Source organism: Leyella stercorea DSM 18206, assembly GCF_000235885.1.
In the GTDB taxonomy this organism is placed as follows: Bacteria; Bacteroidota; Bacteroidia; order Bacteroidales; family Bacteroidaceae; genus Prevotella; species Prevotella stercorea.
Window position 1 is genome coordinate 16356 of sequence record NZ_JH379439.1, and the last position, 47609, is coordinate 63964.

42 protein-coding genes, 1 other RNA gene and 2 pseudogenes are annotated in these 47609 nt (G+C 48.4%); 28 read left to right on the forward strand and 17 right to left on the reverse strand.

Going from position 1 to position 47609, the window contains the following annotated elements:
• Positions 1-156: 156 nt before the first annotated feature.
• The 3 genes from coaBC to dnaN form a co-directional block, all read right to left on the reverse strand.
• Positions 157-1377, reverse strand: a complete 1221-nt coding sequence (coaBC, locus tag HMPREF0673_RS07585; RefSeq protein WP_007900426.1) for a bifunctional phosphopantothenoylcysteine decarboxylase/phosphopantothenate--cysteine ligase CoaBC — start codon at positions 1375-1377, stop codon at positions 157-159.
• A 173-nt stretch (positions 1378-1550) separates the two neighbouring features.
• Positions 1551-2402, reverse strand: coding sequence for a 3'-5' exonuclease (locus HMPREF0673_RS07590; RefSeq protein WP_007900428.1), 852 nt, complete (start codon positions 2400-2402; stop codon positions 1551-1553).
• A 121-nt stretch (positions 2403-2523) separates the two neighbouring features.
• Positions 2524-3648 (reverse strand): DNA polymerase III subunit beta, encoded by a 1125-nt coding sequence (dnaN, locus tag HMPREF0673_RS07595; protein ID WP_007900429.1) that lies wholly within the window; start codon positions 3646-3648, stop codon positions 2524-2526.
• Between the two features lie 197 nt (positions 3649-3845).
• Between dnaN and HMPREF0673_RS07600 the strand changes: the two genes are divergently transcribed.
• The 6 genes and pseudogenes from HMPREF0673_RS07600 (at position 3846) to HMPREF0673_RS07620 (ending at position 7133) form a co-directional block, all read left to right on the forward strand.
• Positions 3846-4250 carry a DUF3127 domain-containing protein gene (locus HMPREF0673_RS07600; RefSeq protein ID WP_007900430.1) on the forward strand — a complete coding sequence of 135 codons (405 nt, stop codon included), beginning with the start codon at positions 3846-3848 and terminating at the stop codon, positions 4248-4250.
• Between the two features lie 121 nt (positions 4251-4371).
• Positions 4372-5697, forward strand: a complete 1326-nt coding sequence (locus tag HMPREF0673_RS07605; RefSeq protein ID WP_007900431.1) for a YihY/virulence factor BrkB family protein — start codon at positions 4372-4374, stop codon at positions 5695-5697.
• 30 nt (positions 5698-5727) lie between these two features.
• Positions 5728-5853, forward strand: coding sequence for a hypothetical protein (locus HMPREF0673_RS14985; RefSeq protein WP_281032424.1), 126 nt, complete (start codon positions 5728-5730; stop codon positions 5851-5853).
• Positions 5854-6087: 234 nt separating this feature from the next.
• Positions 6088-6261 (forward strand): hypothetical protein, encoded by a 174-nt coding sequence (locus HMPREF0673_RS15055; protein WP_368085786.1) that lies wholly within the window; start codon positions 6088-6090, stop codon positions 6259-6261.
• Between the two features lie 87 nt (positions 6262-6348).
• Positions 6349-6793, forward strand: a pseudogene (locus HMPREF0673_RS15060) (transposase).
• A gap of 124 nt (positions 6794-6917) precedes the next feature.
• Positions 6918-7133 (forward strand): hypothetical protein, encoded by a 216-nt coding sequence (locus HMPREF0673_RS07620; RefSeq protein ID WP_007900440.1) that lies wholly within the window; start codon positions 6918-6920, stop codon positions 7131-7133.
• Between the two features lie 62 nt (positions 7134-7195).
• Here HMPREF0673_RS07620 and HMPREF0673_RS07625 read toward each other — a convergent pair whose 3' ends face one another.
• Genes HMPREF0673_RS07625 through HMPREF0673_RS07635 form a run of 3 tightly spaced genes read right to left on the reverse strand, consistent with a single transcriptional unit; the run spans position 7196 to position 9537 of the window.
• Positions 7196-7969, reverse strand: a complete 774-nt coding sequence (locus tag HMPREF0673_RS07625) for a WG repeat-containing protein (protein ID WP_007900442.1) — start codon at positions 7967-7969, stop codon at positions 7196-7198.
• Between the two features lie 12 nt (positions 7970-7981).
• Positions 7982-8956 carry a hypothetical protein gene (locus HMPREF0673_RS07630; protein WP_007900443.1) on the reverse strand — a complete coding sequence of 325 codons (975 nt, stop codon included), beginning with the start codon at positions 8954-8956 and terminating at the stop codon, positions 7982-7984.
• A gap of 59 nt (positions 8957-9015) precedes the next feature.
• Positions 9016-9537, reverse strand: a complete 522-nt coding sequence (locus HMPREF0673_RS07635; RefSeq protein WP_007900444.1) for a hypothetical protein — start codon at positions 9535-9537, stop codon at positions 9016-9018.
• Between the two features lie 720 nt (positions 9538-10257).
• Here HMPREF0673_RS07635 and HMPREF0673_RS07645 point away from each other — a divergent pair.
• Positions 10258-10920: pseudogene (locus HMPREF0673_RS07645) on the forward strand (IS982 family transposase); the annotation flags it as partial.
• A 254-nt stretch (positions 10921-11174) separates the two neighbouring features.
• Here the strand turns inward: HMPREF0673_RS07645 and HMPREF0673_RS07650 are convergent.
• From HMPREF0673_RS07650 to HMPREF0673_RS07660, 3 genes are all read right to left on the reverse strand, one after another.
• Positions 11175-13064, reverse strand: a complete 1890-nt coding sequence (locus tag HMPREF0673_RS07650; RefSeq protein WP_007900448.1) for an Omp28-related outer membrane protein — start codon at positions 13062-13064, stop codon at positions 11175-11177.
• A 123-nt stretch (positions 13065-13187) separates the two neighbouring features.
• Positions 13188-13859: a tRNA (N6-threonylcarbamoyladenosine(37)-N6)-methyltransferase TrmO gene (gene tsaA / locus HMPREF0673_RS07655; protein ID WP_007900454.1), complete on the reverse strand. Its 672-nt coding sequence runs from the start codon at positions 13857-13859 to the stop codon at positions 13188-13190.
• 192 nt (positions 13860-14051) lie between these two features.
• On the reverse strand, positions 14052-14915 hold the full coding sequence (locus HMPREF0673_RS07660) for a DUF5715 family protein (RefSeq protein ID WP_007900458.1): 864 nt from the start codon (positions 14913-14915) through the stop codon (positions 14052-14054).
• A gap of 125 nt (positions 14916-15040) precedes the next feature.
• Here HMPREF0673_RS07660 and HMPREF0673_RS07665 point away from each other — a divergent pair, with 125 nt between their 5' ends.
• The 13 genes from HMPREF0673_RS07665 (at position 15041) to HMPREF0673_RS07720 (ending at position 29355) form a co-directional block, all read left to right on the forward strand.
• Positions 15041-16015 (forward strand): PhoH family protein, encoded by a 975-nt coding sequence (locus HMPREF0673_RS07665; protein ID WP_007900461.1) that lies wholly within the window; start codon positions 15041-15043, stop codon positions 16013-16015.
• Between the two features lie 2 nt (positions 16016-16017).
• Complete coding sequence (locus tag HMPREF0673_RS07670) at positions 16018-16968, forward strand: phosphoribosylaminoimidazolesuccinocarboxamide synthase (protein ID WP_007900464.1); 951 nt, start codon at positions 16018-16020, stop codon at positions 16966-16968.
• A gap of 160 nt (positions 16969-17128) precedes the next feature.
• Positions 17129-17866 carry a bifunctional demethylmenaquinone methyltransferase/2-methoxy-6-polyprenyl-1,4-benzoquinol methylase UbiE gene (ubiE, locus tag HMPREF0673_RS07675; RefSeq protein WP_007900469.1) on the forward strand — a complete coding sequence of 246 codons (738 nt, stop codon included), beginning with the start codon at positions 17129-17131 and terminating at the stop codon, positions 17864-17866.
• A 1-nt stretch (position 17867) separates the two neighbouring features.
• Positions 17868-18026: a hypothetical protein gene (locus tag HMPREF0673_RS14235; RefSeq protein ID WP_157591663.1), complete on the forward strand. Its 159-nt coding sequence runs from the start codon at positions 17868-17870 to the stop codon at positions 18024-18026.
• Positions 18008-18754: a shikimate dehydrogenase family protein gene (locus HMPREF0673_RS07680; RefSeq protein ID WP_007900472.1), complete on the forward strand. Its 747-nt coding sequence runs from the start codon at positions 18008-18010 to the stop codon at positions 18752-18754. Before HMPREF0673_RS14235 ends, HMPREF0673_RS07680 begins: the two co-directional genes overlap by 19 nt.
• A gap of 104 nt (positions 18755-18858) precedes the next feature.
• Positions 18859-20007, forward strand: coding sequence for an AIR synthase-related protein (locus HMPREF0673_RS07685; RefSeq protein WP_007900475.1), 1149 nt, complete (start codon positions 18859-18861; stop codon positions 20005-20007).
• A 233-nt stretch (positions 20008-20240) separates the two neighbouring features.
• Positions 20241-21353, forward strand: a complete 1113-nt coding sequence (prfA, locus tag HMPREF0673_RS07690; RefSeq protein WP_007900479.1) for a peptide chain release factor 1 — start codon at positions 20241-20243, stop codon at positions 21351-21353.
• Between the two features lie 26 nt (positions 21354-21379).
• A complete protein-coding gene (pyrF, locus tag HMPREF0673_RS07695) occupies positions 21380-22207 on the forward strand; it encodes an orotidine-5'-phosphate decarboxylase (protein ID WP_007900485.1) in 828 nt (275 codons plus the stop codon).
• A 163-nt stretch (positions 22208-22370) separates the two neighbouring features.
• On the forward strand, positions 22371-23408 hold the full coding sequence (lpxD, locus tag HMPREF0673_RS07700; protein ID WP_007900489.1) for a UDP-3-O-(3-hydroxymyristoyl)glucosamine N-acyltransferase: 1038 nt from the start codon (positions 22371-22373) through the stop codon (positions 23406-23408).
• 18 nt (positions 23409-23426) lie between these two features.
• The gene (locus HMPREF0673_RS07705) at positions 23427-24812 is read left to right on the forward strand and encodes a bifunctional UDP-3-O-[3-hydroxymyristoyl] N-acetylglucosamine deacetylase/3-hydroxyacyl-ACP dehydratase (protein ID WP_007900493.1); all 1386 of its coding nucleotides are present in this window, start codon (positions 23427-23429) and stop codon (positions 24810-24812) included.
• Between the two features lie 63 nt (positions 24813-24875).
• Positions 24876-25646 carry an acyl-ACP--UDP-N-acetylglucosamine O-acyltransferase gene (lpxA, locus tag HMPREF0673_RS07710; RefSeq protein ID WP_040596668.1) on the forward strand — a complete coding sequence of 257 codons (771 nt, stop codon included), beginning with the start codon at positions 24876-24878 and terminating at the stop codon, positions 25644-25646.
• Between the two features lie 224 nt (positions 25647-25870).
• Entirely contained in the window at positions 25871-26779 is a 909-nt protein-coding gene (miaA, locus tag HMPREF0673_RS07715; RefSeq protein ID WP_007900498.1) for a tRNA (adenosine(37)-N6)-dimethylallyltransferase MiaA, read from the forward strand.
• A gap of 89 nt (positions 26780-26868) precedes the next feature.
• Complete coding sequence (locus HMPREF0673_RS07720; RefSeq protein ID WP_007900506.1) at positions 26869-29355, forward strand: transglycosylase domain-containing protein; 2487 nt, start codon at positions 26869-26871, stop codon at positions 29353-29355.
• A gap of 157 nt (positions 29356-29512) precedes the next feature.
• Here the strand turns inward: HMPREF0673_RS07720 and HMPREF0673_RS07725 are convergent, their stop codons facing one another.
• The 5 genes from HMPREF0673_RS07725 to gyrA form a co-directional block, all read right to left on the reverse strand.
• Positions 29513-30787, reverse strand: a complete 1275-nt coding sequence (locus tag HMPREF0673_RS07725; RefSeq protein WP_007900508.1) for a hypothetical protein — start codon at positions 30785-30787, stop codon at positions 29513-29515.
• A 287-nt stretch (positions 30788-31074) separates the two neighbouring features.
• A complete protein-coding gene (locus HMPREF0673_RS07730) occupies positions 31075-31671 on the reverse strand; it encodes an HU family DNA-binding protein (RefSeq protein ID WP_040596657.1) in 597 nt (198 codons plus the stop codon).
• A 285-nt stretch (positions 31672-31956) separates the two neighbouring features.
• Positions 31957-33159, reverse strand: a complete 1203-nt coding sequence (locus HMPREF0673_RS07735; RefSeq protein WP_040596658.1) for a hypothetical protein — start codon at positions 33157-33159, stop codon at positions 31957-31959.
• Between the two features lie 73 nt (positions 33160-33232).
• Entirely contained in the window at positions 33233-34408 is a 1176-nt protein-coding gene (locus tag HMPREF0673_RS07740; protein WP_007900520.1) for a tetratricopeptide repeat protein, read from the reverse strand.
• A 92-nt stretch (positions 34409-34500) separates the two neighbouring features.
• A complete protein-coding gene (gyrA, locus tag HMPREF0673_RS07745) occupies positions 34501-37029 on the reverse strand; it encodes a DNA gyrase subunit A (protein ID WP_007900522.1) in 2529 nt (842 codons plus the stop codon).
• A gap of 396 nt (positions 37030-37425) precedes the next feature.
• Between gyrA and HMPREF0673_RS07750 the strand changes: the two genes are divergently transcribed.
• Positions 37426-38466 (forward strand): TerC/Alx family metal homeostasis membrane protein, encoded by a 1041-nt coding sequence (locus HMPREF0673_RS07750; protein ID WP_007900526.1) that lies wholly within the window; start codon positions 37426-37428, stop codon positions 38464-38466.
• 31 nt (positions 38467-38497) lie between these two features.
• Here the strand turns inward: HMPREF0673_RS07750 and rnpB are convergent.
• Both rnpB and HMPREF0673_RS07755 read right to left on the reverse strand, forming a co-directional pair.
• Positions 38498-38881: RNase P RNA component class A (gene rnpB / locus HMPREF0673_RS13405), an RNA gene on the reverse strand.
• A 96-nt stretch (positions 38882-38977) separates the two neighbouring features.
• Positions 38978-39658, reverse strand: a complete 681-nt coding sequence (locus HMPREF0673_RS07755; RefSeq protein ID WP_007900534.1) for a porin family protein — start codon at positions 39656-39658, stop codon at positions 38978-38980.
• A 284-nt stretch (positions 39659-39942) separates the two neighbouring features.
• On the opposite strand from HMPREF0673_RS07755, the gene HMPREF0673_RS07760 reads away from it, so the two are divergent.
• The 7 genes from HMPREF0673_RS07760 to HMPREF0673_RS07790 all read left to right on the forward strand — a co-directional run bounded on the left by HMPREF0673_RS07760 (position 39943) and on the right by HMPREF0673_RS07790 (position 46326).
• Positions 39943-41139, forward strand: a complete 1197-nt coding sequence (locus HMPREF0673_RS07760; RefSeq protein ID WP_007900535.1) for a sugar transporter — start codon at positions 39943-39945, stop codon at positions 41137-41139.
• A gap of 249 nt (positions 41140-41388) precedes the next feature.
• Complete coding sequence (locus tag HMPREF0673_RS07765; RefSeq protein WP_007900536.1) at positions 41389-42855, forward strand: Do family serine endopeptidase; 1467 nt, start codon at positions 41389-41391, stop codon at positions 42853-42855.
• Positions 42856-43293: 438 nt separating this feature from the next.
• Positions 43294-44157 carry a sigma-70 family RNA polymerase sigma factor gene (locus HMPREF0673_RS07770; RefSeq protein WP_007900537.1) on the forward strand — a complete coding sequence of 288 codons (864 nt, stop codon included), beginning with the start codon at positions 43294-43296 and terminating at the stop codon, positions 44155-44157.
• Between the two features lie 19 nt (positions 44158-44176).
• A complete protein-coding gene (locus HMPREF0673_RS07775; RefSeq protein WP_040596670.1) occupies positions 44177-44617 on the forward strand; it encodes a hypothetical protein in 441 nt (146 codons plus the stop codon).
• The gene (locus tag HMPREF0673_RS07780; RefSeq protein ID WP_007900541.1) at positions 44618-45571 is read left to right on the forward strand and encodes a hypothetical protein; all 954 of its coding nucleotides are present in this window, start codon (positions 44618-44620) and stop codon (positions 45569-45571) included. It begins immediately after the preceding gene.
• On the forward strand, positions 45532-45984 hold the full coding sequence (locus tag HMPREF0673_RS07785) for a S24/S26 family peptidase (RefSeq protein WP_007900542.1): 453 nt from the start codon (positions 45532-45534) through the stop codon (positions 45982-45984). The genes HMPREF0673_RS07780 and HMPREF0673_RS07785 overlap by 40 nt, the downstream gene beginning before the upstream one ends.
• A 75-nt stretch (positions 45985-46059) precedes the next feature.
• Entirely contained in the window at positions 46060-46326 is a 267-nt protein-coding gene (locus HMPREF0673_RS07790; RefSeq protein ID WP_040596659.1) for a PqqD family protein, read from the forward strand.
• Positions 46327-46391: 65 nt separating this feature from the next.
• On the opposite strand, the gene HMPREF0673_RS14725 is transcribed toward HMPREF0673_RS07790, so the two are convergent.
• On the reverse strand, positions 46392-47609 hold a 1218-nt coding region (locus HMPREF0673_RS14725; protein ID WP_007900544.1), incomplete at its 5' end, for a hypothetical protein.

The window sequence follows — 47609 nt, forward strand, 5'->3', positions numbered from 1 at the left end:
GGGTATGGCATCTTGCCATACCCACGCTGCCTCCCTATCAACAAGTTCTCATGGGTGCGTGGCTATGGCAGGATGCCATAGCCTCCTATCAATCACCTTTTGGGTGCGTGGCTACGGCAGGAATGCCGTAGCCTCCTAAGCCTTGTGGGTGCGTGGCTATGGCAAGATGCCATAGCCTCCTATCACTCGCTCCAGCTCGTTGACGATGTCGACAGCGGTGTCCGCCTTCGACTTCTTGGGATAGGCATGGCGGAAGTCGCGACCGATAATCTCTATCTGGTTGTCGTCGGTGCGGAAGCATGTGCCCTCGTTGCGCAGACTGTTGAGCACAATGAAGTCGGCATTTTTCTTCTGCAACTTACGCTCGGCGTTAGCCTGCTCGTCGTTGGTCTCAAGCGCGAACGCCACGATGGTCTGCTGTGCGGTCTTCATCTGTCCGAGTGTGGCTGCGATGTCAGGGTTGGGCGAGAGAGATATCTGCATGTCGCCCTCGCTGCGCTTTATCTTTTGTTCAGCCTGTACTGCCGGACGATAGTCGGCTACTGCCGCAGCAAGTATGGCTACGTCAGCCGTTCGGAACGCCTCGGTAGCTGCGTCGTACATCTCGCGGCACGACTCCACATCCACACGATTGATTGCGTCGGAGCACTTCAGACTGACCGGACCGGCTACGAGCGTGACATCAGCACCACGGCGGCGACACTCCTCGGCGATAGCGAAGCCCATCTTGCCGCTTGAGTAGTTGCCGATGAAGCGCACGGGGTCAATCTTTTCGTAGGTAGGACCAGCTGTGATTACGACGCGCTTGCCTTTCAGTGGACTGTTGCTGTCGTTCTGGTCGAAGAACTCCGACACGCGGCGCGCTATCACTTCCGGTTCCTCCATGCGTCCCTTGCCTTCGAGTCCGCTTGCGAGAAATCCGCTTGCAGGCTCGATGAAGCGATTGCCGTATGAGGCTAATGTGCGCATGTTCTGCTGCGTAGACGGGTGGGCATACATGTCGAGGTCCATAGCCGGAGCAATGAACACGGGTGCCTTCATAGAGAGGTATGTGGTGATGAGCATGTTGTCTGCCACGCCGTGCGCCATCTTGCCGAGCGTGCTCGCCGTGCAAGGTGCTACGACCATTGCGTCAGCCCACAATCCGAGGTCGACGTGCGAGTTCCATGTGCCGTCGCGCTGCGAGAAGAACTCGCTGACAACGGGCTTGTGCGTGAGTGCTGAGAGCGTGATCGGAGTGATGAACTCCTTGCCTGCAGGCGTAATCACTACTTGTACTTCTGCGCCCTGCTTCACAAACTCGCGTATGAGCAGACACGACTTGTAGGCGGCGATGGAGCCGGTTATGCCTAATACTATTTTCTTGCCTTTTAGCATGGTTTTATAGTTGTTATGGTGAGAGATGTATGGTGAGATGGTGAGATGGTGATTATTTATGTTGAAGTGGTGAGGTGTTGAGATGGTGACATTACTACAACATATCTCACCACCTCAACACAACAACATCTCAACATCATCTCTCAACACCTCAACACCTCAACACCTCAACGTTACTTATTGAACCCTCTTAGGCGGATGCGTGTGAGCACCTGCTTGGTGTTGAAGGTGAAATCGCCGCCCATCATCCAGCTATAGTAGCCGATGTCGGTGCGCAGCACATCGGCAACGGGACGTCCCTTGTACTTACCGAAATTGAACACCTCCACTTTCTGCTCCTTACCGTCGGCGTCGAGCACCGGCTTGCCGTCAGCACCAACCAGCGGCTTCCACACGATGCGACCTGCGAAGTCGACATTGTCGTTCTGCTTAGAGAACTCGGCAAGGCAGTCCATGTCGTTCTCCAACACACGGTCGGGCTCCTCCTGCACGCCAGGCGCATACTTGTCGAGCTCGCCCATCAGCACACGATATGTAGCCTCGGTGTCCTCGTCAGCACGATGCGCCGTGAAGTCTTCCTCCATCTTTCTGCCGCAGTAGAACTTGTAGGCAGCAGCAAGGTTGCGACGCTCCATCTTGTGGAAAATGGTCTGTGCGTCGATGAGTCGAACCTTAGAGAAGTCGAAGTCGATGCCTGCACGCAGGAACTCCTCTGCGAGCATCGGAATGTCGAAGTGGTTGGAGTTGTAGCCTGCGAAGTCGCAGCCCTTGAACTTCTCGCTGAGCTGCGGAGCCAACGTCTTGAACGTAGGCGCATCATTCACGTCGTCGTTGGTGATGCCCGTCAGTTCCACCACCTCATGCGGTATAGGCTTCTCTGGATTGACAAAGAGATTTTCGCGCTCTTCTGTGCCGTCGGGCGACACTTTAATGTATGATATCTGTATTATACGATCGCGTATAAAGTCGAGACCTGTTGTTTCGAGGTCGAAGACGATAAGTGGACGTGTGAGATTGAGTTTCATTATTGTCGTCGTTTTTTTTAAGAATTTAGCCGCACCAATATGGCGCGGCTAAAACATAGAATGAAATCTATTATTGTTTCTTCAAAGCATTAATCAGCCGCCAAAGCACTGGTCAACCCGATTAATCGTTCAGCAGCATCGGCATGATAAGCATGAGGATTTCCTGTCCCTCAGGCTGCACGGTAGGCACAACAACGCCCGCACGACTTGGGTCGGCAAGCTGTATTGTCACCTCGTCGCTTGCGATGTTGTTGAGTATCTCGTAGATGGCACCACCCTTGAAGCCGATGTCCATCTTCGCACCATTATACTCGCAAGCTACGCTCTCCTTAGCACTTGTAGCGAAGTCGATATCCTCGGCTGTGAGACACAGACGCTGAGCCTCTACGTGGAAGCGGATGAGCTGACTGCTCTCGCTTGCGAACGGCAGCACACGCTTCAGTGCACCCATGAGCGACTTGCGGTCGACGTTGATGCTGTTGGTGTTGGCTGTAGGTATAACCGAGTTGTAGTTGGGATAACGTCCCTCAATCAAGCGACAGTTGAGGCATCCGTCTGCATAACGCACCTCGGCACCCTTGCTGTTGAACTTCACGACAACGTCGCCATCGCACTTCGGCAGCACGCCCTTCAGCAGCTGTGCCGGCTTCTGTGGCAGGATGAACGATGCGGGTACGTCGCTCTTAATGGTGAGGATGCGGTTGCGCACGAGCTTATGACCGTCGGTAGCCACAACTGCGAGGTTGTCGGCATTGAGGTCGAAGTAGACACCACCCATCACCGGACGGATTTCGTCCTGCGCAGTAGCGAAGAGCGAGCGCGAGAGGTTCTCTGCAAAAAGATTAGAGTCCATAACAAGCGAAGTGACATCGCCGTCAACCTCCTGCATCATCGGGAAATCGTCGGCTGGCTGTGCGGTCAGCTTGAACGAACCATTGAGATAATCAATTTCTACAGTGAAGTCGTTCTCGTTGACGTTGAAGCCAAGCGGCTGCTCCGGCAGTTCCTTTACGGCGTTGAGTATAGTGCGATTAGACAATGCAAACTTGCCATCGCCAGAGCACTCAGTAAGCTCTATCGTAGACTGCATCACGTTTTCAGAATCGCTGGCAGTTACAGTCAGAACGTTGTTTGCTACTTCAAAAAGGAAACAATCAAGAATGCTCAGAGTGTTCTTGCTGTTAATTACTCTTGCGAGCGTTTGGAGACGGGCGTTAAGTGCGCCACTTGATAATGTGAATTGCATTGATATTTAGCTTTTTTGATTATACTTTTTTTGTTTTCTTGTCAGTACATTATTTTCAGGCAAATTTACTAAAAAATATCCGACTACGACAAAAACTCATTCAAAAGTTTCTTGTTTCGCTACATTTTTATTAATTTCGCAAACCAAAGGACAAACCTCTTAGCTTTTATCACACAAATTAAAATAAAATATAGACAATGGAATTACAAGGTAAAGTAATCGCTGTGCTGCCCGAAAAAACAGGTACTAACGCACGTGGCGAATGGAAAGTTCAAGAATACGTGGTAGAGACACACGATCAGTATCCACGCAAGATGGTGTTCAGCGTGTTCGGTGCTGACCGCATCAGCCGCTTCAACATACAGTTAGGTCAGGAGGTGACCGTATCGTTCGACGTAGATGCCCACGAGTATCAGGGCCGTTGGTTCAATAGCATCCGCGCTTTCGACGTGCGCCAGGTAGACCCTGCAACAGTTGGCGCAGCACAGGCTGGCATCGTTCCGGGTGCTGTGTTCGGTGCGGCTCCGGCTCCACAGCCAGCTGCTCCTCAGCCCACAGCTCCGGCTCCAGAGGCTGACCCCGTTAACGACCTGCCGTTCTAAGACGTTGCAGCATAAGGATTAACCTACATACGGAACTCACGAAACACACAAGTCGCTAATACACATGTGCGTTTCGTGAGTTCCGTTTTTTGTATGTTGTACTACTAAAGCAAACAAGCGAATGAACATAACGAAGAAACTGAAAGATATATACACGTTCCTCATGGTAGACATCTGGAGCATAGGCAAAGGCGATGTGTCGAAGATGCGATTTCTGTTCTACAGCATCTTGAAGAAACTGCTGCTCGCCATAGAGTTCACTACCACAAAGCGCATAACCAGTGCGGCAGCTGCCCTCACCTACTCCACCCTGCTCGCCATTGTACCCATCTTCGCCGTGGTGTTCGGCATAGCACGTGGCTTCGGCTACAACAAATACATCGAAGAGTGGTTCAGAGAGTCGTTCTCAAGTCAGCCGCAGGTGTCGGAGATAATCATCGGCTTCGTCAACTCGTACCTCGTACACACCAAGAGCGGACTATTCCTCGGCATCGGCTTGCTCTTCATGCTCTTCACCGTCATCATGCTTATCAGCAACATCGAACGCACGTTCAACGATATCTGGCAGGCGAAGAAGCCACGCAGCATGTTCCGCACCATCACCGACTATACGTCGATGCTGCTGCTCATGCCCGTAGTGATTGTAATAACCTCGGGTATAAGCATCTTCTTCGCCACCATCTTCAAACAGATAGAAGACACGATGGTAATAGGCTCGCTGGCGCAGTTCTTCTTGCAGCTCTTGCCTTACGTCCTCATGTCGGGCGTGTTCATCGCTCTCTATCTCTTCATGCCCAACACAAAGGTGAAGCTGAGCTGCGCGCTCGTGCCCGGAATACTCGCCGGCGTAGCCATGCAGGGACTGCAGCTCTTCTACATCCACTCGCAGATTTGGGTGAGCAGCTACAACGCCATCTACGGCTCGTTTGCAGCTCTGCCGTTGTTCATGCTCTGGATACAGATTTCGTGGTTGATATGCCTGTTCGGCGCAGAACTATGCTACGCCAATCAGAACATGGACGACTATGCGTTTAAGGCTAAGACCGAAGACCTTAGCCATCGCTACAAGATGCTGCTCTGCCTCATGCTCGCAAGTCGCATCTGCCGCAACTTCAGCGAAGGAGCCAAACCGCTATCGGCTCTGAAGCTGAAGCTCGCCACCGGAATACCAATCCGCATCGTCAATGACCTGCTCTATCAGCTCGTGCAGATAAATATTCTCACCGAGATACCTGGTGGCGACAAGGATGGCGAATCACTCTATCAACCTGCCGAGTGCATCACACGTCTCAGCGTGGGCACACTTATCGACCGCATGGAGGCACAGGGCAAGTGGTCGCTCACCATCGACGTGAAGCAACTATCGTCTACAGCTTGGAAGAAGATCATTGCCGAACGCAACACTTATCTGAACAGTCAGCGCGAAGTGCTGCTAAAAGACTTGTAAAACATTACGAAGTAGCATCTGCGCCGACCGATGCGGACATCTGCGTCGACCGATGCGGATGTCTGCATCGACCGATGCGGATATCTGCGCCGACCGATGCGGATGTCTGCGCCGACCGATGCGGATGTCTGCGCCGACCGATGCGGATGGCAATAGTTCACGAATTAGTACGGAGAATATATACCCCAGTTCGGGATAAGAAATAGTTCATAAAAAAGTTGGTAGCCTCATAAATATTTTGTACCTTTATAGGTGATTTTCAAACAGTTACAAATATATTTACATATGACTACCGATTACAAATTTACAGAATTATTTTGTATTATAGACGAGTTTTGCAAACATTTTGATGCAGAAAATGCAAGATTGTTGCTGGAAGACAACAGCGGAATGAAGCGCAGACGGCGTGCAGCATCGTTGTCTGATAGTGAAATAATGACCGTTCTGTTGTATTTCCATTTCGGAACATTCCGCAATTTCAAGCACTATTATCTGTTCTTTATCAAGGGTACGATGAAGTCGTATTTCCCGAAAGCTGTGTCGTATAACCGCTTTGTGGAGTAGGACAGCCGCGTGTTCTTCCAGCTCATGTTTTTCCTTAATCTGGGAGCTTTCGGAAGATGTATCGGCATAACATTCGTCGACTCTACGATGATACCCGTATGCCACAATCTCAGGAGATACGCCAACAAGGTATTCAAGGGAATTGCCACTGACGGAAAGGGAACAATGGGCTGGTGCCATGGCTTCAAACTCTACCTTGCGTGCAATGACAGAGGCGAGAAAATAGCATTTGTACTTACTAGTGCCAATGTCAGCGATAAGGATCCTAATATATTCAAGGTTCTTGCTAAACGTTTGTATGGCAAGCTGTTCGCTGACAAAGGCTATAATACTGCGCAAGAGATACATTATCGAAACCATTAACGACATGCTGAAGAACACGGCACAGATTGTACACTCACACCATAGATTTGTAAGCAACTTTATCATAAACCTTATTTCAGCATTGGAAGCATATTGCTTCTTCGACAACAAGCCAAGGGCATTGCAGGGATACTGCATCGAAGACACCAAACAGCTGTCACTATTCTAATGGCAAAACAACTTCCTACAGCCTTCTGTTATTACCCACTCCTAATGGCATGGGGAGGAGGCGTATTCACGCTGCATTTATATTGTATAAGACACTCGGTTATCCCGAACTAGGGTAGATATGTGTGGATTGCACCTTGGTCATATTCTGTTATGTCTTCTTCGGTGCTTGGCAGTGGTACATCGTAGGCATCAGTACCCTCTTCGCCATGGTCTATGTGGGAGCGGTAGGCAATGCAGTAGGCAAACATTTTGCTTGGTTCGACCGCATCTTGGCATATCAGCCAGGCTTCAGAAGACACGTCTATGGTTTGGCAAGATACTTGTTCAAGCAGAAATAATGATGGCGGATGCTATATATAAAAGGGCATGTGGATTTTCTCCTCATGCCCTTTATGGATTGTTATTTGTATTCTTGTATTGCTTTTCTCAAATCACCTTTATATACCTCTAGTAGTTTATCCAATTGGTATCCCTTTATCTCTTTTCCATTTTTAATGTATAGCGTAACCCCAGCATTACCATTGTTTTCCAGTAAATTGTATTTTACATCAATAATTTCGGAAGATATTGGTATTACTTCTTTAAAATTGTGGTCGATTATTCCTAGCTTGGTTGCAGAATTGTTGCCGATCACGCAATAACCATCTCTGAAGACACCTACATATTCATATACTGGCATTTTAATCCAGTTTCCATTGAGATCAATAAAGCCATATTTGTTACCTACTTTTACTCCACATACGTCTTCTGAAAAACCAACAGCTTCCTTTATTGGAAATTTCAATATAGACTTCCAATTCTCGTCTAGTACGTCGTAATCGTCTAAAAAGTTATGTCCAGGAGTTCCATGGTCACCAATTCTTTGGGAATATACCATATCTCCTTGGGGAGTCGAACCAAGGTAAGTTTGGGTAGGACCTTGTCCAGGAATAATTGTTCTTTTTTTTGCCACGACAATTCGTTTGCAAGAATATCTGCCAATATATTCATAGTGACCTAAATCTTGTCCTTTTTCATTGTATACCGAAAAATCACTAACCCATTTTCTTTCACCAATATATGTAGTCAAACATTTTGAGTTTAGTACATATACAAATTTGGGTATTTCAATTTGCGCTTTTACCTTTATAGATATAGATAATAGCAACAATAATATATAGTATTTACCTTTCATAATAATATATTTTTATTTGTTACAAACAGGTCTTATAGAATACAACATTTTAGGATAACATTGCCCGACATTTCTTTCGACAATTTCTGTTGCCCACATTAGCTGTATATGGTAAACATTGAATTTGCTTGAATTATAATTATGAGCAGGCATGTATGACCCTGTATAAAAATACACGAAATTTCCAGAGGGACCTATCGCTTTAATTAAATATGTACCTTCAGCCGGTACTCCTTCCCATTCACATTTTTCTATTAACTCTTGAAACTCTTCTTCTGTTGGCATTCTCCAGGAACCTCCCCAGAATCTTTGGGCACAATCACCTTCAAAATTGGTTTTAATCCCAATTCCACTATTTTGTGGAACGGTAACATTTCCTATATTGAAGGAGGCCCATTTTACAGATAATCCTAGATCTACGGCTTCTACACCGTTATGCATATATACATTATCAGGATATTCTTTTAAATGAGAGATAGGCAAACTGCTTTTTTTACCGTTATTCTTATTTTTTCCATTAAAAAATAAAAAACTATTATTTTCCTCTATATAATGTTCCCATTGTACATCTTCTAAATATTTTTTAGAAGAAAGGTCATAACAACCGTAAGCCGGTATTTTGTTGTTCCCATATTTGGTATGGTATTCTTCAATGATAGCTTTATCATCTTCAATATTTTTAATATTGCCATCTATTGCTAGGCATAATTTGCCAGTTTTCCAATTATAGCAGACAGTTTTGTACAGTAAATCAAGGCCAAACATACTTACATCCAAAGCCACTCTACCATAGACATAGTCGCCCTTAAACAGTGGAACATCAAGAAATTGTGTGGTAAGACCATTAGAGATTGATATTTTTTCTTCATTTGGTCTAATCACTTCATATACTCGTGAACTTGGACCAACTGCAATTGATTCCACTTTTTGTGGATATGCTTGGACTGCAAACATAATGAAAAAAGTAAAAGTAAAAAATCTATTCATAATGTGATATGTTTAATTTGTCTAAAATTTAGCTGATTATGTCGAATAGCTTTTGATTGTTAACTAATCGTATCCTTGTCTTTATTTATGCAGCTATCGTCTCTTTTACCGAAGAAATCAAAATATGCAACAAAAATTTCTCTTCTTAATGTTTCATTGCAATGATGAGCTTCTTTTGCTAATAGTGCAATACAGATTAAATCTAATATCATGATAATTGGAATACCAATATATGCAGCATACCTTCCAAAAGCATTAATGGAAAGCTGGCATAAATCTCCATTACATAAAATTATAATAGAAAAAAATATAATAGAAGGTATTAGTCCTTCATATATGGCTCGTAATACCCATATGCGCGAGACATAAAGAAAGCGATTTTTACAATCAGGATTCTTGCTTGTGTCCAATTTCATCCACATATAAGAATATGCAAAATCGGCTTTTTCTATATGATATGATGTTGAGTCTGAGTTTATTTTTTTGCCAAAGATTTTTGGAAAGCATGAAGAATATAATTCTTTTATATTTGTTTCTTTATCACAATGTTCAAAGTTATAAAAGCACTTCGAAATATTCATTCCTATTGTACGGCAAATTAATCCAAGGACATAAGAAAACCAAATGCAGAACACTATGGATAAGAAAAGATGATTACCATGTATGAAGAAATATCTCATTATAGGAAATGCAAAAAAGCACAGTCCTAACATGACAGAACCTGAAACCAAAAACGACAAATCGAATATGTTTAATGTCTCTGTGATGACATCAAACTTATTTTTAATATCTATTATGTTGTAGAAATCTTGCTTTGCTATACACTTTTTTTTTATTAATTAAACCATCAACTTACAGCATAAGATAGACACCTATTATGATTCATCTTTTTTCTATATAGTCCATACAGATTTCAATAGTATTTTAATAGAACTATTGCAAAGATATTACTTTTTAATGAAATATAATGAGTATTCTATTGTTTTTTGTATTAATTTAACACTAGCATCAACGCGGTTGGTAACTACTCAGCACCCCTAGGGCATGAGTAGTTACCAACGTTCAGATAACTGACAAACGCACGGATGTTGTCACCGTACTTGATGCGGCAGTTGGGTGCGTCGCAGTTGTTCACGCAACCACACTGGCAGACCTTCTCATAATACTACCCCAGTTCGGGATAAGAAATAGTTTCTAAAAAAGTTGGTAACCTCACAAACATTTCGTACCTTTATAGGTGATTTACAACAAGTTACATATATATTTGATATGACTACCGACTACAAAGTTACAGAATTATTTTGTCGTATAACCGCTTCGTGGAGTTGGAAAGTCGAGTATTCTTCCAACTCATGTTCTTCCTTAATTTGGGTGCATTCGGAAGGTGTACCGGCACAACCTTTGTTGATTCTACGATGATTCCAATATGCCATAATCTCAGGCGATACGTCAATAAGGTATTCAAGGGAATTGCCACTGACGGAAAAGGAACAATGGGTTGGTGCCATGGCTTTAAGCTCCACCTTGCGTGCAATGACAGAGGCGAGATAATAGCGTTTGTACTTACTGGTGCAAATGTCAGCGACAAGGACTCGAATGTGTTCAAGGTTCTTGCTAAACGTTTGTATGGCAAGCTGTTCGCAGACAAAGGCTATATATCGCAAAAGTTGTTTGACTTCCTCTTTGAGTATGGAATACAGCTGGTGACAGGGTTGCGCGTAAACATGAAAAACGAACTGATACCATTCTATGATAGAATGATGTTGCGCAAGAGATACATTATCGAAACCATTAACGAAATGCTGAAGAATACGGCACAGATTGTACACTCACACCATAGGTCTGTAAGCAACTTTATCATGAACCTTATTTCTGCCTTGGGAGCATATTGTTTCTTTGACAACAAGCCAAAGGCATTGCAAGGATACTGCATCGAAGATACAAAGCAGCTTTCTTTGTTCTAAAGAGAAAACTACCCATTTCAATTCTTTATATATAGCCCATGTCTGATGGCATGGGAGGATGGCTCACGTATCTGTTTTTCACATACAACCTATCACTATTTTATCCCGAACTGGGGTAATATATCAAAACTACATCATAATGAAGAAAGACTAACTGTAGAAAGTACGCAATAAGACACACAAAAAAAGGAGGCCACAGACCTCCTTTTTTTTATAAAATTCTAAAACATTTACTTCATTATCACATAAAATGTTTACTTCACCATAATCTTCAACGTCTTACCGTTGCTGAGTTTCACGATATTCAAGCCCTTCTGCTTGCCGCTGATACGCTGACCTGCCGCGTTATAACGTGCAACTTCAACAACGTTGTAGGCTGAGCCTACGCTCTCGATAGAGGTAGAATTCTGAACAAGATTTTTTCCTGCTACATTCTCAATGCGGTTATCGAGACGGCTCTTGGTGCTGTGCTTGTTGAGGAAAGCCACAACCTTGAGGTCGTCCTTCTTCCATGCAGCGTCAACATCGAACTCGTAAGTTGCGCTGAACTTATTGCCTTCCCATGTAACCTTGTCGCCCCATGCGCTATTGAAGTCACGTATCACATGCTGGTGATAGAAAGTGCCTTTAGCACCAGATTGATCCTTTGCCTCTACATTATCCTCCGTCAGGTAGAGTGTGAGCAGAGCACTTTCCTTGTCGTAAGCATCGTTCGATTCGCCTGTAACAACAATCACCGCCTTGCTTTCGCTTTCGTTATATGCGACAGACACGTCGAGCTTGGCATCAGCCATTGTTTTATTGAGATACTTGCTTGCATATTTGCTTATTTCGGTTGCATTGCCCGGTAGCACCACATTATCTTTCTGTCCCGTCGCATAAGTAGATTTGAAATCGGGCTCGCGGTTGAACATCATGGCTGGTGCGAATGTACGTCCTCCATCGTTAAAAAGATAGAGCAACTTATTGTCACATGCTTTTGTGAGCCAGTCGGTATAGTAGCCTGCATGGTGGCATACAGCAAACACGCGAGTAGGATCTGCCTCCTCAAGATATGTGTGCAGGAATCCTGCCACTCGCGGACAGTTGCCGCACTGCTCTGTAGTAAACTCCTCAATGCACAGGTTGCGCTTATACATGTTGGCAGCAACGCTGAGCTTACCCTCAGCCAGGGTGGTTGTACCACCATTCTTATGACCATTCACCTTGGTCACTTCAACCTTCACATTCTTCAGACCTTCTGTGCTGCCACATGGTATGCTTACCTTGAATGTACCTATTTTGTTATATCCAACCGATGGAGATATTGCGACATGTTGCTCGCTGCCTGCTACACCGTCAACACTAACAACATAGTCGAGACTGCTCACTGCCTCTACGGCGTTGTTTGTGAACTCCACGGATGTCTCAACATTGCTATTGATAGTACCCTTTACGGTTCCGAAATCGCTTGGCATCACATCATATTCAGCAAAATTGCCCTCAACAAGCACCTGAATACTTATGTTATAACCATCCATACTGAAGTTGTACCAACCTGTATCATTGCCCAATTTGCAATAGACCCAAAGAGGCTGGTCAGCCAAGCCGTCTTCTACAGCAGAGAACGGATACGACTTAGTATCGGTATTATCAGAAAGCTGAGTATAAGTGTAACCTGCATACAGTTCTTCGCCTGCCTTGATTGGATAAGGCTCGCTGAACTTCACCTCGTTCCAACCAATCACACATTTCTCTACATTTGCACTTCTGCATACATCACCCGGCTTGGATGACGCACTCTTATAAAGACTAATCGAAGAGCTGCCTATCTCCTCGCAAAGTCCAAAACGCAGACCAACTATGTTCTTGCCTACATATGGCTTTAGAATAGCTTCAGACAAACAGATTGCAACCTTGTTGTCTCCCGGAAAATTGTAGATGCCCATGCCCTTGTGTGCAGCAGCTAAAGCATCCGAACTGTAGTAGCCCACCCAACGCTGGTTGGCAGCTATTCTCTTTGCCGCTTTGTGTACAACCGCACTTTGCTTTGCGAAGTATGGACTTTGTTCTACTACACCAACTCTTTGGTGCTGCACATCCACTTGTGCGCTGGCTGCAAATGACATAGCCAGGGCAGCGATTGAAAGTAAGAATTTCTTCATAGATCTGTATTTTTAATTATTATTCGCACCAAAGGTAATGCAAAACGAAGAGAATACAAAACAAGAAACAGTTTTTTTTATTATTAAAACGCCATATTTTTAATCAATCTGTTACACAAACTATTATTTTATCTCCACCACTTCAAGCCTATCGCCATCCACACGGAAGCGCACGTCGCGGTTGGCGAACTCCATGCCGTACACCTTCGTGGGGTTGTCGTGATACTGCGGACGAGGGTCGAGTGCGAGCACTTTCTCGAGCGAGGCAAGCTCTTCGGCTGTAAACTCTTTAGCTAAATGGTCGGGAAAGACGACGTGCAGACGGCGCGTGGCAGTGGTATCGACAAAACCGCTGCGAGCATCGGGATGCGAGTCGGCATAAGTGACGTAAGGCTTTATGTCATAGATAGGTGTGCCGTTCATGAGATCGGCACCAAGAACATGGATGAGCGGTCCGTTGGCTGCATCGTAGTCGATGCGGTCGATGCGCACGGAAGAGAGTCCTAAGCGGTTGGGGCGGAAAGGCGAACGAGTAGCAAAGACCCCTATCTTAGTGTTGCCGCCAAGACGGGGCGGACGCACAACGGGGCTTGTCGCCTCATGCCGATTGGCAGAGAACTCCCATACAAGCCACAGATAGTCGAAGTCCTCCATGCCGCGCAGCGCATCGGCGTTGCGGTACTTCGGTACGAACTCTATCGTTCCGCGCAGCGTGTCGGCAAGTCCGCTCTGCTTCGGTATGCCGAACTTAGTGGCAAAGGGCGAACGGAAAAAAGCTACCGGTTCTATTTCCATTGTTTCAAGTTTTTATAAAATAGCATGTGAGGAAAGGGCTATGCATCTTGTGGACTGCGATATCATTACACCTTGTGACTGCGATATCATTACATCTTGTGGCTGCGTGGGTATGGCAGGATGCCATACCCCCCTACACAAATGTCACCATATCAACATCTCAACACCTCACCATATCAACACCTCACCATATCAGTTCACCGTAATGTGGAAGCAGCCCTGTTTAACCTCGTACTTAACGAGACAGCGCTTCTGCTCGCGCATATCGCGGAGCACCTCAGAGAGCACCCACTTCAGCGTGTCGTTGCGCACCTGTCGGCGGCGCGGTCCGTCGGGATCCTCAACGGTGTGGTAGCGATTGTAGCAGATGTCGAACGTGGTGCCGTAGAGGTGGCACGAGTTCTCGGTGGCGTTAAAGTTGCGGCGACGCAATTTCTGCACATCAGCCTTACTGCGCAGCACCGATGTCACAATAACCTTGTGTAGCGGTATCTGCTTAGTCTGCAAACTGTCGAAGAAACTCTTGCCAATGTCCTGCAACAATATCGCAGCACGTGGCACAAGATAAGGTATGCTGCTACGCATACGGTCGTCAATGTGATAGAACGGATTGCTGCCCACATACACTAACTCCGACTTACGTCGCTCGGCATCAGCACGGTCGATGACTGCCTTCACACCATGACGAGTAGCAGCAGCAAGCTGTACATCATTCTGATCGGGAAAGGTATTGCCAAAATGAGGCACACTATATATGCGGTTCTTCACTGGAGTGCCGTCGGCAGCGAAGAAGCGCGAGGGACGACCCAACGGCTTGGGAGATAACGTCGGCACACTCGCCACATCTTTCTTTGAGATTGCGGTTGTCGACGAAGCCAAGACTGCTTTTGCGCTATCAGCTACCGTCATGCTATCAGCAACGACAGAACTATCTGCTACTGCGACATTGCCTGCTGGCGAAGATGCCACTTCGGGGTAGGCGCAGCGCAACATGGCAAGCAAAACAACCGTCACGCCAAAACCCTGTAAGTATCTTTTAGAAGAAATATTCATCATAATGACTGCAAATTTAGACAAAATCGAGGAAAATACAAAACATGTGCTCTTGTTTTTATTGTTGATTATTTTGTATTATCTCCTATTTTCATTAACTTTGCATCCAAAATCGTACACTGAATATTTTGATAGAAAGACATATCATATTAGAGGATATCGACCCCGTAGTGTTCTACGGTGTTGGCAATGGGCATCTGCAGATAATAAAATCGCTCTATCCCAAGCTGCGCATAGTGGCACGCGACAACGTGATACGCGTACTCGGCGACGAGGAGGAGATGGCAGCCTTCGAAGAAAACGTGGAGAAAATACGCCGTCATGTACTGAAGTTCAACAACATCAACGATGAGGACATTCTCGACATCGTCAAGGGCAAGCAGACAAAAGCCGACAGCGTGAAGGGCGTTATCGTCTACAACATATCGGGCAAACCGATTAAGTGCAAAAGCGAGAACCAGCAACAGCTCGTGGATGCTTACGAGAAGAACGACATGATATTCGCTACAGGTCCTGCCGGAACTGGTAAGACCTACCTAAGCATAGCCCTCGCGGTACGCGCACTGAAGGAGAAAACTATACGCAAGATTATACTCTCGCGTCCGGCTGTAGAAGCTGGCGAGAAGCTCGGCTTTCTGCCAGGCGACATGAAGGACAAAATCGACCCGTATCTGCAACCGCTATACGACGCATTGGAAGACATGCTCCCTGCAGTGAAGCTGCAGGATATGATGGAGAAAAACATCATACAAATAGCTCCGCTCGCCTTCATGCGAGGCCGCACGCTTAGCGATGCCGTAGTGATTCTCGACGAGGCGCAGAACACTACACCGGCACAGATAAGAATGTTTCTCACCCGTATGGGATGGAACACAAAGATGATTATCACTGGCGATATGACGCAGATAGACCTGCCACGCGGACAGAAGAGCGGACTCACCGAAGCACTCGACATACTGAAGGACGTGGAAGGCATCGGCTTCGTAAAACTCGGACAGAAAGACATCGTAAGACATAAGCTTGTGACACGCATCGTGAATGCATACGACGCTCACGACAAAACTCAAAATGAGGCTCACGACAAAACTCAAAATTTAAAATAGTTATGAAAGCACTTACAAAGACCGATTTTCATTTCGAAGGTCAGAAAAACGTGTATCACGGAAAAGTTCGCGACGTGTATGACATCAACGACGACGTGATCGTAATGGTAGCAACCGACAGAATCTCTGCGTTTGACGTAATCCTACCAAAGGGTATTCCGTTCAAAGGACAGGTTCTGAACCAGATTGCAGCCAAGTTCCTTGATGCTACAACAGACATCTGCCCAAACTGGAAACTCGCTACACCAGACCCAATGGTTACCGTTGGTTTGAAATGCGAGGGTTTCCGAGTTGAAATGATCATCCGCTCTATCCTTACAGGCTCAGCTTGGCGCGCATACAAAGAGGGATGCCGCGAGCTTTGCGGCGTTAAGCTGCCAGAGGGTATGAAGGAAAACCAGCGATTCCCAGAACCTATCATCACTCCGACAACAAAAGCTGATGAGGGTCACGACCTCAATATATCTAAAGAGGAAATCATCGCTCAGGGCATCGTAAGTGCTGAGGACTACGCTGTAATGGAAGACTACACACGTCGTATCTTCCAGCGCGGACAGGAGATGGCTGCACAGCGCGGTCTTATCCTCGTTGACACTAAGTACGAGTTCGGCAAGCGCGATGGTAAGGTATATCTCATTGACGAGATTCACACTCCCGACTCTTCACGCTACTTCTATGCTGACGGCTACGAGGAGAAGTTTGAGAAGGGATTGCCACAGAAGCAGCTCTCGAAGGAGTTTGTACGCCAGTGGCTCATCGAGCATGACTTTATGAACGAACCCGGACAGACAATGCCCGAAATCACAGACGAATATGCAGAGAGCGTAAGCGAACGTTATATCGAACTCTACGAGCACATCACTGGCGAGAAGTTCGACAAGACCGTTGAAGAGGGTGACATCGCAGCGCGCATCGAAAAGAACGTAGCCGACTACCTCGCTACACGTAAGTAGCAATACATAATGGGTGCAGAATATTGGATGTTGGAGACTTGGTTCACCGACATCTGATATTCTACACCCTACATTATTATATATACATACATATTATCATATACACCAAGACATCGCTTCGCCAAATGTAGCGATAGGTGAAATATAACGAACAACAACAATGGTTTACGGACAGGAAAAGATAAAGCCCTACAACGACAAAGAAGAAAAGGGGGCGCAGGTGGAACAGATGTTCGACAACATCGCACACTCGTATGACAAGCTCAACCACCGCCTGTCGTGGAACATTGACAAGTTGTGGCGCAAGAAAGCTCTCAACCGACTGAAAGCTTACAAACCACAAAGCATTCTTGATATAGCTACGGGCACGGGCGACTTCGCCATACAGGCGGCACAGATACTGAAGCCGACGAAGGTGACGGGCACAGATATCAGCGAGGGAATGATGAACGTGGGTAGGCAGAAGGTGAATACACTAAAGCTCGACAACGTGATATCGTTCGCCAAGGAAGACTGCATGGCACTCTCGTTCGAAGACAACACGTTTGACGCTGTGACTGCGGCTTTCGGCATACGCAACTTCCAGAACCTCGACCAGGGACTGCGCGAGATGTGCCGAGTGCTGAAGCCAGGCGGACACCTCTGCATCGTGGAGCTGACATCACCCGTTAGCTTTCCAATGAAGCAGTTATTCAAGATCTACTCGCACACAGTGCTACCAGTATACGGACGGCTCATCTCTGGCGACAGTATGGCTTACTCTTACCTCACGGCTACCATCGAGGCGTTCCCACAAGGCGAGCGAATGGTGGAGATACTGAAAGCGGCAGGCTTCGCCGAAGCTTCGTTCAAGCGAATGACACTCGGCATCTGCACACTCTATCTCGCAACAAAGTAAAGTGTCAACACCCCATCACCATCTCACCATCTCACCCCATCACCATCTCACCCCATCAACATCTCACCCCGTCAACACCTCACCCCGTCAACACCTCACCCCATCAACACCTCACCCCATCAACATCTCAACATTCATACTATGGACAAGTACGGTTTAATCGGTTTCCCACTGGGACATTCCTTCTCCATCAGCTACTTCAACGAGAAGTTTACCAACGAGGGTATCAACGCTCGTTACATCAACTATGAGATTCCGCAGATAGAGGACTTGAAAGAGATACTCGCATCAAACCCAGAACTGTGCGGACTCAACGTCACTATCCCCTACAAGCAACAGGTAATACCCTACCTCGACGACCTTAGCCCCGAAGCACGCGCTATTGGTGCGGTCAACGTCATACGTGTGACACACAAGAATAAAAACGTTATACTGAAGGGATTTAACAGTGACGTAATCGGCTTCACACGTAGCATCGAGACAATGCTCGAACCTTACCATAAGAAGGCACTCATACTCGGCACTGGCGGTGCTTCGCTCGCCATCAACTACGGTCTCAAGTCGCTCGGACTTGAGACACTATTTGTGAGTCGTACGAAGAAGCCTGGCTGCATAACATACGAGGAGGTGACACCAGAACTGATTAAGGAGTACAACGTCATCGTCAACTGCACCCCACTTGGCATGTACCCGAAGGCAGATACCTGTCCCAACCTGCCTTACGAGGAAATGGATTGCCACACCATACTTTACGACCTCATCTACAATCCGGGCGAAACGCTTTTTATGAAGAAAGGCGCACGCTACGGGGCCAATACCAAGAACGGACTGGAGATGCTGTTGCTGCAGGCATTCGCAAGCTGGGACTTCTGGCATTGCAATGAATAGCCCTAAAAATAGGGTTGCCATAAGCAATAAATCACCGTAGACAATAAATCAAAACTCAGAAATAAAAATTCAAAACTCACAATATGGACACATCTAACAGATACATGATGCGCGGCGTAAGCGCAGCTAAAGAAGACGTACACAACGCCATCAAGAACATCGACAAGGGTCTCTATCCGCAGGCATTCTGCAAAATTATCCCCGACATCCTCGGTGGCGACCCCGAATACTGCAACATCATGCACGCCGACGGTGCTGGCACAAAGTCGTCGCTCGCCTACATGTACTGGAAAGAGACTGGCGACCTCAGCGTATGGAAGGGCGTGGCTCAGGACGCTATCGTTATGAACACCGACGACCTGCTCTGCGTGGGCGCAGTGGACAACATTCTCGTTTCGAGCACTATCGGACGCAACAAGATGGTTATCCCGGGTGAGGTTATCTCGGCTGTAATAAACGGCACCGACGAACTCCTCGAGGACTTGCGCAAAATGGGTGTAGGCGTTTACGCTACAGGCGGTGAGACAGCCGACGTTGGCGACCTTGTGCGCACTATCATCGTTGACTCTACCGTTACTTGCCGCATGAAACGCAGCGATGTCATTGACAACGCAAACATCCGCCCTGGCGACGTAATCGTAGGTTTGGCTTCATTTGGTCAGGCTACATACGAGAAGCAATACAACGGCGGTATGGGTTCTAACGGACTCACCAGCGCTCGCCACGACGTGTTCTCGAAGTATCTCGCCGAGAAGTATCCGGAAAGCTACGACCACGCTGTACCAGAGGAACTCGTATATAGCGGCGGCTGCCGTCTTGACGACAAAGTAGAGGGTGCACCGGTCACAGCCGGACAGCTCGTTCTCTCGCCGACACGCACATACGCTCCTGTCATCAAGCGTCTGCTCGACGAGCTGCGTCCGGAAATACATGGCATGGTTCACTGCACTGGCGGTGCACAAACCAAGGTGCTGCACTTCGTTGGCGAGAATTGTCGCGTAATCAAGGACAACATGTTCCCTATTCCACCGCTGTTCCGCCTCATTCAGGAGCAGAGCCACACCGACTGGAAGGAGATGTACAAGGTGTTCAACATGGGTCACCGCATGGAGATTTACGTACGTCCAGAGGTTGCTGAGCAGGTTATTGCAATAAGCAAGAGCTTCAACATCGACGCACAGATCGTAGGACGCATCGAAGAGGGCGAACGCTCGCTCCTCATCAAGTCTGAATACGGAGAGTTCGAATATTAGTAAGAAGTTGTTATGTTGAGGTGGTGAGGTGGTGAGATAAGATGGTGATGTGGTGAGATGTTGAGGTGTTGACATATCTCACCATAACAACACCACAACATCTCAACACCTCAACGCCACAACACCTCAACATCTCAACATAACAACACCACAACACCTCAACATCTCACCATAACAACACCACAACACCTCACCATAACAACATAACACCATCTCAACATTAAATTTGACAAATGGCAGAAAACAATAATATATTAGAAAAACTCGACGGACTGGAGGCACGTTATGAGGAAGTATCAACCCTCATTACCGACCCTTCTGTAATCGCCGACCAGCAGCGTTACGTGAAACTGACAAAGGAGTATAAAGACCTTGAGGACATTATGAAACTCCGTCAGCAGTATATCAATTGTCTTAACGGCATTGCCGAGGCTAAGGATATCATCATGAACGAGCAGGATGCGGAGATGAAGGAGATGGCACGTGAGGAGCTCGCCACAAACGAAGAACTCCAGCCAAAACTCGAGGAAGAAATAAAGATAGCTCTTGTACCGAAAGATCCAGAGGACGCAAAGAACGTACAGATGGAGATTCGTGCCGGTACGGGTGGCGACGAGGCTTGTCTCTTTGCTGGCGAAATATTCATGATGTACAAGAAGTACTGCGAGTCGAAGGGCTGGACAGTGTCTGTCACAAGCGAGAGCGAAGGTGCTGTAGGCGGTTTCAAGGAAATCTGCTTCGCAGTAAGTGGCGACAACGTGTACGGCACACTGAAGTATGAGTCGGGCGTTCACCGCGTACAGCGTGTGCCGGTTACCGAGTCGAACGGACGTATGCAAACCTCTGCAGCAACCGTAGCCGTACTTCCTGAGGCAGACCCATTCGAGGTAAATATCAACGAGGGCGAAATCAAGTGGGACCCCTTCCGCTCTTCAGGCGCAGGTGGACAGAACGTAAACAAGGTCGAATCGGGTGTACGTGCCCGCTATATGTGGAAGAACCCTAACACTGGCGAGGTTGAGGAAATTCTCATCGAGTGTACCGAGACCCGCGACCAGCCTAAAAACAAGGAGAGAGCACTTGCACGTCTGCGTACATACATCTATGACAAGGAGCACCAGAAATACGTTGACGACATTGCCAACCGCCGTAAGACTCTCGTCTCTACCGGCGACCGCTCTGCAAAGATACGTACATACAACTTCCCACAGGGCCGTGTCACCGACCATCGTATCGGCATGACCGTGTACGACCTCCCAGGCTTCATGGGCGGAAACATCCAGCAGATGATTGACGCACTCACCGTGGCAGAGAATGCGGAGAAGATGAAAGAGAATGAATTGTAAGAATCAATTTATAAAAAACAATTACTATGAACAGATCAGAATTAGTAAACCAGATAAAGACAAAGCGCTCATTCCTCTGCGTAGGTCTTGACACCGACTTGAAGAAGGTGCCGCAGCACATCCTCAACGACGAGGATCCAATCTTCGCTTTCAACAAGGCCATCATCGACGCAACCGCCGACTACTGCGTGTCGTACAAGCCTAACCTCGCATTCTACGAGGCGTTCGGCGTGAAGGGACTCATCTCTTTTGAGAAGACCATCAAGTACTTGAAGGAGAATTATCCCAACCACTTCATCGTGGCTGACGCAAAGCGTGGCGATATCGGCAACACAAGTGCTATGTATGCTCGCACATTCTTCGACGAGTACGATGTCGACTCGCTCACCGTGGCTCCGTACATGGGCGAAGACAGCGTAACACCATTTCTCGGCTACAAGGACAAGTGGGTTATACTGCTCGCTCTGACCAGCAACAAGGGTAGCCACGACTTCCAGCTCACAGAGGGCAAGGACGGTGAGCGTCTGTTTGAGAAGGTACTACGCACATCTCAGCAGTGGGGTGACAAGGAGAACATGATGTATGTTGTAGGTGCTACTCAAGGCCGTATGTTCGAGGATATCCGCAAGATTGTCCCCGACCACTTCCTGCTCGTTCCTGGTGTTGGTGCTCAGGGTGGTTCGCTTGAGGAAGTATGCAAATATGGTATGAACGCTGACTGCGGACTACTCGTCAACAGTTCACGTGGCATCATCTACGCTTCTAACGGCGAAGACTTCGCCACCGTCGCAGCAGAGAAGGCAAAGGAACTGCAGATACAGATGGATGCAGAACTGAAAAAACACGGCATTTAAAGCCTTGCACATGGCTTTTTTCGCCAAAACTGATGTATTTTCAGACAAAATTGAGAAATAAGTATTGTTAAAAAGCATAATGTAAATTTATTTTCTTACATTTGCAACATCTATAGAAAACTATCATCTATATATTTGCAAGAATAACATAGAAAAGACAGAAATGGAATTTACAGCAGAACAGATAGCGAGCGTTATTGGCGGTCGCATAGAGGGCAACAAGGATGCCAAAATCAACACCTTCGCAAAGATTGAAGAAGGTGTTGAGGGTGCTATTTCTTTCCTCTCTAATCCGAAATACACACATTATATCTACGACACGAAGTCGTCTGTAGTGATTGTCAACAACGATGTGGAACTTGAACATCCCGTTCAGGCTACACTGATACGCGTTGACAACGCATACGAGTGTATTGCCAAACTGCTCCAAATCTACGAAGCAAGCAAGCCTAAAAAGACAGGCATAGCTCCACAAGCATACGTCTCACCGACAGCAAAGCTCGGCAAGGACTGCTATGTAGGTCCGTTCGCATGCATCGGTGACAACACCGTTGTAGGCGACAACTGCCAGATCTATCCTCACGCTGTCATCGGCGACAACGTAAAGATGGGCAGCGGTTGTCTCATCTACCCCAACGCCACCATCTATCAGGGCTGTAAGCTCGGCAACAATGTGACACTTCACGCTGGTAGCGTAATCGGTTCAGACGGATTCGGCTTCGCTCCTAACGCCGATGGTTACGACAAGATACCACAAATAGGCATCGTAACAATCGAGGACAATGTAGAAATTGGTGCAAACACTTGCGTCGATCGCTCTACTATGGGCTCTACCTTCATCCGTAAGGGTGTGAAACTTGACAACCTTGTGCAGGTTGCTCACAACGTAGAGATTGGCGAAAACACCGTGATGTCTGCACAAGTAGGCATTGCGGGTAGCACAAAGGTTGGCTCATGGTGTATGTTCGGCGGTCAGGTAGGCTTGGCAGGACACATCACAATCGGCGACCGCACACTCCTCGGCGCACAGTCGGGCGTACCGGGCAGCTTGAAAGGCAACGAAGAGCTCATCGGCACACCACCAATGCCACAGCGACAGTACTTCAAGTCGCAGGCAGTGTTCCGCCGTCTACCCGATATGTACAAAGACTTGAACGACCTGAAGAAGGAGATGGAGTTGCTCAAGAACAACGAAAAATAAACAACAAACAATATAATAATGTCAAAACAAAAGACACTCAAAGGCAGTTTCTCTTTGTGTGGCAAAGGTCTGCACACCGGATTGAGCCTAACCGTCACGTTCAATCCCGCACCCGAGAACACTGGCTATAAGATACAGCGCATCGATCTCGATGGTATGCCTGTCATACAGGCTATCGCCGAGAACATTATAGACACACAGCGTGGCACCGTTTTGGGTAAAGGCGACATACGCATCTCTACAATAGAGCATGGTATGGCAGCCCTTTATGCTATGGGCATCGACAACTGTCTTATTCAGGTGAATGGTCCTGAGTTCCCTATCCTTGATGGTAGTGCAGCACTATATGTTGACAAAATCAACGAGGTGGGCATTGAAGAGCAGAACGCTCCTAAGGATTGGTACATCATTCGCCACAAGATTGAGGTGAAGGACGAAGAGACGGGTTCGTGCATCACCATCCTTCCCGACGAGGAGTTCTCGCTCACAGCTATGTGCTCGTTCAACTCAAAGTTTGTCAGCTCACAGTTTGCCACACTCGACTGCATTGATAAGTTCGCTACAGACATAGCTCCTGCGCGCACCTTCGTATTCGTACGCGACATTGAGCCGTTATTGAAGGCTAACCTCATTAAGGGTGGCGACCTCGACAACGCTATCGTTATCTACGAGATGCAGACCACACAGGAGCGTCTCGACTCCTTGGCAGACATGATTAACGTGGAGCGTCGCGACGCTACAGAGTTAGGTTACATACAGCACAAGCCACTCGTATGGGACAACGAGTGCACACGCCACAAGTTGCTCGATGTAATCGGCGACATGGCACTCATCGGCAAGCCTATCAAGGGACGCATCATCGCTACCCGCCCTGGTCATACCATCAACAATAAGTTTGCACGTCTCATGCGTCGCGAAATTCGTAAACACGAGATTCAGGCTCCTATTTACGATCCTAACGAGGCACCGCTGATGGACAACATCCGCATTCGCGAACTTCTTCCGCACCGCTATCCGATGCAACTGGTAGACAAAGTGATTAGTCTCGGTGCTACAAGCATCGTAGGCGTGAAGAACATCACCGCCAACGAGCCGTTCTTCGTAGGCCACTTCCCACAGGAGCCAGTGATGCCAGGTGTGCTTCAGATTGAGGCAATGGCACAGTGTGGCGGTCTGTTGGTACTCAACACGCTCGAAGAGCCAGAGCGTTGGTCTACCTACTTTATGAAGATTGACGACGTGAAGTTCCGCCAGAAAGTAGTTCCGGGCGACACGCTTCTCTTCAAAGTTGACCTGTTGGCACCGCTACGTCATGGTATCTCATCGATGAAGGGATACGTATTCGTTGGCGACCACGTAGTGTCGGAGGCTACATTCACAGCACAGATTGTTAAGAACAAGTAATTAATAAGTTGACGAGTTGACATGGCAAAGAGTCAACTCGTCAACTTAAAACATATAATCAAGATGAATCAAATCAGTCCTTTAGCATACGTACATCCCGAAGCAAAGCTTGGCGATAACAATATCATCGGCCCGTTCTGCTACATCGATCGTGATGTAGAAATCGGCGATAACAACGTGATGCAGAATAGTGTTACAATACATGTTGGAGCACGCATCGGCAGCAACAACGAGTTCTTCCCCGGAGCGAGTATCTCTACAAAGCCACAAGACTTGAAGTTCCGTGGCGAGGAGACCACCTGTATCGTCGGTGACAACAACTCTATCCGCGAGAACGTAACAATCTCGCGTGGCACAGCATCAAAGGGCAAAACTGTTGTAGGCTCCAACAACTTGCTTATGGAGAATATGCACGTAGGACACGACTGCAAACTCGGAAGCGGACTGATCATCGGCAACTCTACGAAGCTCGCTGGCGAAGTAGTAGTTGACGACAATGCAATCCTCTCTGGTAGCGTGCTCGTTCATCAGTTCTGCCACATCGGTGGCTACGTGATGGTGCAGGGCGGTTCGCGCTCACCGATGGACATTCCGCCGTACATCATCGCAGGTCGCGACCCTCTGAAGTACTGCGGTCTGAACCTCGTTGGTCTGCGTCGCCGCGGATTTAGCAACGAGCAGATTGACCTAATCCACAACACCTACCGCCTCCTCTACAACACCGGCACACTCAAGGAGGGCATCGAGGAAGTGCGCAAGACACTGCCTATGACAAAGGAAGTGGAGTACATACTCAACTTCGTAGAGAATTCACAGCGCGGAATTATACGATAAAACATAGGAGGGTATGGCATCCCTGCCATACCCACGCCACCTCAAACATTGGAGGGTAGGCACCCCTTAATACATGAGGGTATGACAAAAAGGAATTTAACAAGAGTAACACAGAAGTTAATACACTGCATATCAAATGAATAGAAGTTAACTTCGGGCAAAGCCCCCTACTCCCGTTAAATTCCTTTTTTGCATTTCAATACATTCTAAAACAACGATAAGACATGGCGAAAACACTGATAGTAATACTCGGTCCTACCGGCGTAGGCAAGACAGAGTTATGCCTGCAAGTAGCCGAACACCTCAACATACCAATCATTAACGCCGACTCCCGACAGATATTCGAAGAGATACCGATAGGCACCGCAGCCCCCACCCCCGAGCAGCGTGCCCGTGTGAAGCATCACTTCGTTGGCACACACCATATCGGTGACTACTACAGTGCATCGATGTACGAGAGCGACGTGATGCAACTGCTCACCTCCGACCTCTTCAAACGCTACGACACAGCACTCCTCACCGGTGGTTCGATGATGTATATCGACGCCGTATGCAACGGCATCGACGACATACCCACCGTCGACGACGAGACGCGCGATTGGATGAAACAACGCTTAGCTGACGAAGGACTGGAGCGATTAGTAGCCGAACTGAAGCTGCTCGACCCTGAGCATTGGGCCATCGTCGACCGCAATAACCCACGCCGCGTTGTCCATGCCCTTGAGATATGCCACTGCACTGGCCAGACCTACACATCGTTCCGAAAGAGCGAGCGCAAGGAACGCCCGTTCAATATCATGAAGATTGGTCTGACACGCCCACGTGACGTGCTTTATGAGCGCATCAATGCCCGCGTTCTCAACATGATTGACAGCGGACTCGAGCAGGAAGCACTCGCCGTATACCCACAGCGCACGGAGAACGCCCTTAACACCGTGGGCTACAAAGAAATGTTTGAATACCTCGACGGACTGACCACGCTCGACGAGTGCATCTTCAAGATACAAAGCAACAGCCGGCGCTACTGTCGTAAGCAACAGACGTGGTTCAAACGCGATGCCTCCATACATTGGTTCTGCCCCGACAACATTAAAGAAATCATAAATTTCATAGATACAACCCTTGTAGGTTAAGCAAAATATGTACTTTTGCATAACATAATAATAATCAATAACACACAGCATGTCGCAGACATGCGCAACTTGAAACAACCACAACAAAGATGAAAAAAGTAAAGCCCATTCTCATCTGGTGTCAGAAGAAGGTGCGCACCTTCTTCACATGGTATCGAAACCTCTACAGAGGTCGCAAATGGTACACCAAGACACTCATAGGCATTGCATCATGCATCGTTGCCTTCTTTCTCTACCTTGGAGCCGTAGACATCAACTTCCTTTGGCTCTTCGGTAAGTCGCCAGGCTTCAGTGCTATTAAGGAAGCTGTAACCAGTGAGGCTTCCGAAATATACAGCGACGACGGTGTGCTCATCGGCAAATACTTCAACGAAAACCGCACACCAGTAGAGTACGAAGACGTGAACCCTGCTTTCTGGAAAGCACTCATCGACACCGAGGACGAGCGTTTCTACAAGCACCACGGCATAGACTACACCGGACTTGTAGGTGCCGTAAAGGACGCTGTGCTACATCACGACGCACGTGGTGCATCCACCATCACGCAGCAGCTCGCCAAGAACATGTTCCGTATGCGTACCAACTACTCCACCGGACTGCTCGGCAAGCTGCCCGGTGTGCGTATGCTCATCGTGAAGTCGAAGGAGTGGATTATAGCCACAAAACTCGAGATGACGCATAGCAAGAAGGAGATACTCACCATGTACGCCAACACCGTCGACTTCGGCAGCAACGCCTTCGGCATAAAGACCGCAGCCAAGACCTACTTCAACTGCTCACCGAAAGAACTCACCGCCGAACAGGCAGCAGTACTCGTCGGAATGCTCAAGGCTACCACCTACTACAACCCCATCGCCAACCCGAAGAACTCGCTGCGCCGACGCAACATCGTGCTCAGCAACATGGTACGCCATGGCGATTTGACACGTGCCGAGTACGACTCGATTTCGCAAATCGATATCGAACTCAAATATAGCGTTGAGAGCAACTACGACGGCACAGCACTCTACTTCCGCGAGGCGGTTGCCGATGAGCTACGCAAATGGTGCAACGACAACGACTACGACCTCTACACGTCTGGTTTGAAGATATACACCACCATCGACTCGCGTATGCAGAAATACGCCGAAGAGGCTGCCATAAAGCAGATGAAGCAAGTGCAGCGCAACTTCAATAACCACTGGGGCAATCAAGAACCATGGCAGGACGAACGCCACAACGTCATCCCGGGCTTCATCGAGGGCATTGCCAAACGACAGCCAGTGTACAAGTATCTGCTTGCACGCTTCCCGAACAACCCCGACTCTATAGAGTACTACCTCAACCGACCGCACAAAGTGAAGCTCTTCGACTACGAGCAGGGCACTATAGAGCGCGAGATGTCCACAATGGACTCCATACGCTACATGGTTCACTTCATGCACTGCTCGTTCGTAGCAATGGAACCACAGACAGGTGCCGTGAAAGCATGGGTGGGCGACATCGACTTCAAGTCGTGGAAGTACGACAAGGTCACTGCCATGCGCCAGCCAGGCTCTACCTTCAAGCTCTTCGTCTACACCGAAGCTATGAACCAGGGACTCACACCGTGCGACAAGCGCCGCGACGAGTACTTCTCGATGAAAGTGTTCGACAAAGCGCAGAACAAAGAGGTAACATGGGCACCGACCAATGCCAACGGCTACTTCACTGGCGACTCTATACCTCTTAAGGCTGCCTTCGCACGAAGCATCAACTCTGTAGCCGTGCGCCTCGGACAAGAGATGGGCATCACGCGCATCGCCGAAACTGCACACAAGATGGGCATCGAGAGTCCGCTCGACGAGACCCCAGCCCTCGCACTCGGCTCAAGCGATATCAACCTCCTCGAGCTTGCCAACGCCTATAGCACCGTCGCCAACGACGGCAAGTACGTGAAACGCGTACTCGTAACACGTATTGTCGACCGCAACGGTAAAGAGGTGTACAAGGCTCCGCTCAACGAAGAGCAAGTAATCCCGTACAAGAGCGCGTTCCTCATGCAGCAAATGCTCATGGGCGGCACACGCGAGCCGGGCGGCACATCAATGAGCCTCAACGGATACGTAGGCAACTTCCGCGACACCGACTGGGGTGGCAAGACCGGTACGTCAAACAACCACTCCGACGCATGGTTCATGGGTGTCAGCCCGAAACTCGTCGTAGGCGCATGGGTGGGTGGCGAATACCGCTGCATCCACTTCCGCACCGGCGCACTCGGACAGGGCTCACGCACCGCACTCCCCATCTGCGGCTACTTCCTGCAGTCGGTGCTGGGCGACCCGGCATTCGCAAAGTATCGCACCAAGTTCGGCAAACCGAAGGACGACGACATCACCTCCGCAATGTACAACTGCCAGAGCTACTACATGCGCGAGAAGAACGACTCTACCAATACCGACAGCATACACGTCGAAGAAGAGATCGTGCTCGACGAGAATGGCGCACCAATAGAACGCCACTCAGCTACCGAACCAACAAAAGAAGGCTCGCCCGAGCAGCAACCTAATGCGCACAAGCATCCCAAGGAAGAAGTCGTGAACTTCGACGACCTGTAACTCTCTACTCTGAGCATCTGTATTGATATACAATGTATCTATACTGATATATAATAAATGTGGGCATGGCGAAAGCCATGCCCACATTGCTTTTTATCGTCAACGCTTCGGCATTCTTCTATTATTTTTCAGTCACTCATGGTTATTGAACCGTTTTTTAATATTTACCTGTACCATTACAATATTTGCACTTACCAGTGCCACTACATGTGCGGCAGTATCCATTATTACAATAAATGCATTTTCTACCCATAGTTCCGATACCTGTTCCTGCGCATCGTGCACATTTACCCCTTAAGCAATTTGTAGCTGTACACTTGCCGGTTCCATAACATCCAGTACATTTTCTACTTCCACCATCAGAACCTCCAGAACCACCAGAACCTCCAGAACCACCAGACCCACCTCCACTATAGGTTGGCTCTTGCCTCAGAGTGTATTGCAACAATGACCCGTCATTCTTGCTAAATGTGTATGTGAACGTTTTGACATAACCAGATGTATTAGCGTTAGCCGTAACATTTAGTTTCCAATCTTTACCCCCAGAGTATTTATTTGTATAGAGCATTGTCCAATTAACACTCTGCTCTGATGGATATCTTACATTAATATTATTATTATCTTTATTATATACCAAAAAAGCTACAGTTCCCCCATTGGCTGGAATTTCTGAAGGTGGTACAATTTCAAATGTCATTCCCTTAGATTCTTGATATATCTTCACATCTATGCTCGACACTCCATTCCCTTTGCTATCGAGAGCGGTTAATCGAATTATCGCACTGCGTGATTCTGACATATCATTCCTATTGAGTTCAAATGTAAGTGAGGCTTTGTTTCCATATTGATTTACCGCATAATTCAACATCATGTTGCTATAATCAACGACATCACTTATCTTGATTTGCATTTCCTCAAAATAGTCTTTATGCCATAAGAATCTACTCGTTATATCAATTGAATGTCCAGCAGTTTCACTTCCATACCGATATACATCACCATTATATGTATCATCATTGCCGGCATCCAATGTTAGTATTCCTATGGGATTCTCCTGTCTATTAAGTAAAAATCTATCGTTATTGTCGGAATCAATGCCAACAAGCATCTTGCCATTTATTTCAACGTTTGTGAGCACATCTGTTTTTCCATCATACATCATTTTGATTGTTTTGTCCTTTTCCGAATACTCATACCGAAATGTCCACAAATCTTGCTCTACATCTTCGGTGTGCTCACAACCAATACCTGTTCCATCACTTTTGAAGACATAGACGTCATCATCGTCAACTGTCTTCCATGTTCCTACGATACCACTATTATTTTCACCATTGCCACTTTCTTCATCATCATTATCACTACATGATGCAAGCGGAATTAATCCTATAATAAATGAGAATAGGACTAATAAATTTAAATACTTCTTTTTCATAAGTTTTGTGTTTTTAGTTAATACTCATAATTACGCAACGTTATTATATGAATTATAATAATGCAAAGATAGTGTTTACATTTTGTTCGTGCAATACAAGTATTTAACGATAGTGCCTAAACATACTTATAGGTGGAATAAGTGGTTGAAATTTGCACTTAAGTGGTTAGTATTACCCCAGTTCGGGATAACCGAGTGTCTTTGACCATATTATTAATTTTACCGGACAGCAATAATTAAAAATAATTAATCAACAACGTGAGTTCGACTAATTCTCATTCCAAACCTCACGCCTTAATATACACGGGCGCATTCCGTGCGCCTTCTCTCCTTATCACGCCCTGCTCCACGAAACGCTTCAGCCACTTGCATGCAGCCGTTTCGCGCAGCCTAAACTGGCGTTGCATCGTGCGACAGGTGATGAAATGGTTCGCGGAGAGGTAATCCATCAGAAGCGAGAGCAGCTGCTTCTCCTCGTACACCACCGACTTCGACGTGAGGCGCGCACGACGAAAACGCACCTTGCTGCCCACTTCCTGCAAGAGCGAAGCCTCTGGTCGGAAGTTGATGTTGTGCAGACGCAGGTCGCCACTACTCACCTTCTCCACCGCCTTGCCATCGGCATCGAGCTTCACGGAGAGAGAGAAATAGCCCACATTAGGAATGTAGAAGCGGTGTCCTTGCGAGAGTTCGCGCACCATCTGTTCGCGCAACTCCGACAGTGTTGCCTCTATATCGCCTTTCTTCAGTGTACTGTTGTCCTGTATCAGATGCTCCAACTGCTGCGCCGTCATTGGTGAGCCTTCAAAGATACGTGCGAAATGGCGTGCTGTTCCGCTGCCTTGCGAATTGCTTAGTGTGTGAATTTCGTAATTGATACTCATGTTTTTCTTTTTGTTAAGGTTAATATTATCTGTCTATTGTGCTTGCAAAATTACAATTCTGCGCAAGCGAATGCAAGTAAAAGAGCAAGTTTTTTCATCCGCGTCGGTCGATGCGGACATCTGCGCCGGTCGATGCGGACATCTGCGCCGGTCGATGCGTATCACGATAGCGATACAAAAAATCCCTCAACAAGGAACGTTTACAACTTGAAACATCACTTGTTGGGGGATTAATCTATAGTTTATCCTCTTTTAATGGGAAACTCTCATCGAGCTACCTTTGCGTTATAGCGATTTGATAATTGCGTCCATCTCCACAAACTCCTTACCCATGTTGAGGTTGAGGTAGATAGTGTAGAGCGGCATTGCCCACAAATCCTTGCGTGTTGGGGCAAGCTTGCGGTATGTCTGCATGTACTTCAACGAATTGCGATAGAATTCGAGCATTTTGGCGCGCTCGGCGCGTGTGTGTTTCGGCGCGTTGTCTATCTTCACCGCCTGGTTGAAATAAGCCAAGCCAGCGTTGAGATAAGCATCCGCAAGACTGTCGTCGAGGGCGATGATAGCATCGCAGAGCTGTACGCACTCGTCGTAGCGTTGCATGGTGAGCAGCACTGCGCTCTTGGCGAGCATTGCAACTTTGCTCTTTGCGTTGATGGCAAGCGAACGATTGCAAAGCGTGAGTGCCTGTGTGGTGTCACCACGTTGGAAACGATAGTCGAACAGATGGGGAAAGAAGTACTCAGATACCGGATTTTTGTCGAAGCCCTTCTCAAGCGTAGACACATAACCGATGGTGTCGCCTTGCGCACGATAGGTGTCGGCTACGTACTGTAGGGTGAGTTGCAGGCGTGCGGTGTCAGCCTCTGCCAAGTCTTTATAGCGCAGAGTGGCGACATGGTCATTGGCGCGATAGCCACTATAGAGGGCGTAGAATGCTGCTGAAGGCAGACGCTTGTCCTTTGTGGTGTAGTCGTAACTCTGAAAGAGTGGTTGCTCGGCGCAGTCGATGTAAGCCGAAAAGAGCGTGAACGCACGTTGATAGTTCTGCTTATTGAGAAAGAAGGAGCCTCCGGTGTAGAGGTTCTTGCGATAGGCGTCGAGGTATTCGGCGTTCTTGCGACGATACTTCAGCTGCACACGTCCGTTCTCGTTGGGCTGGGCATCAACAGAGTCGAGGCCTTCGAGCACACCGAACATACGGTAGGCTGCCTCGAAGAGCTTTGCGGTGTCGGTCGACTGCTTGAGATACATCTGTTCGTTCACATCCTCATACTGCTTTTTTACCGCATCGAACAAGACAAGCCAAATCTTCTCGTTGCTCCTGTTGTCAGGATTGGCGAGCAGCGTACGCATCGAAGCCTCAGTTTCAACCGCCTTTCCAGCCTTTATTGCCGCTTTGGCTTGTGCCATCTCCTTCTTTTGCGTTGTTGCGGAAGCGAATGTGGCGAACACAAGCAATGTGACTAAGAATAGTTTTCTGAACATTTTATCCCGATTACAATCCACGGCATGTCCCACCTTATAATATATAGACAGTGGGACATGCCGCATGAGTTAATTAGTTTGCGCCGTTAAGACGTTCCAAGTTGTAGTTGGTATTGTCGAGCATGTACGACCAGTTGGCACGCTGCTGACCTGGGTCGAGGTCGCGTGCCTTCTCGAAGCACTGCTTTGCTTGCTCGAAGAGGCTCTTCATCTGTGCAGCATCCTGCAGCTGAGCAGCCTTGTTGTTGTAGCAGAAGCCGAGGAAAGTGAGTGCGAGAGCGTCGTCCTTAGCAGCAACAGCCTTCTGCAGAGTAGCGATTGCCTCATCCCATTTGGTTGCATTCATCTGTGCCTGACCCTTCACGAGGTTAGCCATGAAGTCGTTAGGATTAACAGCGAGGCGCTCAGCGAGGATAGCGTCCTGCTTGTCCTGCATACCGAGTGCACCGTAGAGCGGAGCAAGTACAGAGAAGATGCTCTCGTTTTCCTTGTCCTTGAGGTAGAGAGCCTCTACGTTCTTCAGACAACGCAGCGAGTCTTCCTTAGTCTTCATCTCCTGCTGCATAAATGCAACCTTAACACCGAGTGCTTCCTTGTAAGAAGCTGTATCGTTGAGGGCTACGTCGCAATACTGATTTGCCTTGTCCATATCCTTCAGCTGATAAGCCAGACGAGCTGCGATGAGGGCTACGTTGCCGAGGTACTCGTCGCGTGTAGACTTGTCCATGTCTGCGAAGAGAGGTGCTGTGTAGCTGTCTACGTATGCTGCGAAGTACTTGTAAGCTACGGTCTGGTCGTCGCCCTGAAGGCAGTCCTGACCTGCTATTACGAACTGGATGCGGTTAGGCCATATGCGGTTAGCGTTCTTCTTGCGGAACTTAGGAGCCACCTTGCCCTTAGCGTTAGGGAGCTGGTCGTACTTGTCGCACTCGATGGCGTTGTTAAGACCATTGAGGAGAGCGTCAAACATGCCCTGCTTGTCGTAGGTCTTATCGCTCTTCTGACCCATCTGCTCGAGAGTCTGAATCTCTACAGATGCAGCGTTCTCCTTGTTGAACTTGTCGAACGAGATGTCGACGAGCTTGTTGTAACCCTTAGCCTTGTCTTCGTTGCTGAGCGAAGAGAGACAAGCGTTGAGACCGCTCTGTGCCTCAGCGTAGTCCTTTGCCTTGAGAACAGTCTTGATGTCCTGTGCAAATGCAGATGTGGCAGTTACTGCCAGCAATGCTGCTACAAATAATTTCTTCATAATTTTGAGTTTTGAGTTTTGAGTTTTTGAATTATATAAGCCGAACTAAGCCTCTCTAAGCTTTTCTAAGCCTTTCGCCATTCTAAGCTTTTCTAAGCCGTAGGAGGATTGAGAGGTTGAGAGGTTTCGTCGTCCTTGTCGCCCTCTACATCTGCCTCCTTCTCCGAACTCATCACCTTGCATACGCTTGCGATTACGTCGTTCTTCTTCGAGAGGTTGATGAGGCGCACGCCCTGTGTGGCACGTCCCATGACACGACACTCTGATACGGCGAGACGTATAGCGATGCCGCTCTTGTTGATAATCATGAGGTCGTTGTCGTCGGTGACGTTCTTAATGGCTACAAGGCGACCGGTCTTCTCTGTGATAGAGAATGTCTTCACACCCTTACCGCCGCGGTTTGTCTTGCGGTAGTCTTCTACCTGCGAGCGCTTGCCGTAGCCGTTCTCAGACACAACCATTACGGTCTCTGTCTCGGCGTTGTTCACAACAATCATACCTACCACCTCGTCGTCGCCCTCGTCGAGCTTCATACCGCGCACACCAGTAGACACACGACCCATTGTGCGTATAGAGTCTTCGTCGAAGCGCACGGCACGTCCGTTGCGGTTGGCGAGGATAATCTCGTTCTTGCCGTTGGTGAGGCGCACGTCTACCACCTCGTCGCCCTCAACGATATTGATGGCGTTGACACCGTTGGTACGCGGACGCGAGTAAGCCTCAAGGCTTGTCTTCTTCACCGTACCGTTCTTCGTGGCGAATACTACGTAGTGCGACTTCACGAACTCCTCGTCGTTCAGTCCACGCAGACGCAGCAGAGCATTGACAGAGTCGTCGGGATCGATGTTGAGCATGTTCTGGATGGCGCGACCCTTGAAGTTCTTGTCACCCTCCGGTATCTCGTAGCACTTAAGCCAGTAGCAGCGGCCCTTGCGTGTGAAGAACAGCATGGTTTGGTGCATTGTAGCCGGGTAGATATACTCGGTGAAGTCCTGCTCGCGTGTGCGTGCTCCCTTCGAACCTACGCCACCGCGCGACTGCTCGCGGAACTCGCTGAGCGGTGTGCACTTGATGTATCCCATGTGCGACACGGTGATTACGACGGGGTCGTTCGGATAGAAGTCTTCGGCGTTGAACTCGTGCTCGAAAGGCTTTATCTCTGTGCGGCGCTCGTCGCCGTACTTCTCCTTCACCTCCTGCAGGTCGTCCTTCATCACCTTCTTGCAGAGTTCTGGATCGCTAAGTATCTGCTCGAAGTAAGCTATCTGACGCTCCAACTCCTCAAACTCGGCGTGCAACTGGTCGATGCGCAGGCCGGTGAGCTGAGAGAGACGCATGTCAACGATTGCCTTAGATTGCAGTTCGTCGAGTTCGAAACGCTTCTCAAGGTTGCGCTGAGCGTCAGACGGAGTCTCCGATGCGCGGATGATGCGCACCACCTCGTCGATGTTATCGCAGGCGATGATCAAGCCTTTGAGGATATGGGCACGCTCCTGAGCCTTCTTGAGGTCGTACTTTGTGCGGCGTATTGTCACGTCGTGACGGTGCTCCACGAAGTACTTCACGCACTCCTTCAGCGTGAGCAGGCGTGGGCGTCCGTTTACAAGAGCGATACTGTTGACTGAGAACGACGACTGCATAGCGGTCATCTTGTAGAGCTTGTTGAGGATTACGTTGGCGTTGGCATCGCGCTTCACGTCGACAACGATACGCATACCCTGACGGCCCGACTCGTCGTTGACGTTAGAGATGCCCGTAATCTTGCCCTCCTTAACGAGGTCGGCAATGCCGGCAACGAGGTCGGCTTTGTTCACGCCATAAGGTATCTCGGTCACAACAATCTTGTCGTGAGTGTCGCCACTCTCTATCTCCGACTTTGCACGCATCACGATACGTCCGCGACCTGTCTCGTAAGCCTGGCGCACGCCCTGCAAGCCATAGATATATGCGCCTGTAGGGAAGTCGGGTGCCTGAATGTACTGCATCAGTCCGTCGGTGTCGATATCCGGATTGTCGATATATGCACAGCAGCCGTCGATAACCTCGCAGAGGTTGTGTGTAGGCATGTTGGTAGCCATACCCACAGCGATACCGTTGCCGCCGTTCACAAGAAGGTTCGGTATCTTCGTAGGCATAACCGACGGCTCGGTGAGCGTGTCGTCGAAGTTGGGATCCATGTCTACAGTATCCTTCTCCAAGTCGTCCATGATGTGCTCGCCCATCTTCGAGAGGCGGCACTCGGTGTAACGCATGGCAGCTGGAGAGTCGCCGTCAACCGAACCGAAGTTACCCTGTCCGTCCACAAGCATGTAGCGCATGTTCCAGCTCTGTCCCATACGGACCAAAGCGCCATAGACAGACGAGTCGCCGTGTGGGTGGTACTTACCGAGCACCTCACCAACGACGCGCGCACACTTCTTATAAGGGTTGCTGCTTGTGTTGCCGATACCGAGCATACCGTAGAGGATGCGGCGGTGTACCGGCTTAAATCCATCGCGAACATCAGGGAGGGCACGAGCCACAATCACCGACATACTATAGTCGATGTACGACTTCTTCATCTCCTCCTCAATGTTGATTTTCTGAACTCTGTCCAGATCAATTGTTTGATTTTCGTCCATTGATTTTTATAATAATTATTTCTTACTTCATTTTAGAGAGCGGTTTTCAAACAGAAAATCGCCTCAAATGCCTTTTATTTTCGCTATACGCGATTTTAAGGCTGTCTTCAAGGGTGTAAAATTACAAAAAATATTTGGATTAACATTGCTTAGAGGGCTTAAAAAACGCGTTTTAAGAGATTTTATACCAACACTTCACCAGCTCGCCACCTCACCACTACAACATCAAACCTCACCACTACAACATAAAACCTCACCACCACAACATAAAACCTCACCATCTCACCACAACACCGCAACAACATCTATGTTACAATTCCGTTAAAACCACATTTAAATGTTGTACGTTCGGATTATTAGGTATAACTTTGCACCCCAAACAAACAAAAGTAACACATGTTTCATCTTTCAGAATTTATTTTCTTAGGCGGCTTTATTGTGTTCATAGCCGCAATCCTCGTGCTCGACATGCTCGTTATCGACAAGAAAGCGCATGAGGTATCGATACGTGAGGCAGGCACATGGACTGCCGTTTGGATAACACTCGCACTCGCCTTCTCGGCTTTCCTTTGGTTCAAGGGCGACATGGTGCACGGCATTAGCAGCTTTGCCGACCTTAAAGCCGTGGCATCGGCGTATGCTCCGCACCTAAAGCTCGATCCGTCGGACTTCGAGGCGAGCCTGCAGCAGTATCGCCACTACATGACTATCAGCTACATATCGGGCTACCTCATCGAGAAAACGCTGTCTGTAGATAACCTCTTCGTAATGATGATGATATTCACGGCGTTCGGCGTAGGCAAGAACGAGTATCAGCATGTGCTCAACTGGGGCATACTGGGTGCAATCGTGCTGCGCTTCGTGTTCATCTTCCTCGGTGCGGCAATCATCAGTCGCTTCGACTGGGTGCTGCTGGTTTTCGGAGGCGTACTTATATATAGTGGTGTGAAGATGTTCCTCGACCGCAACAAGAAGGAGGAGATGGACGTTCAGAAGAATCCTATCGTGCGACTGCTCTCCAAAACCGGCCGCATACACACGCAGTTTGAGGGCGACCGCTTCTTTGTGCGCAAGGCAGGCAGATTGCTCTTCACACCGCTCTTCGTGACGGTGCTCGTGATAGAATTCAGCGACTTGATATTCGCTTTCGATAGTATTCCGGCGGTATTCTCGGTGTCGCTCGACCCTTACGTAGTGTTCTTCTCTAACATCTTCGCCATCCTCGGCTTGCGTGCGATGTTCTTCCTCTTAGCAGCTATTGCCGACCGTTTCCGCTATCTGAAAACGGGCGTGTGCGTGCTGCTGCTCTTCATCGGTGCGAAAATGCTCATACATGAATGGGTGGAGATTGACGCTGTGACTTCGCTCTGCATCATCCTCGCCGTGCTCGTCGCAAGCATCGGTGCGTCGCTGCTGCCGCAGCGTAAGAAGGCATAGTATACATGCTTGCAAAAATATAAAAAAAGCGGGAAACAGTGTCTCTATAAGCCGGGTTCTGTTTCTCGCACTGCATTGCTGCGATGCGAGCCTTCTGTCATTTATCTACTACGCAGGTCGCCCTGCGTCTCCAGCATTCTACCCTCCACCGTCACTATGGTCGGACGGGACGCCCTCAAACGATGGTTTACATGAACTTGCAGCCCCCAGATGGTACAGCCCGATGATCGCCCACCGGCTGGTGGTCTCTTACACCACCTTCTCACCCTTACCACACACGAGGCGTGGCGGTTATTTTCTTCTACCGACACCTGCCGTCGCCGACAGCTTCTACTTTCGGAAGTGGGGTTCCCTGTGCTGCCCGGACTTTCCTCTCCTGCGCCTATGCGCAGCAGCGACAGAACCGAGACACTGTTTCCAACAAGATGCAAAGTTACGGAAAATTGCGCACATAGGGCAATTTTCCGTAATTTATTTGAATAAAAGTAGACAATAAGAGTGGTCTACTCCATCAGAAATTAACACCAAAACTGAGCGAGAGACTGCGATTGTGCGATGTGTCGAACTCGTCGTGACAGATATTGGCGAGGCCGAGGTCGTAGGTGAGGTCGGCATAGAACAGGTCGTAGGTTACGCCGCAACCGAAGCGCAAACCGCCATCAAAATGCTTGAACTTGTGCTTCGAGAAAGAATGAACAGCATCACGATCGGCAAAATCCTTCACCTTTCCACCAATGCCCAACGCGAAGTAGCCACCGGCAAGTGGCTGCACCGAGAAGTGCTCGTTTACCTGGAAGCCGTATTTCACAACGATAGGGAGCTCTAAATAGCGCAGACTAAAGGTTTTCTTCTTGCCTTCATATAGATTTTTACCACCCTTCTCCACATACATCAGTCCACCCTCAAGGAATACGGGGGCTTTCGGAGAGAGCTGCATACCAGTAAACACGCCAAAGTTTAGTCCGGTTTTTGTGCTACTTCCGTCAAGCTCCTTTTTGTCAGAATTGACTGTGGTGAACGACGGACCAAGGCGCAGACCCATGTAAACGCCCTCTCTACCGAAGCGGTCGTAACGATTGGCGTACATCGAGAAATCGCGTCCGCCACGATAGTTGTTGCCTTGATATCCCTGTGCCTCCATGGTAAGAACCGAGGTCAATAACGCTATTGCTACAATTAAAAACTTCTTCATTTATAAAAACGTGTTTTGGTTAATGTTGCGAATTTACAACAATTTTGACTAATAACAAGAGTTTTATCCCTATTAATTGTTATGGATTTCCCTATTATGCCACAATTAAAGAATAAAAGAAAAACTTTTAGCATATTGTTCCACGCTTCGGGGTTACGCCGTGTGCTTGATTTAAGTCATATTATGCGAGGTTTCTGTTTTACGACTGCACCGTTAGCTGATTATTTGCGTAACTTTGCAGTATAAAATAAATAAAGGATAACCAGTTATATTTTATTTTCAGGATGCAAAAGAAAGAATCTTTCAGCAGATGGTTGCCCCTTGTAGGGCTTACCTTTGCCGTGTTCGTGTTCAACACCTCAGAGTTTATGCCTATCGGTCTGCTCACAGACATTGCCACCGACCTTAATATCAGCGAGGCTCGCGCCGGACTGCTAATCTCGGTGTACGCCTGGGTGGTTGCGATAATGTCGCTGCCTCTGATGATAAAGGCATCGAAGATGGAGCTGAAGCGGTTGTTGCTGTCCATAATAGCGTTGTTCGTAGTGAGCCATGTAGGGTCGGCATTAGCCGAAGGCTATTACACGCTGATGCTCTCGCGCATCGGTGTGGCTTGCGCCCACTCTATATTCTGGTCGATAGCCTCGCCGCTCGCTGTGCGCACCGTGCCCGACGGAAAGCGTGCCTTAGCACTGAGTGCTATTGCCACAGGTTCGTCGGTAGCCATGGTTGTCGGTCTGCCGTTGGGTCGCGTGATAGGTCTCTACGTAGGTTGGCGAATGGCGTTCATGAGCATCGCCATCATCTCCGCCCTCATATTCGTGTTCATACTCGTGGTGTTTCCAAAACTGCAGAGCCGCGGCAAGTTCGCCTTCAAGCAGCTGCCCGAGTTGCTACACAACCGCGTGCTGGTAGGCGTATTCATTATGTCGGTGCTCTTCGCCACAGCCCATTACACCTGCTACAGCTACATTGAGCCGTTCCTGGGCAAAGTGGCAGCCATGTCGCCCGAAACGGTGACGCTGGTACTCATCGTGTTCGGCGGTTCGGGTATGCTCGGCAGTATAGCCTTCTCAAAGTACTATATGGCTAACCCACGCCGCTTCATACTGGCGGTGACGTTAGGCCCCGCCTTGTGCATGATGATGCTGCAGGCTGCGACTGCGGGCATGGCGTACACCCTCGCGGTCTGCATCTTGTGGGGAGCCATGGCTACGGCGTTCAACATAGCCTTTCAGGACAACACCATACGCTTTGCGCCGGATAACGCCACGTCGATAGGCATGTCTATCTTTTCGGGCATATTCAACCTCGGCATAGGCAGTGGTGCCTACGTGGGCGGACTGGTGGTGAGCCGACTGTCGATAGAATACATAGGCTATGCTGGCGGAGCTATCGGTATCATTGCAACGCTTTACTTGGCGCTGCGCTACTTCCCCAACATGAGGCGCAGGGAGGCGACGGAAATAAAACAAAAGTAAAAAAGGAGGGTTGGTTTTCTAATAGCCGTTAATATGTTAAATTGTAGTGTTAAAATGGGATAAAGATGCGTGTCAATTTGTCAGATTAACATTTTTTGCGTCTAAATTTGCAACCACGAAAACAGAAACGCTGTTGTTTTAACACAACATTGCACGCATAGAACGGCAATATGTCAGAATAAGCAAGCAGCGTTAAGTAGGTCGTAAACGATTAGAAAACAATAACAAAACAAGAAAATAAACAGAACTATGAAAAAGTATTCTAAGTATTTTGTTGTGGCAATGAGCACCCTCGCCTTTGCCTTTTCCACCGGAACATTAATCAAGGTGAACGCAACACCAGCCGCAGCGGCAGCCGTACCGGCACAGCCGGTCGATCTGACATACGCTGCGGAGAAGTCGCTGCCGTCGGTTGTACATATCCTCAGCACAAAGAACTCGAAGGTGCAGACCGTGGAGGTGGAGAACGACCCGTTCTCCGACTTCTTCTCTGACCCATTCGGTTTCTTCGGCAATCCACAAGGCAACGGTGGCAAGCAGCGTCGCAGCGTGCGCACACCGAAGCAGCAGGGCTCGGGCTCGGGCGTTATCATCTCTGCCGACGGCTACATCGTGACGAACAACCACGTGGTGGCAGACGCTGACGAGCTGACCGTGACACTCAACGACAATAAAGAATACTCGGCACGCATCATCGGCACGGACAAGGCTTCCGACCTGGCACTCATCAAGATTGACGGCAAGAACCTGCCAGCCATAACTATCGCCAACAGCGACGACATCAAGGTGGGCGAATGGGTGCTCGCCGTAGGCAACCCGTTCAACCTTACGAACACCGTGACGGCGGGCATCGTGAGCGCTAAGGCACGCTCGCTCTACCAGAATGGTGTGGAGTCGTTCATACAGACCGACGCCGCCATCAATCCTGGCAACTCGGGCGGTGCTCTCGTCAACACACGCGGCGAGCTCATCGGCATCAACGCCATGCTCTACTCGCAGACCGGATCGTTCAGTGGCTACGGCTTCGCTATACCAACGTCGATTATGAACAAGGTGGTGGCAGACTTGAAGCAGTACGGCACTGTGCAGCGTGCACTCATCGGCATACAGGGTCAGGACGTGAAGAACTATGTAGATGCCAAGAAAGATAAGGGCGAGGACATTGACCTCGGCACAATGGAGGGCATCTACGTGGCTAAGGTGACCGAAGAGAGCGCGGCAGAAGAGGCTGGCATGAAGGAAGGCGATGTCATCACTGCTATAGACGGCAAACCTGTAAACAAGATGGCTGAGCTGCAGGAAGTGCTCGCCAAGAAGCGCCCGGGCGACAAGGTGACTGTGACTTATCTGCGCGACAAGAAGAAGGCTACAAAGACCGTAACGCTGAAGAACGAGAAGGGCAACACACAGGTTGTGAAGAAGGCAGACCTCGACGTGCTCGGTGGCAACTTCCGCGCTATCACGAACGCACAGAAGGAACAGCTGAACATCGGCTACGGCTTGGAGGTACTGAAGGTGAACTCGGGCAGACTGAAGACCGCAGGCATCACAAAGGGCTTCATCATCCAGCGCGTGAACGACAACGCAGTGAAGACCATAGATGACTTGCAGAACGCTGTGAAGGAGGCATCTACAAGCAAGGATCCGGTGCTCTATATCCAGGGCGTTTATCCTACGGGCAAGAAGGCTTACTTCGCTGTGCCTTTGGAAGACTAAACAAATAGGAGCCTACGACATTCCTGTCGTAGGCACTACAAGGAAACAACAACATGCCTACGGCATTCCTGCCGCAGGCTCTACAAGGAAAAAACATGCCTACGGCAGGAATGCCGTAGGCTCCTAAGGTACATAGCGGAGGACTCAGAAAAAGCCCTCCGCTATTTTTTTTGTTGTCAATTTAGCATCCGCATCGGTCGATACGAGCATCCGCGTCGGTCGGTGCAGACATCCGCGTCGGTCGATGCAGACATCCGCGTCGGTCGGTGCAGAACAAAAAAAAGCAACTACTACATTATTAGTTTTACCAAACAGCAATAAAAATAAGTAGATTAAAATTTGCTGCAACCAATAGAAATAACTAAATTTGCAGAATGATGCGCGCAAAGCGCACCCACCCTTTTAACAATAAAATAATATCAAAAAAAGCAACACTTAATGAGACAACTGAAAATCATCAAATCGATTACCAATCGAGAGAACGCCTCACTCGATAAGTATCTTCAGGAGATTGGCCACGAAGAGCTGATTTCTGCAGAAGAGGAAGTAGAGCTTGCACACCGCATAAAGAACGGCGACCGCAAGGCTCTTGAGAAGTTGACAAAGGCAAATCTGCGTTTCGTAGTCTCTGTTGCTAAGCAATATCAAAACCAAGGCCTCTCGCTGCCCGACCTCATCAACGAGGGCAACATCGGACTGTTGAAGGCAGCTGAGAAGTTCGACGAGACGCGTGGCTTCAAGTTCATATCCTACGCCGTGTGGTGGATCAGACAGAGCATCCTGCAGGCAATAGCCGAGCAGAGTCGCGTGGTACGATTGCCACTCAATCAGGTGGGCAGCGTGAACAAGATAAAGCGCATACTCAACCAGTTCGAGCAGGAGAACGAACGCCGACCGAGCATCGACGAGATTGCAGAGCAAACCGACATGCCGCACGAGAAGATTGAGGACGTGCTAAAGGTAGATACACACCAGGTAAGCGTAGACGCACCGATGACCGAAGGCGACGGAGCAAGTATGCTCGACTTTATGCCGAACGACTCCGAACCATCGACCGATAACGAACTCGTGATGGAATCGATGCGCGAAGAGATTGCACTCGCCCTGTCGGTTCTCAACGAACGCGAACGCAATGTGGTGGAAGCCTTCTACGGCATCAATCAGCCCGAATGCACAATGGAAGAGATTGGCAATAAATACGGACTCACACGCGAACGTGTACGCCAAATCAGAGAGAAGGCGATACGCAAACTGAAACAGAATACAAAGAACAAGCTGCTCAAGGCTTATCTTGGCAGATAACGATAACACAACGAAAGAAATGAAAATACGCACAATCCTGGCATTGGCAATGCTGCTCATGCCGTCGCTTATCTTCGCACTGCAGAAGCAAGAACGACTCTACGTCTACGGAATAGCCACATCGTTCAACGATTCAACGGTGTACATCACGGATATACAGCAGCTCGACTCGGCTTGGGTAGATGCAAAAACCGACTTTCTGTACAGTCGCAACAACTACTCTTATCAGTTGCGCGAGCACCTAAAAGCCAACGGATGCGCCACACCTACCTGCGTCACCGTCTTCGCCAAGAAACGTAAGCAGATAGAGAAGAAATACATGGCTACAAAGAAGCGCTACACAACCAAGGGACGCTACAACGTGAAATCAATAACAAAGCACGACTTTACGTACTCATGTATCGTACCGGATGACAGCGAGCGCATAGATTTGCAGAAAAAGAAGTCGAAGAAGAAATAAATGAACAACATATCTGAATACTGCATCGCAGAACATAACATAAGGGTTGTTTTCACAGCAAACGACAGAAACAGCCCTGAATTGATAGCGTCGTTTGAGCCTTTCAGAACGAAAGGTTCAAACGACGATTTTCTTTTTACACTACACGTAGACGACACGCTGAAACCCATAACGAAAGAACATCGCGAACACATAGACACCTTCGACACGGGCAACGGCGACACCATCGTCGACCAACTCGACAACGGAGGCTATCAGTACATACTAAAGGACATAGAAGGACGCAGCTGCTGTCTGCTACAGACCAACAAGGATTTCAGCGAAGGCGTATGCGCACTGAACGGCAACGAACAGATGCGACACTTCGGACTGAACAACGCACTTATGATGCTCTACGCCTTCCGCAGCAGCTTCTTCCACACACTGCTCATACACGCCTCACTCGTCAGAAACAACGGCTACGGCTATGCGTTCATCGCAAAAAGCGGCACCGGTAAGAGCACACACACGCAACTATGGCTGAAGCACATCCCCGGGTCGGACATGATGAACGACGACAACCCCATCGTGCGTGTCATCGACGGACACACATTTATCTACGGTAGTCCGTGGAGCGGAAAGACCCCTTGCTACCGCGACGTGAAGGCACCACTCGGAGCCATCGCACAGATTACACGCGCCAAGAGCAACAGCATAGAACGTTTGTCGCCAACAATAGCCTTCACATACATACTGCCCGCATGTTCCACAATGAAGTGGGATAAGACAGTATTCCGCAATACCTACGACACGGTTATCAAGGTTATCGAAACCTCACAATACGTCTATGTACTACACTGCCTGCCAGACAAAGAGGCAGCAGAAGTGAGTTTTAATACACTATCCGCACCGCATCAACAAAACATCACCTCACCATGCAAATCCCAAGCAAACAGTTCAACAACGCGCAACTGATACCCCATTTCGTGGAGCTGCTCAACCAAGGACACACCGTCACGTTCAAGCTGCGCGGCTTCAGTATGCGACCCTTTCTTGAGGACGGACGCGACTGCGCGATACTCAGCAAGCACACCACAGTGCATCGTGGCGACGCAGTGCTGGCAGAGATTAGTCCAGGCAGGTATGTGCTACACCGCATCGTGAACATCGACGGCGACAAGGTAACGTTGCGTGGCGACGGCAATCTAAACACCGAACAATGCTCACTCGCCGACATTCGCGGCATAGCAACAGCGTTCTACCGCAAGGGACGAAGCACTCCCGACTACACATCGGGACGAAAATGGCGCATCTATTCGGCTATCTGGACACGTCTGCTGCCCATCCGCCGCTACCTACTGTTCATCTATAGAAAAGTAAAAAAGTAAACAGTAGGAGGTATGGGCATCTTGCCCATACCACGCACCCACAAAGCATTTAAAAGTAAAAAAAGTAAAAAGACAATGAAGATAAAGAAAGGATTCGTCCTTAGGGACATTTGCGGCGAGAACATAATCGTTGCAGAAGGCAAAGAGAACATCGACTTCACAAAAATCATCAGCATGAACGAGAGTGCTGCTCTTCTTTGGGAAGGCGTAAAGAACAAAGAGTTCGACGCAGAAACGCTCAAAGAGCTGCTATGCGAGGAATACGACATCGACGACGCTACGGCGGAGAACGACGCAAAAGCACTACTCGACAGCTGGATAAAGGCAGGAATAGTTGAGTAATACCAAAACGGCATATCCCTTGTTTGAGATATGCCGTTTTTTATGACTTCAATATATACAAAAACTTAGTACTTCAGAACCTTGGCAGCCACATTCTTAAACTGAGGCATCGCCTTTCCGATAGAAGCACCGATGTAAGTAGGATCGCAAACCACATACTTCTTTCCACCAACAGTGACGAAGTCGCCCGATACATTCTCGTTGAAGCATACTGCAGTAGCAATATGATTAGGATAATCGAGCAATACGACATCGAGCTTCAGCAGATTGCGCACCAGATACGAATAGAGTACAGAACGATCTTCGCAGTCGCAATACGGATAATAGAAGAGTTCCTCAACGAAGAACGGCTTCTCATAACCGAACTGCTCTTGGTCGGTAGCGTACTGGAAGCCGGTCTGCACAAAATTGATGAGCAAGTTGGCAGCCTCTGCCTCACCCTTTCCATTTACTAATGGTGCGAGTGTTGAGAGCACCTTGCTGGCAACAGATGGGTTCACTTCGGCGTTCACATACACGCTATAGTCGCACTGCGGCATACTGCCATAGAACTCCATCAGCGATTTTGGAACGTCTACAGACACAGCAACCGAACCCGAACGATTCTTATGTACTGAGTTCACCATACCAGCATTAAGTGCTGGAGCATGATTAACCTGCATGTTCAGTTTGCTCTTAGCCTTCGGCGAATCCTCTTGACACATATAGAACTGGCACGACTCATTACTTGTGAGGTTGTAATAGTTGAGTCCGTCCTTTGTAAAGTATGGATGACCATAGACCTGACAATCAGCAGCAACGAACAGAAGCATCTGATTGCGATCGGCACGGCGCGCCATCTTCGACTTGTAGCCAAGCTCGTTGAGCAGGAATTGCTGCATCACAACAGCAGCGTTCTCATCAGTGCAGAGTGTCTTAGAGGCTTCACGAACGAAGAGGAATATACCCCAATCGTTGAGGTTGAGCTCCTTCTTCACCTTACGACAATCGTCTACCAACGCCTTATAATCGGCCTTACACATTGCCTCGTAAGCATCAGCAATGGCGTTCTCACGCATATTGCCTATCGAACAAACACCTTTCAACGACTTGTCGACATACACCTTCTGTCCACAGAAGTTCACCATCTGCTTGTCTGAAGAAGCCGTAAAGAGCTCACCCGTAGGTGCTGACGGCTTAACTGCCGGAGGTGTTACGGGAACAACAACAGGCTTGGTTGTTGGAGCTGCCGGTTGAGCGTTCGGGCAAGTCGGCTTAGCATTCGGGCAAGCAGGCTTAGCGTT

Coding starts and splice junctions, on each gene's coding strand:
- coaBC (WP_007900426.1), bottom strand. CDS start 1,377: ATGCTAAAAGGCAAGAAAATAGTATTAGGCATAACCGGCTCCATCGCC.
- HMPREF0673_RS07590 (WP_007900428.1), bottom strand. CDS start 2,402: ATGAAACTCAATCTCACACGTCCACTTATCGTCTTCGACCTCGAAACA.
- dnaN (WP_007900429.1), bottom strand. CDS start 3,648: ATGCAATTCACATTATCAAGTGGCGCACTTAACGCCCGTCTCCAAACG.
- HMPREF0673_RS07600 (WP_007900430.1), top strand. CDS start 3,846: ATGGAATTACAAGGTAAAGTAATCGCTGTGCTGCCCGAAAAAACAGGT.
- HMPREF0673_RS07605 (WP_007900431.1), top strand. CDS start 4,372: ATGAACATAACGAAGAAACTGAAAGATATATACACGTTCCTCATGGTA.
- HMPREF0673_RS14985 (WP_281032424.1), top strand. CDS start 5,728: ATGCGGACATCTGCGTCGACCGATGCGGATGTCTGCATCGACCGATGC.
- HMPREF0673_RS15055 (WP_368085786.1), top strand. CDS start 6,088: ATGAAGCGCAGACGGCGTGCAGCATCGTTGTCTGATAGTGAAATAATG.
- HMPREF0673_RS07625 (WP_007900442.1), bottom strand. CDS start 7,969: ATGAAAGGTAAATACTATATATTATTGTTGCTATTATCTATATCTATA.
- HMPREF0673_RS07630 (WP_007900443.1), bottom strand. CDS start 8,956: ATGAATAGATTTTTTACTTTTACTTTTTTCATTATGTTTGCAGTCCAA.
- HMPREF0673_RS07635 (WP_007900444.1), bottom strand. CDS start 9,537: ATGAATATTTCGAAGTGCTTTTATAACTTTGAACATTGTGATAAAGAA.
- HMPREF0673_RS07650 (WP_007900448.1), bottom strand. CDS start 13,064: ATGAAGAAATTCTTACTTTCAATCGCTGCCCTGGCTATGTCATTTGCA.
- tsaA (WP_007900454.1), bottom strand. CDS start 13,859: ATGGAAATAGAACCGGTAGCTTTTTTCCGTTCGCCCTTTGCCACTAAG.
- HMPREF0673_RS07660 (WP_007900458.1), bottom strand. CDS start 14,915: ATGATGAATATTTCTTCTAAAAGATACTTACAGGGTTTTGGCGTGACG.
- HMPREF0673_RS07670 (WP_007900464.1), top strand. CDS start 16,018: ATGAAAGCACTTACAAAGACCGATTTTCATTTCGAAGGTCAGAAAAAC.
- ubiE (WP_007900469.1), top strand. CDS start 17,129: ATGGTTTACGGACAGGAAAAGATAAAGCCCTACAACGACAAAGAAGAA.
- HMPREF0673_RS07680 (WP_007900472.1), top strand. CDS start 18,008: ATGGACAAGTACGGTTTAATCGGTTTCCCACTGGGACATTCCTTCTCC.
- HMPREF0673_RS07685 (WP_007900475.1), top strand. CDS start 18,859: ATGATGCGCGGCGTAAGCGCAGCTAAAGAAGACGTACACAACGCCATC.
- prfA (WP_007900479.1), top strand. CDS start 20,241: ATGGCAGAAAACAATAATATATTAGAAAAACTCGACGGACTGGAGGCA.
- pyrF (WP_007900485.1), top strand. CDS start 21,380: ATGAACAGATCAGAATTAGTAAACCAGATAAAGACAAAGCGCTCATTC.
- lpxD (WP_007900489.1), top strand. CDS start 22,371: ATGGAATTTACAGCAGAACAGATAGCGAGCGTTATTGGCGGTCGCATA.
- HMPREF0673_RS07705 (WP_007900493.1), top strand. CDS start 23,427: ATGTCAAAACAAAAGACACTCAAAGGCAGTTTCTCTTTGTGTGGCAAA.
- lpxA (WP_040596668.1), top strand. CDS start 24,876: ATGAATCAAATCAGTCCTTTAGCATACGTACATCCCGAAGCAAAGCTT.
- miaA (WP_007900498.1), top strand. CDS start 25,871: ATGGCGAAAACACTGATAGTAATACTCGGTCCTACCGGCGTAGGCAAG.
- HMPREF0673_RS07720 (WP_007900506.1), top strand. CDS start 26,869: ATGAAAAAAGTAAAGCCCATTCTCATCTGGTGTCAGAAGAAGGTGCGC.
- HMPREF0673_RS07725 (WP_007900508.1), bottom strand. CDS start 30,787: ATGAAAAAGAAGTATTTAAATTTATTAGTCCTATTCTCATTTATTATA.
- HMPREF0673_RS07730 (WP_040596657.1), bottom strand. CDS start 31,671: ATGAGTATCAATTACGAAATTCACACACTAAGCAATTCGCAAGGCAGC.
- HMPREF0673_RS07735 (WP_040596658.1), bottom strand. CDS start 33,159: ATGTTCAGAAAACTATTCTTAGTCACATTGCTTGTGTTCGCCACATTC.
- HMPREF0673_RS07740 (WP_007900520.1), bottom strand. CDS start 34,408: ATGAAGAAATTATTTGTAGCAGCATTGCTGGCAGTAACTGCCACATCT.
- gyrA (WP_007900522.1), bottom strand. CDS start 37,029: ATGGACGAAAATCAAACAATTGATCTGGACAGAGTTCAGAAAATCAAC.
- HMPREF0673_RS07750 (WP_007900526.1), top strand. CDS start 37,426: ATGTTTCATCTTTCAGAATTTATTTTCTTAGGCGGCTTTATTGTGTTC.
- HMPREF0673_RS07755 (WP_007900534.1), bottom strand. CDS start 39,658: ATGAAGAAGTTTTTAATTGTAGCAATAGCGTTATTGACCTCGGTTCTT.
- HMPREF0673_RS07760 (WP_007900535.1), top strand. CDS start 39,943: ATGCAAAAGAAAGAATCTTTCAGCAGATGGTTGCCCCTTGTAGGGCTT.
- HMPREF0673_RS07765 (WP_007900536.1), top strand. CDS start 41,389: ATGAAAAAGTATTCTAAGTATTTTGTTGTGGCAATGAGCACCCTCGCC.
- HMPREF0673_RS07770 (WP_007900537.1), top strand. CDS start 43,294: ATGAGACAACTGAAAATCATCAAATCGATTACCAATCGAGAGAACGCC.
- HMPREF0673_RS07775 (WP_040596670.1), top strand. CDS start 44,177: ATGAAAATACGCACAATCCTGGCATTGGCAATGCTGCTCATGCCGTCG.
- HMPREF0673_RS07780 (WP_007900541.1), top strand. CDS start 44,618: ATGAACAACATATCTGAATACTGCATCGCAGAACATAACATAAGGGTT.
- HMPREF0673_RS07785 (WP_007900542.1), top strand. CDS start 45,532: ATGCAAATCCCAAGCAAACAGTTCAACAACGCGCAACTGATACCCCAT.
- HMPREF0673_RS07790 (WP_040596659.1), top strand. CDS start 46,060: ATGAAGATAAAGAAAGGATTCGTCCTTAGGGACATTTGCGGCGAGAAC.